This window comes from Amycolatopsis sp. NPDC041971 (assembly GCF_055588925.1).
Map to the genome: position 1 here is coordinate 180,998 of NZ_JBVJCE010000011.1, position 47,381 is coordinate 228,378.

At 64.9% G+C, this 47,381-nt stretch carries 44 protein-coding genes and 4 pseudogenes; 26 read left to right on the forward strand and 22 right to left on the reverse strand.

The window, feature by feature from the left end; translation table 11 throughout:
- Window positions 1–116: 116 nt before the first annotated feature.
- Together ACZ6DT_RS22415 and mihF are read right to left on the reverse strand one after the other, a co-directional pair.
- Window positions 117–1,265: an isochorismate synthase gene (locus ACZ6DT_RS22415; protein ID WP_465598401.1), complete on the reverse strand. Its 1,149-nt coding sequence runs from the start codon at window positions 1,263–1,265 to the stop codon at window positions 117–119.
- A 109-nt stretch (window positions 1,266–1,374) separates the two neighbouring features.
- Complete coding sequence (gene mihF, locus ACZ6DT_RS22420; protein WP_005155963.1) at window positions 1,375–1,686, reverse strand: integration host factor, actinobacterial type; 312 nt, start codon at window positions 1,684–1,686, stop codon at window positions 1,375–1,377.
- Between the two features lie 451 nt (window positions 1,687–2,137).
- Here mihF and ACZ6DT_RS22425 point away from each other — a divergent pair, with 451 nt between their 5' ends.
- On the forward strand, window positions 2,138–3,775 hold the full coding sequence (locus tag ACZ6DT_RS22425) for a long-chain fatty acid--CoA ligase (protein ID WP_465598404.1): 1,638 nt from the start codon (window positions 2,138–2,140) through the stop codon (window positions 3,773–3,775).
- A 99-nt stretch (window positions 3,776–3,874) separates the two neighbouring features.
- A complete protein-coding gene (locus ACZ6DT_RS22430; RefSeq protein WP_465598407.1) occupies window positions 3,875–5,155 on the forward strand; it encodes an ABC transporter substrate-binding protein in 1,281 nt (426 codons plus the stop codon).
- Here ACZ6DT_RS22430 and ACZ6DT_RS22435 read toward each other — a convergent pair.
- On the reverse strand, window positions 5,124–5,579 hold the full coding sequence (locus ACZ6DT_RS22435; protein ID WP_465598410.1) for a hypothetical protein: 456 nt from the start codon (window positions 5,577–5,579) through the stop codon (window positions 5,124–5,126). The genes ACZ6DT_RS22430 and ACZ6DT_RS22435 overlap by 32 nt on opposite strands.
- Window positions 5,580–5,637: 58 nt before the next feature.
- Here ACZ6DT_RS22435 and ACZ6DT_RS22440 point away from each other — a divergent pair, with 58 nt between their 5' ends.
- Complete coding sequence (locus tag ACZ6DT_RS22440) at window positions 5,638–6,237, forward strand: TetR/AcrR family transcriptional regulator C-terminal domain-containing protein (protein ID WP_465598413.1); 600 nt, start codon at window positions 5,638–5,640, stop codon at window positions 6,235–6,237.
- 228 nt (window positions 6,238–6,465) lie between these two features.
- On the opposite strand, the gene ACZ6DT_RS22445 is transcribed toward ACZ6DT_RS22440, so the two are convergent.
- The gene (locus tag ACZ6DT_RS22445) at window positions 6,466–6,900 is read right to left on the reverse strand and encodes a hypothetical protein (protein ID WP_465598416.1); all 435 of its coding nucleotides are present in this window, start codon (window positions 6,898–6,900) and stop codon (window positions 6,466–6,468) included.
- Between the two features lie 176 nt (window positions 6,901–7,076).
- Between ACZ6DT_RS22445 and ACZ6DT_RS22450 the strand changes: the two genes are divergently transcribed.
- The 3 genes from ACZ6DT_RS22450 to ACZ6DT_RS22460 all read left to right on the forward strand — a co-directional run bounded on the left by ACZ6DT_RS22450 (window position 7,077) and on the right by ACZ6DT_RS22460 (window position 11,069).
- The gene (locus ACZ6DT_RS22450) at window positions 7,077–8,798 is read left to right on the forward strand and encodes a TIGR03767 family metallophosphoesterase (RefSeq protein WP_465598419.1); all 1,722 of its coding nucleotides are present in this window, start codon (window positions 7,077–7,079) and stop codon (window positions 8,796–8,798) included.
- Window positions 8,799–9,044: 246 nt separating this feature from the next.
- Window positions 9,045–10,310, forward strand: coding sequence for a C39 family peptidase (locus ACZ6DT_RS22455; RefSeq protein ID WP_465598422.1), 1,266 nt, complete (start codon window positions 9,045–9,047; stop codon window positions 10,308–10,310).
- Window positions 10,311–10,421: 111 nt separating this feature from the next.
- A complete protein-coding gene (locus ACZ6DT_RS22460; protein WP_465598425.1) occupies window positions 10,422–11,069 on the forward strand; it encodes a gamma-glutamylcyclotransferase family protein in 648 nt (215 codons plus the stop codon).
- On the opposite strand, the gene ACZ6DT_RS22465 is transcribed toward ACZ6DT_RS22460, so the two are convergent.
- The gene (locus ACZ6DT_RS22465; protein WP_465598427.1) at window positions 11,047–12,666 is read right to left on the reverse strand and encodes an FAD-binding oxidoreductase; all 1,620 of its coding nucleotides are present in this window, start codon (window positions 12,664–12,666) and stop codon (window positions 11,047–11,049) included. The two genes, ACZ6DT_RS22460 and ACZ6DT_RS22465, sit on opposite strands and share 23 nt — an antisense overlap.
- Window positions 12,667–12,763: 97 nt before the next feature.
- On the opposite strand from ACZ6DT_RS22465, the gene ACZ6DT_RS22470 reads away from it, so the two are divergent.
- From ACZ6DT_RS22470 to ACZ6DT_RS22500, 7 genes are all read left to right on the forward strand, one after another.
- On the forward strand, window positions 12,764–13,327 hold the full coding sequence (locus ACZ6DT_RS22470; protein WP_465598656.1) for a TetR/AcrR family transcriptional regulator: 564 nt from the start codon (window positions 12,764–12,766) through the stop codon (window positions 13,325–13,327).
- On the forward strand, window positions 13,324–14,862 hold the full coding sequence (locus ACZ6DT_RS22475) for a glycerol-3-phosphate dehydrogenase/oxidase (protein WP_465598430.1): 1,539 nt from the start codon (window positions 13,324–13,326) through the stop codon (window positions 14,860–14,862). Before ACZ6DT_RS22470 ends, ACZ6DT_RS22475 begins: the two co-directional genes overlap by 4 nt.
- Window positions 14,863–14,943: 81 nt before the next feature.
- Entirely contained in the window at window positions 14,944–15,213 is a 270-nt protein-coding gene (locus tag ACZ6DT_RS22480) for a helix-turn-helix transcriptional regulator (protein WP_465598433.1), read from the forward strand.
- Entirely contained in the window at window positions 15,210–15,764 is a 555-nt protein-coding gene (locus tag ACZ6DT_RS22485; protein ID WP_465598436.1) for a hypothetical protein, read from the forward strand. Before ACZ6DT_RS22480 ends, ACZ6DT_RS22485 begins: the two co-directional genes overlap by 4 nt.
- Complete coding sequence (locus ACZ6DT_RS22490) at window positions 15,761–15,991, forward strand: hypothetical protein (protein ID WP_465598439.1); 231 nt, start codon at window positions 15,761–15,763, stop codon at window positions 15,989–15,991. The genes ACZ6DT_RS22485 and ACZ6DT_RS22490 overlap by 4 nt, the downstream gene beginning before the upstream one ends.
- Window positions 15,988–16,914, forward strand: a complete 927-nt coding sequence (locus tag ACZ6DT_RS22495) for an ABC transporter ATP-binding protein (RefSeq protein WP_465598442.1) — start codon at window positions 15,988–15,990, stop codon at window positions 16,912–16,914. The genes ACZ6DT_RS22490 and ACZ6DT_RS22495 overlap by 4 nt, the downstream gene beginning before the upstream one ends.
- Window positions 16,911–18,101, forward strand: a complete 1,191-nt coding sequence (locus ACZ6DT_RS22500; protein WP_465598445.1) for an ABC transporter permease — start codon at window positions 16,911–16,913, stop codon at window positions 18,099–18,101. The genes ACZ6DT_RS22495 and ACZ6DT_RS22500 overlap by 4 nt, the downstream gene beginning before the upstream one ends.
- Window positions 18,102–18,154: 53 nt before the next feature.
- On the opposite strand, the gene ACZ6DT_RS22505 is transcribed toward ACZ6DT_RS22500, so the two are convergent.
- The 4 genes from ACZ6DT_RS22505 to ACZ6DT_RS22520 form a co-directional block, all read right to left on the reverse strand.
- Complete coding sequence (locus tag ACZ6DT_RS22505) at window positions 18,155–19,504, reverse strand: cryptochrome/photolyase family protein (protein WP_465598448.1); 1,350 nt, start codon at window positions 19,502–19,504, stop codon at window positions 18,155–18,157.
- A 114-nt stretch (window positions 19,505–19,618) separates the two neighbouring features.
- On the reverse strand, window positions 19,619–20,959 hold the full coding sequence (locus ACZ6DT_RS22510; RefSeq protein WP_465598451.1) for a citrate synthase: 1,341 nt from the start codon (window positions 20,957–20,959) through the stop codon (window positions 19,619–19,621).
- Between the two features lie 192 nt (window positions 20,960–21,151).
- Window positions 21,152–22,093 carry a carbohydrate kinase family protein gene (locus tag ACZ6DT_RS22515; RefSeq protein ID WP_465598454.1) on the reverse strand — a complete coding sequence of 314 codons (942 nt, stop codon included), beginning with the start codon at window positions 22,091–22,093 and terminating at the stop codon, window positions 21,152–21,154.
- 94 nt (window positions 22,094–22,187) lie between these two features.
- Window positions 22,188–22,778, reverse strand: a complete 591-nt coding sequence (locus ACZ6DT_RS22520; RefSeq protein ID WP_465598456.1) for a TetR/AcrR family transcriptional regulator — start codon at window positions 22,776–22,778, stop codon at window positions 22,188–22,190.
- A 104-nt stretch (window positions 22,779–22,882) separates the two neighbouring features.
- Between ACZ6DT_RS22520 and ACZ6DT_RS22525 the strand changes: the two genes are divergently transcribed.
- Both ACZ6DT_RS22525 and ACZ6DT_RS22530 read left to right on the forward strand, forming a co-directional pair.
- Window positions 22,883–24,028: an acyl-CoA dehydrogenase family protein gene (locus ACZ6DT_RS22525; RefSeq protein WP_465598459.1), complete on the forward strand. Its 1,146-nt coding sequence runs from the start codon at window positions 22,883–22,885 to the stop codon at window positions 24,026–24,028.
- A 73-nt stretch (window positions 24,029–24,101) separates the two neighbouring features.
- A pseudogene (locus ACZ6DT_RS22530) lies at window positions 24,102–24,720 on the forward strand (Uma2 family endonuclease).
- A gap of 4 nt (window positions 24,721–24,724) precedes the next feature.
- Here ACZ6DT_RS22530 and ACZ6DT_RS22535 read toward each other — a convergent pair.
- Entirely contained in the window at window positions 24,725–25,312 is a 588-nt protein-coding gene (locus ACZ6DT_RS22535) for a hypothetical protein (RefSeq protein WP_465598461.1), read from the reverse strand.
- 68 nt (window positions 25,313–25,380) lie between these two features.
- Window positions 25,381–26,106 (reverse strand): annotated as a pseudogene (locus tag ACZ6DT_RS22540) (amidohydrolase family protein); the annotation flags it as partial.
- A gap of 41 nt (window positions 26,107–26,147) precedes the next feature.
- On the opposite strand from ACZ6DT_RS22540, the gene ACZ6DT_RS22545 reads away from it, so the two are divergent.
- Complete coding sequence (locus tag ACZ6DT_RS22545; RefSeq protein WP_465598464.1) at window positions 26,148–26,288, forward strand: hypothetical protein; 141 nt, start codon at window positions 26,148–26,150, stop codon at window positions 26,286–26,288.
- Between the two features lie 62 nt (window positions 26,289–26,350).
- Here ACZ6DT_RS22545 and ACZ6DT_RS22550 read toward each other — a convergent pair whose 3' ends face one another.
- Complete coding sequence (locus ACZ6DT_RS22550; protein ID WP_465598467.1) at window positions 26,351–26,662, reverse strand: hypothetical protein; 312 nt, start codon at window positions 26,660–26,662, stop codon at window positions 26,351–26,353.
- A gap of 289 nt (window positions 26,663–26,951) precedes the next feature.
- On the opposite strand from ACZ6DT_RS22550, the gene ACZ6DT_RS22555 reads away from it, so the two are divergent.
- On the forward strand, window positions 26,952–27,530 hold the full coding sequence (locus ACZ6DT_RS22555) for a hypothetical protein (protein WP_465598469.1): 579 nt from the start codon (window positions 26,952–26,954) through the stop codon (window positions 27,528–27,530).
- 781 nt (window positions 27,531–28,311) lie between these two features.
- Entirely contained in the window at window positions 28,312–30,654 is a 2,343-nt protein-coding gene (locus tag ACZ6DT_RS22560) for a phage/plasmid primase, P4 family (protein ID WP_465598472.1), read from the forward strand.
- Between the two features lie 449 nt (window positions 30,655–31,103).
- Here ACZ6DT_RS22560 and ACZ6DT_RS22565 read toward each other — a convergent pair whose 3' ends face one another.
- Genes ACZ6DT_RS22565 through ACZ6DT_RS22575 form a run of 3 tightly spaced genes read right to left on the reverse strand, consistent with a single transcriptional unit; the run spans window position 31,104 to window position 32,843 of the window.
- The gene (locus ACZ6DT_RS22565) at window positions 31,104–31,682 is read right to left on the reverse strand and encodes a hypothetical protein (RefSeq protein WP_465598475.1); all 579 of its coding nucleotides are present in this window, start codon (window positions 31,680–31,682) and stop codon (window positions 31,104–31,106) included.
- A complete protein-coding gene (locus tag ACZ6DT_RS22570) occupies window positions 31,679–32,254 on the reverse strand; it encodes a hypothetical protein (protein WP_465598478.1) in 576 nt (191 codons plus the stop codon). Before ACZ6DT_RS22570 ends, ACZ6DT_RS22565 begins: the two co-directional genes overlap by 4 nt.
- Window positions 32,255–32,294: 40 nt before the next feature.
- Window positions 32,295–32,843 carry a hypothetical protein gene (locus tag ACZ6DT_RS22575; RefSeq protein ID WP_465598481.1) on the reverse strand — a complete coding sequence of 183 codons (549 nt, stop codon included), beginning with the start codon at window positions 32,841–32,843 and terminating at the stop codon, window positions 32,295–32,297.
- A gap of 198 nt (window positions 32,844–33,041) precedes the next feature.
- Between ACZ6DT_RS22575 and ACZ6DT_RS22580 the strand changes: the two genes are divergently transcribed.
- The 3 genes from ACZ6DT_RS22580 (at window position 33,042) to ACZ6DT_RS22590 (ending at window position 36,986) form a co-directional block, all read left to right on the forward strand.
- Window positions 33,042–33,386, forward strand: a complete 345-nt coding sequence (locus tag ACZ6DT_RS22580) for an HNH endonuclease (RefSeq protein WP_465598484.1) — start codon at window positions 33,042–33,044, stop codon at window positions 33,384–33,386.
- 1,026 nt (window positions 33,387–34,412) lie between these two features.
- Window positions 34,413–35,261, forward strand: a complete 849-nt coding sequence (locus ACZ6DT_RS22585; RefSeq protein WP_465598487.1) for a hypothetical protein — start codon at window positions 34,413–34,415, stop codon at window positions 35,259–35,261.
- Window positions 35,262–35,852: 591 nt separating this feature from the next.
- Window positions 35,853–36,986 carry a hypothetical protein gene (locus ACZ6DT_RS22590; RefSeq protein WP_465598490.1) on the forward strand — a complete coding sequence of 378 codons (1,134 nt, stop codon included), beginning with the start codon at window positions 35,853–35,855 and terminating at the stop codon, window positions 36,984–36,986.
- Here ACZ6DT_RS22590 and ACZ6DT_RS22595 read toward each other — a convergent pair.
- From ACZ6DT_RS22595 to ACZ6DT_RS22610, 4 genes and pseudogenes are all read right to left on the reverse strand, one after another.
- On the reverse strand, window positions 36,943–38,709 hold the full coding sequence (locus ACZ6DT_RS22595) for a recombinase family protein (protein ID WP_465598493.1): 1,767 nt from the start codon (window positions 38,707–38,709) through the stop codon (window positions 36,943–36,945). The two genes, ACZ6DT_RS22590 and ACZ6DT_RS22595, sit on opposite strands and share 44 nt — an antisense overlap.
- 31 nt (window positions 38,710–38,740) lie before the next feature.
- A pseudogene (locus tag ACZ6DT_RS22600) lies at window positions 38,741–39,259 on the reverse strand (amidohydrolase); the annotation flags it as partial.
- 11 nt (window positions 39,260–39,270) lie between these two features.
- Window positions 39,271–39,762, reverse strand: coding sequence for a GNAT family N-acetyltransferase (locus tag ACZ6DT_RS22605; protein ID WP_465598658.1), 492 nt, complete (start codon window positions 39,760–39,762; stop codon window positions 39,271–39,273).
- Window positions 39,763–39,764: 2 nt separating this feature from the next.
- Window positions 39,765–40,670, reverse strand: a complete 906-nt coding sequence (locus ACZ6DT_RS22610; protein WP_465598496.1) for an aldose 1-epimerase family protein — start codon at window positions 40,668–40,670, stop codon at window positions 39,765–39,767.
- A 73-nt stretch (window positions 40,671–40,743) separates the two neighbouring features.
- Between ACZ6DT_RS22610 and ACZ6DT_RS22615 the strand changes: the two are divergent.
- From ACZ6DT_RS22615 to ACZ6DT_RS22635, 5 genes and pseudogenes are all read left to right on the forward strand, one after another.
- Window positions 40,744–41,179: pseudogene (locus ACZ6DT_RS22615) on the forward strand (AMP-binding protein); the annotation flags it as partial.
- 5 nt (window positions 41,180–41,184) lie between these two features.
- Entirely contained in the window at window positions 41,185–41,406 is a 222-nt protein-coding gene (locus ACZ6DT_RS22620; protein ID WP_465598672.1) for a hypothetical protein, read from the forward strand.
- A gap of 174 nt (window positions 41,407–41,580) precedes the next feature.
- On the forward strand, window positions 41,581–42,144 hold the full coding sequence (locus ACZ6DT_RS22625; RefSeq protein WP_465598499.1) for a TetR/AcrR family transcriptional regulator: 564 nt from the start codon (window positions 41,581–41,583) through the stop codon (window positions 42,142–42,144).
- Complete coding sequence (locus ACZ6DT_RS22630; protein WP_465598502.1) at window positions 42,144–42,974, forward strand: MBL fold metallo-hydrolase; 831 nt, start codon at window positions 42,144–42,146, stop codon at window positions 42,972–42,974. Before ACZ6DT_RS22625 ends, ACZ6DT_RS22630 begins: the two co-directional genes overlap by 1 nt.
- Window positions 42,971–43,795, forward strand: a complete 825-nt coding sequence (locus tag ACZ6DT_RS22635) for an MBL fold metallo-hydrolase (protein WP_465598505.1) — start codon at window positions 42,971–42,973, stop codon at window positions 43,793–43,795. The genes ACZ6DT_RS22630 and ACZ6DT_RS22635 overlap by 4 nt, the downstream gene beginning before the upstream one ends.
- Before the next feature lie 9 nt (window positions 43,796–43,804).
- On the opposite strand, the gene ACZ6DT_RS22640 is transcribed toward ACZ6DT_RS22635, so the two are convergent.
- From ACZ6DT_RS22640 to ACZ6DT_RS22650, 3 genes are all read right to left on the reverse strand, one after another.
- A complete protein-coding gene (locus tag ACZ6DT_RS22640) occupies window positions 43,805–45,190 on the reverse strand; it encodes an APC family permease (protein ID WP_465598508.1) in 1,386 nt (461 codons plus the stop codon).
- Between the two features lie 96 nt (window positions 45,191–45,286).
- The gene (locus ACZ6DT_RS22645) at window positions 45,287–45,871 is read right to left on the reverse strand and encodes a DUF3558 domain-containing protein (protein WP_465598511.1); all 585 of its coding nucleotides are present in this window, start codon (window positions 45,869–45,871) and stop codon (window positions 45,287–45,289) included.
- A 23-nt stretch (window positions 45,872–45,894) separates the two neighbouring features.
- Complete coding sequence (locus ACZ6DT_RS22650; RefSeq protein WP_465598514.1) at window positions 45,895–47,178, reverse strand: MFS transporter; 1,284 nt, start codon at window positions 47,176–47,178, stop codon at window positions 45,895–45,897.
- Between the last annotated feature and the right edge of the window lie 203 nt (window positions 47,179–47,381).

A 47,381-nucleotide genomic window follows, 5' to 3' on the forward strand; every position in this document is an offset into this window, starting at 1 on the left:
GAACTTCGGACTCAATTTTGTCAACCGAAGCCTCCAAGACCCTCTAACCCCTGTGTTTCTTCCTCGAACCGCGGTAGTTGCACGCGCAAGGACCGCGTTCAGAGGACGAAACGCGTCTAGATCTCCAGGCCCATGGCGGCCAGCAGGGTGCGGAACTTCGCCGAGGTCTCGTCCAGCTCCGTCCGCGGGTCGGACGCGGGCACGATGCCGCCGCCGGCGTACAGCCGCATGGAGGTGTCGGCGATCTCCGCGCACCGGATCCCGACGGCCCATTCGCCGTCCCCGGCAGCGTCGACCCAGCCGACGGCGCCCGCGTAGTACTCGCGGTCGAACGGCTCCAGCTCCCGCACCAGCGAGCGCGCGGCGCCGGTCGGCGTACCGCAGACGGCGGGTGTCGGGTGCAGCGCGGCGGCGAGTTCCAGTGCGGTGATGTCCTCATCGAGCAGCTCACCGGTGACGGTGGTCGAGAGGTGCCAGATCGCCGGCGTCGTGACGAGTTCGGGGCCGCGGACGTCGAGGGTGCGGCAGAACGGCCGCAGGATCTCGACGACGGACTCCACCACCACGGCGTGTTCGACGTGGTCCTTTTCGGACGCCAGCAGCGCCTCACCATTCGCCTTGTCGATCACCGGGTCCGCCGACCGGGGCATCGACCCGGCGTGCGGCCGGGACCGGACGGCCCCGCCGGTGCGGGACAGCAGGAGTTCCGGGGTGGCGCCGACCAGCGTGCGCCCGCCGGGCAGCTGCGCGGCGTAGGTGGCGTGCCGGGGGTTCCCGTTCGCCAGGTTCCGGACGACGCCGGCGACCGGAACGGCCTCTGGAAAGTCGAGATCGAGCGCGCGGGCCAGGACGACCTTGCGCAGGTCCCGGTCGCTCAGCGCCGAGACGGCCGCGCGGACGGCGGCCAGATGCGCCTCCGGCTCGGGCACGGGGGTGACCTTGACCGGCTGCGGAAGCGTGGTGCGCGGCGGGACGGCCGCGTGCTCGGACGTCGCGCGATGGACCACGCGCGGGAGCACCAGATGGCCCGGAGTGCCCGTGGTGCCACTGGTGTCGAAGGGCAGCACACCGACCGCGATCGACGCGCCCGAGTCGGCGAACAGTCCGGGGAGCACCTCGGAAAGCCGCGCCGGATCGGTGTCGGTCGCGGTGGCCGCGGTCCCGCTCGCGAGGAGCGCGTGCCGGGCCGTGGCCAGGAGGAAGTCGCCCCGCTCGTAGCGGGCGGCCAGGTCTGCCGGGGTCGCCGGTGCGGTACTGGTCGTCACCCCACCAGCGTCCCAGGCTCCGGCTGAGACCAGGGAAAAGTGTTGTCCGGGCAACAGCCTCTGTAGACAACACCTTCCCCCGGGCAACCCTGTGACCTGGGCGGAATCGTTACTTCAGCGCCTCGAGGAGGGCCTCGCGCTGCCGCTCGCCCAGGCCGGCGGCGCGCCGGTCCGGGTCGATTCCGGCCTGCTCCAGCAGAGCGGCGACCTTGACCGCGCCCAGACCGGGCACGGCCTTCAGCAGCTGCGTGACCTTCGTCTTGCCGATGGTCTTGTTCTCCTTGGCCTGCTTGAGCACCTTGTCGATGCTCTCCTTGCCGGACTTGATCGACGCAAGCAGCTCGGAGCGCGCTTTGCGAGCCTCAGCCGCCTTGGCGAGGGCATCGGCGCGCTGCTCCGGAGTCAACGTGGGCAGAGCCAACGTAGTAGTCCTTTCATCTCAGGTCTCCGCTTTCGCGGCCGACGGCCTTTAACCATGCTTGCAAGAGCAAGCGCTGGCCAGCCGTCTCTGTACCACGGCTCCAGTAAACGCCACCCGTTCCTCGGCCGTGAAACCGACACGCACTTATTACCCCTCGACCACGTCACGGGCAACCCGCCTCAGCCTGCGGAAACACGCCGTTCGGGCGGCGATTCGCCCGCGTTCATCACCCTTATGAGCGATGTCGGGACTTCGCACTGTCAGCCATTTTTCGTTTCATGGCAGGAAAAATGCGAATTATTGATGACCTTGACCCGAACCGGGGAACACCCGTTAGCGCGACACTGTACCGAACGGTTGCCTGCGACGTTACTGACCAGTTCACCCCACCCGCATTAGAGTCGGCCCCAACCCCAGCTTCACCGGAGAACGAGCACCACGGGAGTACGCGATGTTGAGCACAATGCAGGACGGACAGCTGTCACTGGGCAAGCTGCTCCGCCACGGCGCGAGAGTGCACTCCGAGAGCGAAGTCATCACCTGGACCGGTTCAGAAGCCCGCCGGGAGACCTACGGCGAACTCGGCAGGCACGCGGCCCGCCTGGCGAACGCGCTCCGGAGCCTCGGCATCACCGGTGATCAGCGGGTCGGCACCTTCATGTGGAACAACGCCGAGCACATGGCCGCGTACCTGGCCATCCCCGCCATGGGCGCGGTGCTGCACACGCTCAACATCCGGCTGTTCCCCGAACAGCTGGTCTTCGTCGCCAACCACGCCGAGGACCGGGTCGTCATCGTCGACGGCACGCTGGTCCCGTTGCTGGCCAAGCAGCTGCCCGAGCTGAAGACCGTGCGTCACGTCATCGTGGCCAACGGCGACCCCGCCACCCTTCCGGCGCCCGACGGCGTCCAGGTGCACTCCTACGACGAACTGCTGGCGGGCCAGCCGGACACCTTCGACTGGCCGGAGGTGGACGAGCGGTCCGCCGCCGCGATGTGTTACACCTCGGGGACCACGGGTGACCCGAAGGGCGTCGCGTACTCCCACCGGTCGATCTGGCTGCATTCCATGCAGGTCACGATGTCCGACAGCATGCGGCTGGCGCAGCACGACAAGGCCCTCGCGATCGTCCCGATGTTCCACGCGATGGCCTGGGGCATGCCGTACGCGGCGTTGATGGTCGGCGCCTCGCTGCTGATGCCGGATCGCTTCCTCCAGCCCGCCCCGATCGCCCAGATGCTCGACATCGAGAAGCCGACCTTCGCCGGCGCGGTCCCGACGATCTGGCAGGGCCTGCTGTCCCACCTCGACGCGAACCCACAAGACATCTCGCATCTGCGTGAGGTCGTCGTCGGCGGCTCGGCCGCGCCGCCATCGCTGATGCACGCCTTCGAAGACCGCTACGGTGTGCCGATCCTGCACGCCTGGGGCATGACCGAGACGTCGCCACTGGGCAGCGTCGCGCGTCCGCCCGCCGCCGCGACCGGCGAGAAGGCGTGGGAGTACCGCTACACCCAGGGCCGGTTCCCGGCGTCCGTCAGCGCCAGGCTGATCGGCGACAACGGCGAGGAACTGCCGTGGGACAACGAAAGCGTCGGCGAGCTCGAGGTGCAGGGCCCGTGGATCGCGGCGTCGTACCACGGCGGCACGAGCGGTGACCAGCCCGACCCGGAGAAGTTCCACGACGGCTGGCTGCGCACCGGCGACGTCGGCAAGATCAGCCCGGACGGCTATCTCACGCTGACCGACCGCGCGAAGGACGTCATCAAATCCGGCGGCGAGTGGATCTCCTCGGTGGAGCTGGAAAACCAGGTGATGGCGCATCCCGCGGTGGCCGAAGCGGCCGTGGTCGGCATCCCCGACGAGAAGTGGGACGAGCGGCCGCTGGTCGCCGTCGTGGTCAAGGAGGGCCAAAGCGTCACGGCCGGGGAACTGCGCGAGTTCCTGTCCGACAAGGTCGCGAAGTGGCAGCTTCCGGAGAATTGGACCTTTGTGGACGAAGTCCCGAAGACCAGTGTCGGCAAGTTCGACAAGAAGCGGCTGCGAGCGTTCCACTCCGAAGGCAAACTCGACGTCAGTCAGCTCTAACGGGTTAATCTCCCGCGCGCCTGCCCTTCCGTGAAGGCCATCTTGAGGGACTCTGGTCCCCAGAGATGGCCTTCACGGCGTTCGGCGAAGGGTTTGTTGGTGCGCAAGACAAACAGGCGAGCGTTCCTGGCGCTGGCGGGGACCACCGCGTTCTCCGCGCTCTCTGCGCTCTCTGCCTGCGGGTCCAACACCGTCCAAACGGGAAGCCCGCCCCCTTCGACGGCTTACTCCGCCGGAGTGACCAGGCCGAAACCGAAATCGGTGGCTCTCACGCAGTGGTACCACCCGTACCCCGAAGCCGGTGTCCAGGAAGCCGTCACGCGCTACGCGGCCGCGTATCAGAAATCCAAGGTCTCGGTGCAGTGGAATCCCGACGACTACGAAACGAAACTGAACGCCGCGCTGCAGGCGGGCCCGGTCCCGGACGTCTTCGAAGGCCAGGTGACCGTCGACCGCGTCCGGCGGAACCTCCTCGTCCCGCTCGACGACGTCATCGGACCCGTGCGCGAGGATTTCAACCTCTCCGTACTGGCCGCACAGACGGTCGACGGCAGGATCTACGGCATCCCGCAGGCGCTGGACACCCAGGTCCTCTTCTACCGCAAGAGTTTCCTGCAAGAGGCCGGTGTGCGGCCGCCGCAGACGCTCGACGAACTCGTCGACGCGGCGAAGAAACTCACCAAGGACGGTGTCAAAGGACTGTTCGCCGGCAACGACGCGGGCGCGGCGGCGCTGGCCGGACCGTTGCTGTGGTCGGCGGGACTCGACTACGTCAAGGACGGCAAGTCCGTCGGCTTCGACGATCCGCGCGCCGCCACGACGTTCGCGAAACTCCACGAACTCAACGGTTCGCTGCTGCTCGGCGCTTCGACGGACTGGGCGGATCCACTCCCGTTCATCGACGGGCTCACGGCCATGCAGTGGACCTGGCTGTGGAACCTGCCGAAGATCCAGGACACGGTGAAGGACGACTTCGGCATCCTGGCCTTCCCCCGGCTCGACGCGGCGGGCGCGCCGTCCGTTCCGGTCAGCGGGTTGAGTGCGATGGTGCATTACAAGAGCCTGAACCCCAACGCCGCCAAGGATTTCGTCAAGTGGCTGTGGCTGGAGCGCACCGACTTCCAGCGGGAGTTCGCCACCGGGTTCGGTTTCCACCTGCCCGCACGGCTGAGCGTGCTCGACAAGGTCGCCGCGGCGGCCGACGCGGCGAAGCTGGTCAAGGAGGACGGCCGCGCCGCCGGTCCACTGTGGACACCGACGGCGAACACCGCGCTCGTCGACGCGCTGGGCCGGATCGCCCGCGACGGCGCGGACCCGGTCGCCGAGACGAAGGCCGCGATCGAGGCCGTCAAGGCCGAACTGGGCCGCCTGTCCGCGTGAGCCGCCGCGAGCGAACGTAGGCGACGACCAGGATTATCGACAGGATCACCGCACCGCCGTCGGTGACCAGCGTCGGCAGTACGCCCGGCCGGCCGTGTTCGGCGATCGCGGCCCGGTGGACTTCGAACGGCACGACGTACACGCCGAGCGCCTGGCCGATGTTGACCGTGAGCACCGGCCAGAACAGCCAAGGCCGGCGAAACCACACCAGGAGACCGAGCGCGTTGCCGACGATGAAGACGTTCCCCACCAGCCGCAACGCGCTGAGGCAGGCGGGCGCGTCGCCGGATTCCACGCCTTTGAGCCGCATGCTCGCTTCGATCAGGCTCAAATCGATGATCACGTAGTTCTGCAGCGTGGTCCCGAGCACGAAGACGATCGAGCACAGCACCGTGACCAGGCGGAGCTTCGAAGTCCAGTGCATCACTTCCCCCGTTCTCTATCAGTGATAGAGAACGATCTATCACTGATAGAGTCCGCGGGTGGCACGTAAAGGCTCACTCGACCTGGCCAAGATCACCGACGCCGCCGTCGAACTGCTCGACGAGGCCGGTCTCGCCGAACTGAGCACCCGGCGCCTGGCGGCGAAGCTCGGCGTCAGCTCGCCGACGCTGTACTGGCACGTCAAGGACAAAGCCGAACTGCTGGACCTCGTCGCCGAGGCGATCTGCGCCGACGCCTTCGAGATCGACCCGGACCTGCCGTGGCGCGAACAACTGGCGAGCGGGCTTCGCCAGTTCCGCGCACTGTTGCTGTGTCATCGGGACGCGGCCGCGCTGCTGCGCGTGCGGCCACCCACCGGGCCGCACCGGCTGGGCCATATCGAGACGACCGCGCGGATCCTGCTGGAGGCCGGCTTCTCCGAAGAGGACACCGCGGGTATCTCACGGCTGCTCACCGCGCACGTGCTCGCCTCGATGGAAACCCTCCCCGCGCGGAAGCCGGACGAAGGGTTCCTCGAACGGCTGGCGGCTTGTCCCCACGTGGCCAGACTCGGCCCCGCTTTCGCGACGCAAAGCGGCGAGGACCTGTTCGAGCTAGGCGTCGAGGTGATCCTGGACGGGCTCGAAGCCCGGCTCTAGGCCGCGTCCCGCCGATGAAGACGTGACGAGCCACGGCGGTCGTGAGTGACATCGAGTTCTTTCCACGAGACACCGACTGTGTGGAAATAGGGACACCGAACGTCCCTATTTCCACACACCTCTCACCCCCGGTGACACTTCAGGCGCTCGCAAGTACGTCAGGTGACCGGACGGGGGCGATGGGGTCTTCCCCTCACTCTGACGTAGCGAAGAACGCGCCTGTCGGCTCTAGTCCCCGGAAACGCCCCAGATCGCCAGTTCGACGGCGACGTCGTCCTCGTAGAGCAGCGCGCAGTTGCCGCTCCAGCGCGGCCGGCGTTCGAACGGCAGCCGTCCAGCCTTGTCGAGTTCGTCGAAGGCGGCGACGGATGGTTCCTCCGTGCCGAACGCGGCGAGGAGTTCGGCGTCGGTCAAGGGCCGGATGGTGCCGAAGTCGTCCTCACCCGTGGCGCTGATGAACTCGTGGACGTCGAGCACGGAATGGGTCCCGGACTCCTGGACGCTCTCCACCTCGTACAGCTCGTCGATCGAATCCGGGCGGCCGAGTTCGTCCCCTTCCCAGAGGTAGTCGCCCTCCTCGAAAACGCGCGCCTTCATCGCGTCCAGCGCCGCCCCCGGGTCGCCGTCGAACCGGCCGCGGACAGACCAAGCCGAAGCACCCACCGGGGCCACCTCCTCGTTTCGCCGAGTGGCCAGCGTAACCAGCCCGCTTGGCTCCTCGGCCATTCGGCCGAACGTGACAAAGTTTCGCATTACCCTTTTCTGGCGTTCACCCCACGGCTAACGTCGTCCGGCATCGTCCTTCGCGACGACCACCCGCGACGACTGGGGGCACCGCCATGTCCGACATCTCGAGGCGCACCTTCACCACGGCGGGCGCCGCCGGCGTCGGCCTGCTGCTGTGCACACCGACGGCCAACGCGCTCGACCGGGCGCTGGCGCGCACTTCGGCCCGCGCGGTGCGCACCGCGGGCACCACCCTCGAAGCCGCGGCGGCCCCGCGGAAAACCGGTCCGGCCTACACCCGGCTGACCGCGGGCCCCGGCTGGCCGCTCGTGGTCCGGGGTGACCTCGCCGCGCCGAAGGCCGGCCGCGACGACCGGCGCCGCGCGATGGCCTCCTTCGCGCAGTTCACCGACCTGCACTTCACCGACGCCGAAAGCCCAGCGCGGTTCGAATACCTGCACCCGTTCGTCGGTTCGGCGCACCGGCCGCAGGAGACGCTCGGCCCGGTCGCGACAACGGCTCTGGTGGAACGGGTCAACAGCCTGAAAGCCGGCCCGTTCACCGGTCGCGCGATCGACTTCATGGTCACCACCGGCGACAACACCGACAACCACGAGCTGATCGAACTCGAATGGTTCCTCAAGGTGCTCAACGGCGGCACGGTGAACCCGACCTCGGGCGACCCGAACGCGCACGAAGGCGTCCAGACGTCCGGGTCTTCGCACTACTGGAACCCCGGCAAGCCGCTGGACGACGCGTACACGAAGAAGGGCTTCCCGCAGCTGCCCGGCCTGCTCGGCGCGGCCTCGAACACCTTCACCTCGCCCGGTCTCGACGTCCCGTGGTTCTGCACCTTCGGCAACCACGACGACAGCATCGTCGGCACGGTGCCGGACCTGCCGGGGATGGACGCCTGGTACACCGGCCGCTTCAAAGTGATCGGCAAGGACGAGACGACGTCGCGGAAACTCGCCAAGGCGATCGGCTCCGGCTCCGGCGTCCCGATCACGGAGCTGTTCGGCGGTTCCGGCACGATCCGCGAGGTCACCCCGGACGAACGGCGGCGGCCGTTCAGCACCGCGGAGTTCGTGCGGCACCACCTCGATTCCGCCAACACCGGCCCCGGCCCGGTCGGCCACGGGTTCAGCGAGAACAACGCCGACGGGCGGAACGTGTACTACACCTTCCGCATCGCGCCGGGCGTCGTCGGCATCAGCCTCGACACCACGACGATGGCCGGGCTGGCCGACGGGTCCATCGGGCTCGGGCAGTTCACCTGGGTGGAGAACACGCTCAAGCGCAACAGCTCGACGTACTACGACTTCTTCGGGCGCAAGGTCACGCAGAACGTGACGGACGAGCTGTTCATCCTCTTCAGCCATCACACCAGCGACACCATGGGCAACGTGCTCCCGGACGCGCGGCATCCGCTGGAGCTCCGGCTCAACGGCGACACGTTCGTCTCGCTGCTGCACCGGTTCCCGAATGTGCTGGCGTGGGTCAACGGGCACACGCACCACAACAAGATCACCCCGCACGTCGGCAAGACCGCGAAGCGGGGCTTCTGGGAGATCAACACCGCTTCGCACATCGACTTCCCACAGCACGCGCGGATCATCGAGGTCGCCGACAACGCCGACGGCACGCTTTCGCTGTTCACGACCCTGATCGAGGCGGAAGCCCCGTACGAGGCGCCGTACTCGGACACCTCGACGCAAGCGCTTGCGTCGTTGTACCGGGAGTTCTCGTACAACGACATCCACGCCTCGCTGTCCGCCGTCGGTACCGCCCAAGACCAGAACACCGAACTGCTGCTGCCGAACCCGCTCGCCTGAGTTCCGCCTCCAATCACGCGAGATCGCCGCCCAATCACGCGAGTTCGCCGCCCAATCACGCGAGATCGCCGCCCAATCACGCGAGTTCGCTCTCCAATCACGCGAGTCGTCCGTCGCCGCCCGGCCGAACGACGTGATTCGCGTGATCGGGGGCGGAACTCACGTGATTGGAGGCGGAACTTTACATACCTCGCGTAACCGGCGAAAATTCCTTCCCGACCGGGTGGACTCGAGGATGGAGCCGGGATGCGCGGACGAGGGCTGGTCACGTTGCTGACGATCGCGACGATGACGGCGGTGACGGCACAGACGGCGGAGGCGGGTCCCGGTCGCCCGGACGACGAGTCGATCGACTACCACGAATGGTCCGGTCAGCACGGTTTCCGTGACGGCAGGCTGGAGGGGCTCGACCTCGACCACGGCGCGCTGCGCATCGGCCGCCCGATCGGCACCATCGAGCACACCGAACCCGAACTCGGCACCACGAAGACCTACGAATACGGCCAGTGGACGTCACGGAGTCACACGCAGGGCTTCGACGCCTCCCAGCTGGTCGCTTCGTGGAACGCGAAGACACCGGCCAAGACCTGGCTCAAGGTCGAGGCGAAGGGCCGCACCGCGACGGGTGCGGAGACCTCCTGGTACGCCATGGGCCGCTGGGCAGGCGGAGACGCCGACATCAAGCGCACCAGCGTCGACGGCCAGAGCGACGCCAACGCCGCGGTCGACGTCGACACGCTGGTCATGAAGGCGGGTGTCGCGCTCCGCTCGTACCGGCTGCGGGTCAGCCTGTACCGCGAGGCCGGTTCCCGCGCCACGCCGTCGGTGACGTCGGTCGGCGCGATGACGTCGCTGGTCCCGGACCGTTTCGAGGTCAAGGCGACCAAGCCGGGCCGCGCCACCGGCATCGAGCTCAAGGTGCCCGCCTACGCGCAGAACCTCCACAAAGGACAGTTTCCGGAATACGGCGGTGGCGGCGAGAACTGGTGCAGCCCCACGTCCACCGAAATGGTCGTCGAGTACTGGGGCAAACGGCCCAAGCGCGCGGACATGACGTGGATTCCGGAGGGTTACGTCGATCCGACCGTCGCGTACGCCGCCCGCTACACGTTCGACTACGCCTACGACGGAACGGGCAACTGGCCGTTCAACACCGCGTACGCCGCTTCACTGGGACTGCGTGGGCACATCACCCGTTTGCACTCCTTGAACGAACTCGAGAACTACATCGCGCGCGGCATCCCGGTGATCACGTCACAGTCGTTCAAGGCCGAGGAACTCGACGGCGCGGGCTACGGCACCGCCGGGCACATCATGGTCGTCGTCGGCTTCACGAAGGACGGTGACGTGATCGCGAACGACCCGGCGGCGAACAGCAACGACCGCGTCCGAAATGTCTACAAACGACACCAGTTCGAGACGATTTGGCAGCGCACCAAGCGGTACAACACGAATGGCGGCGTTTCCAGCGGTCCTGGCGGGGTCGCCTACATCATCACGCCGGGACACTGAATCGTTCCCCACCCGAGCGGATGTCGCGATCCGGGCCTGTCACATGGCAGGCTACAGAGTCGACGACTCGGAGGTGGGCATGTCGTACGAGGTCCAGGGCTTCGCGGTGACGTGGTGAAACTCTTCACCGACGCCGATTTTCCCGCCGAACCGTATCCGGGAGCACGGCCGGGGCATTCGTTCGTCCACTTCGACGGCGCCGGGCACAGTCTCGACACCGCGCCGGAGGGCTGGCGCGAACGCCAGGCCGTGCTCGCCTACGGGTCGAACGCGTGCCCGGCCAAGATCACCTGGTTGCGGGAGAACATGGGGCTGACGGGTCCGGTCGTCGTCTGCCACGCGCGCTGCACCGACCTCGCCGCGGTCTGGGCGTCCGGCCTGCGGTTCCGGGACGGGCAGCGCCCCGCGACGCTCGCCGCCGCGCCGGGTGTCGTCGAGGAGCACTCGGTCTGGTTCGCGACGCCGGACCAGCTCGCCGTCCTCGATCGTTGTGAGGGCAACGGACAGCGCTACAAGCTGGTGCGGCTGACCGCGCCGGCCATCACGCTCGACGACGGCACCGTGCTCGACGACGTGGTGGCCTATGTCGGCGCCGCGGACATCCGCCTGCCGATCCTCGTGGACGGCAGGCATATCCGCGTCGCCGACCTCGAACAGCGCCGGGCCGCGGCGCTGGAGGGCATCCCCGCCGAAACGCACGGCCTGGACTGCACGCTGATCGAGGCCGCGACCTTGGTCAGACGAGCTTCCCGGGATTGAGGATCCCGGTCGGATCGACGGCCTTCTTCGCCGCGCGCAGCACTTCGACACCGAGCGACCCGATTTCCGCCGCCAGATAAGGCGCGTGGTCGACGCCGACGGCGTGGTGGTGCGAAATGGTGCCGATACCGGTGATCGCCTCCGACGCCGCCGCCTTCGCCCGCTGCCACTGGCCGATCGGGTCGGCCTCGTCGCGTGCGGTGAGCACGGTGAAGTACAGCGACGCGCCCGTCTCGTAGGCGTGCGAGACGTGGCACATGACGATCGCGTTGCCGAGGGTCGCGGTGAGCGCGGCGCGGACGGCGTCACGCAGGTCGCTCAGTTCCGCCCAGTACGCGGCGGTTTCCAGGGTTTCGACGCAGACACCGTTGTCCATCAGGGCATCCCGCTGCCGCGGCCCGGAAAAGCGGCCGCGACGCCAGGATTCGCCGAGGGCGGTGCCGATGCGGACGGCACCGAACGGCGCCAGCACGCGGGTGGTCTCCTGACGGCGCCGGGTGACTTCGCGTTTCGAGGCGCCCTCCCAGCCGACGATCAGCAGGCAAGGCGCGTGGACTCCCCGCGCCTTGAGATACCGGCGGAGCGCCTTGGTCTTCAAGCTGTCGTTGAGCGCGAGCGAAACCTCGCTCTCGTCCACATCGGACAGTCTCGTGACGTCCGCGAGCACCTGTCGTTGGGCGAGTTCACGGACGGCGTCGGTGCCGTTCTCCCAGCCGTCCAGGACATACCCCTCATAACGGCGCACTTCCGGCACCGGGCGGACACGGAGGGCGACCTCGGTGATCACGCCGAGCGCGCCTTCGCTGCCGATGGCGAGGTGCCGCAGGTCGGGTCCGGCGGCCGAAGCCGGCGCGACGCCGAGCTTCCATTCGCCGCGCGGGGTCGCGAGCCGGACGCTCGAGACCATGTCTTCGAACCGGCCGTAACCCGCCGAGGCCTGCCCGGCGGACCGGGTCGCGGCGAAACCGCCGATGGTGGCGCGTTCGTAGGACTGGGGCACGTGCCCGAGGGTGAAGCCGTGCGCGGCGAGCAGCCGATCGGCCTCCGGACCGGTGACCCCGGCTTGGAGGACCGCGATCCGGGACACCGGGTCGACGGAGACCAGCTCGCCGAGCCCGGTGAGGTCGAGCGCGATCACCGCGCTCTTGTCCCCGCGCAGTGCCGAAACCCCGCCGACCACCGACGTCCCGCCACCGAACGGGACGACGCCGACGTCGTGCCGTGCACAGATTTCCAGTACCGACTGGACTTCGGCGGGATTCTCCGGCAGGACGACGGCGTCCGGCACCGGAAGATCACTGAAGCCCCGGCGCCGCATCAGATCCAGATAGGACAGACCGCCTGCTCGCGCGAGCCGTTCCCCCGGCGCCACCAGGACATGCCCGGCGCCGACGAGCTCCTCCAGGTCTCGTTTCGGCTGTTCGCCCAGCGCCGAATCGGAAACGAACAGGGCGGAAACCTCCGCGAACGGCGCCGCGGAGCCCAGCGGGCCGATACGCTGGACGAGCCACCGCAGGGCTTTCGCCGGAAGGTGGGCCGCGTCACCGGCTTCGGGCGTCCAGGATCGTCTTAACCGGTGGTCAATAAGCTCCGTCACGACTACAGTGTTACATATGGACGTAAAGCGTCACTCACCTGCGGAAACAGGCGTTTCGGCACTGGCGGACACCCGATCCCGGCAGGCCTCGACACGCGTGTCCGACGACGTTCTGCTCGACGCCGCGAAGAAGTGCGTGCTCGCCGTCGGTGTGCGGCGGACCACGCTCGCCGAGATCGCGCGGACCGCGAAGGTCAGCCGGATGACCGTCTACCGCCGGTTCCCGGATGTGCGCAGTGTGCTCGCGACGCTCATGACCCGCGAGTTCGGCGGACTGCTGCGGGGCGCCGCCGAACCGGATATCGAACCGGCCAACTTCCGCGAAAGGCTCGTACAGAGTTCGTCGGCCGCCGTCGCCGCGCTCTCGGGTGATCCGCTGTTCCGGACGCTGCTGGACCTCGACCCCGAACTGGTGCTGCCCTACATCGTCGAGCGGCTCGGGAAGACCCAGCGCTTCGCCGAGGGTGTGATCCTGCACCTGCTGCGCTCCGGCCACGAAGACGGCTCGATCCGCAAGGGCGACCTGCCTTCGCAGGCGCGCACCCTGTTGCTGCTCATCCAGTCTTTCGCGTTCTCCTACCGTCCCGCCACGTCGGACGTGGACGAGAAGAAGCTGCTGGCGGAGTTCGCCCACGTGCTGGAAGCGGCGTTGCGGCCGTGACGGCGGGCTCGCTCAACGCACTCCGGCGCGAACGGGAACTCACGGCGCTGGCCGGCGGCGAGCGGGTCGATCTGGTGGTGGTCGGCGGTGGGGTCACCGGCGCCGGGATCGCGCTGGACGCGGCCGCGCGCGGACTCTCGGTGGCCTTGATCGAAGCGTACGACCTGGCGTACGGGACGTCGCGCTGGTCCAGCAAACTGGTCCACGGCGGGCTCCGCTACCTGGCCAAGGGCGATCTGGCGCTGGCGCACGAAAGCGCCGTCGAACGCGGGATTCTGCTGACCCGCACCGCCCCGCATCTCACCAGGGCGATCCCGCAGCTGTTCCCCATGTACCGCAAGACCTCCCGTGGCCAGCAGGCGTTCATCATGACCGGGCTCGTCGCCGGTGACGGCCTTCGCCGCGCCGCCGGGACCCCGGCGTCAGTACTACCTCGGCCGAGGTCGATCCCGGCCGCGGAGGCGCTGGCACTCGCGCCCGGCCTGACCCCGCAAGGCCTGCGCGGCGCGCTGCTGGCCTACGACGGCGCACTGACCGATGACGCGCGTCTCGTGGTGAGCCTGGCGCGCACGGCGGCTTCGCGCGGCGCGAAGATCCTGACGAAGGTCGAGGCGCTCCGGCTCGACACGGAATCCGTATTGGCCCGGGACAGGCTCACCGGACAGGAGATCGAGATCCGCGCCCGTCAGGTGATCAACGCCACGGGTGTCTGGGCGGGCGAACTGGCGGAGTCGGTGCGGCTGCGGCCTTCTCGCGGCTCACACCTCATCCTGGCCTCGGGGGCGGCGCGAATCGGCGCGACGTCGGTCAACGTGCCCGTCCCCGGTGAGAACAACCGGTTCGTCTTCCTGCTGCCGCAACCCGATGGCCGTGTCTTCGCCGGGGTCACCGACGAACCGATCGACGGCGCCGTCCCGCGGGTGCCGTCCGTGCCGGAGTCCGATGTGGACTTCCTGCTCGAGGTGGCGTCGACGGCGTTCACCCGCCGGTTGACCCGTGCCGACGTCGCGGGCTCGTTCGCCGGGTTGCGCCCGCTGGTCGAAGGCGGTGGGCGCAGTGCGGATCTCTCGCGCAAACACGCGGTGGTGACGGGCGCGGACGGCGTGCTCACCGTCGTCGGCGGCAAGCTGACGACGTACCGGAAGATGGCCGAGGACGCCGTCGATGCCGCGTTGAAGCGCTCCGGGCTCCTCGCCGGGCCGTCGACCACTTCCCGGCTCCCGCTGCTCGGCGCGACACCGCGAGCCCGTCTGTCCACTGTGGACGCGCCTGCCCGGCTGGTCGCGAAGTACGGCACCGAAGCACCGCGGGTCGCGGCACTCGGCGAGGTCGATCCGGAACTGAGCCTGCCCCTGTTCGACGGCACCGAGATCAGCGCGGCGGAGGTCGTCTGGGCCGTGCGGCACGAAGGCGCGCTCGACGTCGAGGACGTCCTGGAGCGCCGCACCCGGCTCGGCCTGGTCGTCTCCGACGCCGAGGCCGCCCGCGCCCGCGTCCGGGAACTCGTCGACAAGTCGCTCGCCGGCCTCTCCTGACCTTCCGCGTTTAGTCCTCTGAATGCGATGAGTCATGCCCTCAGCTTGACGAGTCGTTGGGTTTTTGCAACAGTATGTTCCATGAGTCCGGTCAGACGCGGCAAAGAGCTGCCGATCTACAACCGGCTACCCGTGCTCCGGGCGGAGCGCGGGCTGAGCAGGGCCGCCCTCGCGGTGGCCGTCGAGGTCAATCCACAGACCATCGGCGCGCTCGAACGGGGCGACCACTACCCGAGCCTCGACCTGGCGTTTCGCATCTGCGCGGTGTTCGACCTCCCGGTCGAGGCCGTGTTCAGCCGCGAACCGTTCACGCCACTGTCCACTCAGGTCTACCGGGAGGGGGGAACATGAGTGAGGAGCGAGGCCGTCTCGCGACGTACTGGGAACGTCAGCTGGAACGGCTGGACGAGATCGAACGCAAGCGGGCGCTGAGGCTGCCGACCTGGCGCACGCGGAAACGGCGGCGGACGTTGAGCGTGCTGGTGATCCTCGGCGATCTGGTCCTGATCGCCGGTGCCGCCTTCTTCCGGACAGGGCACGAGCCGGTCTTCTTCCTGGGCTGGTTCGGCGGTTGCGTTCTCGCCGGCGGCGCGCACTACCTGCTGCGGATCCTCACCGGCAAGATGAGCGGCGGGTTCTCGCTCCGGCTCGACGAACGCGAGCGGGAATGGCGCCATCGCGCCACCTTCATCGGCTACCAGGTGCTGGTCGCGCTCATGCTGGTCGCGGTGCTCTACGCCCTGCTCGTCTCGGACACCGAGGACGGCGGCGCGCGCGGCGCGATGATGGCCTGCGCGCTGCTGGTCACCGGCACCACGCTGGCCGCCGTCATCCTGGGCTGGTCGCTGCCGGACGATGATCCCGAGGACTTCACCGACTTCGAGGGGGTGACTCCGGCATGACCGGGGACAAGAAGCGTTACAAGGTGTCCGTCGGCGTGGTCGCCGTCGTGCTGGTGGCGAGTGGGGTCCTCGTCGGCGCGGGCCGGGCGGTCCTGGTGTACCGGGCCACCTCGGTGATGGGCAACGTCAAGCTCGACGGGCTGCTCCAGCGCAACCGCACGATTTCCGGCGTCCATCGGGGAGTCACGGCGCTGGTGCGGTATTTCGAAGAGGGGAAAGGGAAATGAGCGAGGGGAAGCTGGAGATCGACCGGATCTCCAAGAAGTACGGCGCGAAGGTCGCGCTGGACGAGGTGAGCTTCGAGGTCCAGCCCGGTGAGCTGTTCGGGTTCGTCGGCAGCAACGGCGCCGGCAAGACCACCACGATGCGGATCGTCCTCGGGGTGCTGTCGGCCGACTCCGGCCAGGTGCGCCTCGGGGGCGCCCCGATCACCCACGAGTCCCGCACGCATATCGGGTACATGCCGGAGGAACGCGGGCTGTACCCGAAGATGAAGGTGCTGGAGCAGCTGGTCTACCTCGCCGAACTGCACGGGATGTCGGCCAACGAGGCCCACCGCAGCGCCGAGAACTGGATCGCCAGGCTCGGGCTGACCGAACGGCGCAAGGACGAGGTCCAGAAGCTGAGCCTCGGCAACCAGCAGCGCGTGCAGCTCGCGGCCGCGCTGGTGCACGATCCGAGGGTGCTGGTGCTGGACGAGCCGTTCTCCGGCCTCGACCCGCTGGCCGTGGACGTGATGAGCGGTGTGCTGCGCGAGAAGGCCGCGACCGGGGTGCCGGTGGTGTTCTCCAGCCACCAGCTGGATCTGGTCGAGCGGCTGTGCGACCGGGTCGGCATCATCCGAAGTGGACGGATGGTCGCCTCCGGCACCGTCGGCGAGCTGACCGCCGGCGCGGGCAACGGTCTCGTCGTCACCGCGCCCAACGCCGCGCCCGGCTGGGCCTCGGCCGTTCCCGGTGTCCGCTCGGTCGAGCAGAACGGTCCGACGGCGATCCTCGAACTCGAGGCGGGCGCCGACGACCAAGCCGTGCTCGCCGCGGCGCTGGCCACCGGCCCGGTCACCGAATTCACCAAACGCAGGCGTTCGCTGACCGAGCTCTTCCGCGACGCCGTCGCCGAGAAGCCGTCGGCACAAGGAGTTTCCGCATGAACACCGTATCTTCGTGGCGCGCGGTCCGGCTCATCGCCAAACGTGAGCTGAACACCCGGCTGCGCACCCGGTCCTTCGTGATCGGCACCGCCGTGCTGCTGGTCATGCTGATGGGTTACGTCCTGTTGCAGTCCACGCTGATCAGCGACGAGGACAAGAGCAAGGTCGGGCTGTCGGGTCAGACCGCCGGAATCGCGCAGCAACTCCAGACGGCGGGCGCGGCGATCGGCGAGAAGATCGAGACCGTCACCGTCACCGATCCGGCGCAGGGCCGGACGCAGGTCGAGAACGGTGATCTCGACGCGCTGCTGTCCGGCAACGCCACCGAGCTCAAGGTGCTCGTCAAGTCCGAATTGGACACCAAACTGCGTTCCCTGCTGAACGGCGTGTCCCAGCAGGAAGTGCTGAACGGCATCCTTTCCGAGGCCCAGCGGACGCCCGAGGAAGTGATGCAAACGGTCCGCCAGACCCAGGTCGAGGTCGACTCGATCAAACCGCCGGACCCCGAGAAGTCGCAGCGGATGGTGATCGGGCTGATCGTGGCGGTGCTGCTGTACATGAGCATCGTGACCTACGGGACGCTGGTCGCCCAGGGGGTGGTCGAGGAGAAGTCCAGCCGGGTCGTGGAGATCCTGCTGTCCACCGTCCGGCCGTGGCATCTGTTGCTGGGCAAGGTGATCGGGCTCGGCCTGGTCGGGCTGACCCAGCTGGTGATCATCGGCGGCGCCGGGTTGATCGTCGCTTCGGCGACCAACGTGCTGACGCTGTCCGGCGTCGCGACGGGCGCGCTGCTGTGGGGTGTGGTGTGGTACCTGCTCGGGTTCCTGCTGTACGCCACCGTCTACGGCGCGATGGGCTCGCTGGTCTCGCGGCAGGAGGACACGCAGTCGGTCATCGGCCCGGTCAACATCGTGCTGATCCTCGGCTTCATCGTCGGGTTCAACCTGCTGGCGCAGGCGCCGGACGGCACCGGCACGCAGGTCCTTTCCCTGGTGCCGCTGCTCTCCCCGGTGCTGATGCCCGCGCGGATCGCGGCCGGGACCGTCGAGGTGTGGGAGATCGCGTTGTCGCTCGGCCTGACGGTGGCCGCCATCGCCCTGTTCACCTGGCTGGGCGCGCGGATCTACCAGAACAGCGTCCTGCGGGTCGGCAGCCGGATCAAGCTTTCGGAAGCCCTGCGCGGCTGACCTCAAGTCCGTGAAGGCCTCCTTGAGGGACCCAGGGTCCCTCAAGGAGGCCTTCACGGACCTTTGATGGCGCCGTAGCGCTCCAGGGCGACTTGGCGTTCGTGGGCGTGGTCGACCATGGGCGCGGGGTAGTCGGGCACGTCGGCGGGTTTGTGCACCGCTTTCCCTTGCACGGAGCGGAGTTCGGGCACATAACGGCGCACGTAGTCGCCGGACGGGTCGAACTTCTCCCCTTGCGTGATCGGGTTGAAGATCCGGAAGTACGGCGCGGCGTCGGTGCCGCTGCCCGCCACCCACTGCCAGTTCAATTGGTTCGACGCGAGATCGCCGTCGACCAGATGCTTCATGAAATGCCGGGCGCCGAGCCACCACGGCAGATGCAGATCCTTGACCAGGAAACTCGCCACGATCATCCGGACGCGGTTGTGCACCCAGCCCTCGGCGAGCAGCTGGCGCATTCCGGCGTCGACGATCGGGAAGCCGGTGCGTCCTTCGCACCACCGCTGGAACGCCTCGTCGTCGCTCTCGTATTCCATGGCGTCGAAACGGGAATCGTAGTTCTTCCGCGCGGTTTCGGGGCGGTGCCACAGAACATCGGCGTGGAACTCGCGCCAGGCGAACTCGCCGCGCAACGCCTTGGCACCGGATCCCTCGTTCCCGGCGAGGTCGGCCAGCAAGGTGCGCGGGTGCACGCAACCCCAGCGCAGATACGGCGAAAGCCTTGTCGTACCGGGGCGATCCGGCCGGTCGCGATCCTCGTCGTAGGTCTCGAGGCCGTCGTCCAGGAACTCGTGCCAGCGCTCCAGCGCCGCCTTCTCGCCGGGTTCCGGCAGCTCCATCCCGTCGAGCGAGGGGGTTTTCGGGAGCTCGACCGAACGCGGCGGCTCCACCCAGTCCACTATGGACTTTCCCGTGTCCGCGGGCACCGGCCGGCCGTAACGCACCCACGCACGGTAGAACGGGGTGAACACGCGATAGGGCTCACCATCCGGTTTGGTGATCCGGCCTGGCGTGATGGCGTACGAGGACCCCGTCTCGACCCAGGCGATGTCGTGTTCCGCCAACGCCTTCTTGACCGCGTCGTCGCGGCGGCGACCGTACGGGCCGGTGTCCGCGCTGACGTGCACCGCCGCGGCGCCGATCTCGCGCGCGGCCTTGACGACCTCCTCGGCGGGGTCGCCCTTGACGAGCATCAGCCGTCCGCCGAGCTGCTCGTCCAGCGCTTTCAGGCAGCCGTGCAGGAACGCGACGCGCGGGGCGCCGGACGGTTGGAGGAGCGCGTCGTCGAGTACGTACAGCGCGAGGACGTGCTTGCTGTGCTTCGAGGCTTCCAGCAGGGCGGCGTGGTCGCCGAGGCGGAGGTCGCGGCGGAGCCACAGCACTACGGGGGCTTCTCTGGTCACTCGGGCAACCCTAAGCGCGCTCCCCCGACCCCGCACGCCCGAATGCTATGAACGGACCGTTCCTTGCCGAATTTGCAAGGAACGGTCCGTTCATAGCGCTTGCCGGGAGGGGGATCAGCGCTCCGCGATGGGCGCGTAGTCCCGCGACGCGTAGCCGGTGTAGATCTGCCGCGGGCGGCCGATCTTCGTGGCCGGGTCCTGGATCATCTCGCGCCAGTGCGCGATCCAGCCGGGCAGGCGGCCGAGCGCGAACAGCACGGTGAAGTACTTCGTCGGGAAGCCGAGCGCCCGGTAGATCAGGCCGGTGTAGAAGTCGACGTTCGGATACAGCTTCCGCTCGATGAAGTAGTCGTCCGAGAGCGCGGTCTCTTCCAGCTTCTTCGCGATGTCGAGCAGCTGGTCGCCGCCCTTGAGCTTGGCGAGGATCTCGTCCGCGGTGTTCTTGATGATCTTCGCGCGCGGGTCGTAGTTCTTGTAGACCCGGTGCCCGAAGCCCATCAGGCGGACACCCTTTTCCTTGTTCTTCACGCGGGTGACGAACTTCGCGACGTCGCCGCCTTCGGCCTGGATGCCCTCGAGCATGTCCAGCACCGCGCTGTTGGCGCCACCGTGCAGCGGGCCGAAGAGCGCGTTGATACCGGCCGAGATCGAGGCGAACAGGTTCGCCTCGGAGGAGCCGACGAGGCGCACGGTCGAGGTCGAACAGTTCTGCTCGTGGTCGGCGTGCAGGATGAACAGCAGGTCGAGCGCCTTGGCGACGTCCGGGTCGACCTCGTAGGGCTCGGCAGGGAAGCCGAAGGTCATCCGCAGGAAGTTCTCGACAAGGCCGAGCGAGTTGTCCGGGTACAGCAGCGGCTGGCCGACGGACTTCTTGTACGCGTACGCGGCGAGGGTCGGGACCTTGGCCAGCAGACGGATGGTGGACAGCTCCACGTTCGGTTCGTCGAACGGGTTGAGCGAGTCCTGGTAGAAGGTCGACAGCGCGGACACGGCGCTGGAGAGCACCGGCATCGGGTGCGCGTCACGCGGGAAGCCGCTGAAGAAGGCCTTGAGGTCTTCGTGCAGCAGCGTGTGGCGCTGGATCTTCCCGGTGAACTCGGACAGCTGCGTCTGGGTGGGCAGCTCGCCGTAGATGAGCAGGTACGAGACCTCGATGAAGGTGGACTTCTCGGCCAGCTGCTCGATCGGATACCCGCGGTAGCGCAGGATGCCGGCGTCACCGTCGATGTAGGTGATGGCCGACGAGGCGGCACCGGTGTTCACGAACCCCGGGTCGTGGGTGATGTACCCGGTCGTCGCCAGCAGCTTCCCCAGCTCGATCCCAGGCGCGCCCTCGACCGGGTGGATCACCTTGAACTCGTGCTCGCCATCGGGCAGGCGCAGCGTCGCGGTTCGAGGTTCGCTTTCCCGCCGAGAACCAGTTGACACAGTCTCGCCCGTCGTCGCGTCGGACATGTAAGTCCCTCTCACGTTCAGCACGGGCCGGCGGCGCCTGTAGGTTCCACAGGCACGCCCTCTTTCACGCGCGTGACCCACGGCCTCGCTGCACACCGCCCCGCTGGGGTATGAATTCCTCTCCACGCTAGTCGAGAATGGGGTGAACGCGCAGCGGGTGAGTTGCTCACAACAGCCCCTTTGGGACCAGGTTCACACGGCGGATGCCATATCCTCCGCCGTCGGCGGTTCCGCCCCGCTCCGCGAGACGGTGATCGACGCCGCTTTCGCCGCGAATTCGAGCGCCGTACGCCAGCCGTCGGCGTCGAGTGTGGACACCTCACACACCCCGTTCGAGTACAGCCATGCCAGCAGGGCGCCCTGCACGGTGTCACCGGCGCCGATCGTGTCGACGACGTCGACCCGGCGTGACGGGACCTGCGCGATTTCGCCCGCTCGTGTGATGACGGACAGCCCCCGCGCGCCGCGGGTGAGCACGACGGCATCGACTCCGCACGAGGTCCAGACCTTTGCCGCGTCGACCGGATCGGCGCCTTCGGCGAGCCATTCCGTGTCGTCGTCGGAGATCTTGAGCAAGCGGATATGCGGTAACCAGGACTCGAACCTCGCCCGGTACGCCGCCGGATCGGTGATCAGCGCCGCCCGGATGTTCGGGTCGAGGACGGTCAGCACACCGCGGGCGGATTCGCGGCGCAACACGGTTTCGTAGGTGCTCGCCCCCGGCTCCAGGACCATGCCGAGGGTGCCGAGCGAGAGCGCCGTCACATTCTCCGGCAGCGGGCCGGGGTCGCCGACGAGCCTGTCCGCGGTGCCCTCGGTGTAGAAGGTGTATCGCGCGGAACCCTTCTCGTCGAGCGCGACGACGGCGAGCGTCGTCGGCTCGTTTCCCCGTTGCAGCAAGGCGGTATCGACACCGGAGGCGTGCAGCCGGTCCACCAGCGCGACGCCGAACCGGTCATTCGAGACCCGCGAAAAGAACCCCGCCGGGACGCCGAGCCGCCCGGCGGCGAGCGCGACGTTGTACGGACCACCACCCATCCGGGGCAGCAGCGCGCGCAACCCACCGTCCACAGTGGAATCCAACGGTGCACCGGGAACGAGGTCGACCAGCGCCTCTCCACCTACGACGATCACGGGCGCGATGCTAGCCGAGGCGGCGGTGAGACCACCAGAATTGTCAGTTCAGGACATTTTTTGTCGCGATCCGCCAGCCATGCCCCCGCGACCCTCAACGGAGACGCGGACGCGTCGCGATTCCACTCTGGAGAAGTTCCGACAACGCGGTGAACGCTTCGGCGTCGGTCACCCCGGCGCGCTGACCGATGACGCCGGTCTGGATTCCCTCGATGATCAGTCCCGCCATTTCCGCGATCAGCCGCGCGTGCACCTCACGGAAAACGCCGTCGGTGACGCCGCGATCGATGAACGACCGGATCCGCTGGGCCGCGGCGCGACTGTTGAGCTGATACGCGTCCCGCGCCGGCGCGAATTCGGCGATGTCGGTCATGAACGCGGCCGAAGCGCGATTCAGGTACTCGGAGATCCCGGCGAGGTACTCCCCGAGGATCTTGCGGGCGTCGTCGATCCCGTCGATCCGCTCTTCCAGCAGTTCGGCGGCGCCCTTGAAAAAGTGGGTGACGACCTTGACCGCGAGCTGCTCCTTACTGGGGGCGAGCGCGTAGAGGGTCGACTTCGAGCAGCGGAGCCTTGCCGCGAGATCGTCCAGCGTGAACTGGGAAAACCCCTCGGCGAGGAAGATCGCTTCGAGTTCGGAGAGCAGTGCTCTCTGGCGCGCGGTGGGCTGGCGGCGCGGGGTCATGGGATCACTATCCCTCACCCGGATCGTAGGTCTTCAGACAGTTCGTACTGTACTCTTCATAAGCCCACAGTACTGTTTTGAGTACAGTTCAGCTCGGAGGAGCCATGCCGGCGGACCGTCTTCTGCCCAGCACCGAGGCCCAGGATCTGATCGACCTGGCCAAGGAGATCTCGCACGAGGAGCTCGCCCCGATCGCGAGCAAGTACGAAGAGACCGCGCATTTCCCGCGCGAGCAGTTCCGGTTGCTCGGACAGGCCGGGCTGCTCGGCCTGCCGTACGCGGAGCGATGGGGCGGCGGAGACCTGTCATACGAGGTCTACCTGCAGGTTCTCGAGGAGATCGCGGCCGCGTGGATGTCAGTCGGCGTCGGGCTCTCCGTGCACACCATGTCCTGCTTCGCGCTCGCGCACCACGGCACCGACGAACAGCGTGACCGCTGGCTGCCCGCGATGCTGGAAGGCGGCCTGCTGGGCGCGTACGCACTGTCCGAAACCCACGCCGGCTCCGACGCCGCCGCACTTTCCACCCGCGCGCGACTCGATGGCACCCAGTACGTCGTGAACGGCACGAAGGCCTGGATCACCCACGCGGGCGAGGCCGACTTCTACACGACCATGGTGCGCACCAGCGACGACGGCGGACAGGGCATCACCTGTCTCCTCGTCGACGCGGCGACGCCGGGCCTCTCGGCCGCGCCACCCGAGCGGAAGATGGGCCTCACCGGTTCGACCACCGCGCAACTGATGTTCGAAGACGCCGCCGTTGACGCTGAACGCCGGATCGGCGAAGAGGGCCAGGGCCTGAAGATCGCGCTGTCGTCACTCAGCTCCGGACGACTGGGCATCGCCGCTTGCGCCGTCGGGCTCGCGCAGGCCGCGCTCGACGAGGCCCTCGAGTACGCGAAGGGCCGCACGCAGTTCGGGCGGCCGATCATCGAGTTCCAGGGCCTGGAGTTCCTGCTGGCCGACATGGCCGCGACCGTCGAGACCTCCCGCGCCATGTACCTCGACGCCGCCCGCCGCCGCGACCGCGGGCTGCCGTTCCAGCGACAGGCGTCCATCGCGAAGCTCGTCGCGACCGACGGCGCGATGAAGGTGACCACCGACGCCGTCCAGGTCCTCGGCGGGGCCGGATACACGAAGGACTTTCCGGTGGAGCGGTACATGCGGGAGGCGAAGGTGCCGCAGATCTTCGAGGGCACGAACCAGATCCAGCGCATGGTGATCGCGCGGGAACTGCGGAAAACCTGACTCTCCGCGCTGATATGATCACCAGTGGTCACTCAGGAGTCGTGAGACACCGTGGAGGACGTGAGGAGACGCTGTGGCAGTCCTTCCCTACTCCGCGGCCCGGTCGCACGGTGAATCAGGGTGGGCCGTCCCGGATCATCTGCTGTCCGTCGCGGAGTACGCGGCGCTCGGGGAGCCCGATTCCGGATTCACCGAGCTCGTGGAAGGTCGCCTTGTCATGTCGCCGAGCCCCAAGCGGAGACACAACAAGGCGCTCTACGCCTTGGCCAGGCAACTGGAACCCCAGCCGCCCGATCACCTCGAATTCGTCCAGGACATCGACGTGGACCTAGGGCTGGTGCCGCCCGGCGAGCCGGGTTTCGCCAGGCGACCGGAGCTGATCATCGCCCCCCCGTGAAGCGGGCGAGCGGATCGACGAAGAAGACACGATGTACCACGCGGACGACGTCGTCGTGGTAATCGAAATCGTGTCGCCGGGCTCGAAGCGCACCGACTACGTGACCAAACACGGCGAGTACGCCGACGCGGGGATCCCGCACTACTGGATCGTCGACCTCAGCGAGCCCGTCTCACTCGTCGCCTGCCACCAAGCGGGCGAACCCGGCTACCAGGACGCTCCGGCCATGACCGGCGAATTCGCCGCCGCCGAGCCGTTTCCGGTGAAACTGGATCTCGATCGGCTTCTGGGCTAGCCATTCAGTGCCCGGTCGGGCCGAACTGCTGCGGCGGTTGCTGCTGAGGCGGTTGCTGCGGCCGGCCGGCCGGCGGCGGGTACGGCCGCTGATACTGCTGGGCGGGCGGATCGGGCTGCCGCGGCGGGTACTGCTGAACCGCCTGGTTCGCGTACGGCTGCGGGTTTCCTTGCCGCGGCGGGAATCCAGGCTGAGGCTGAACTTGCCACTGCTGCCCTTGCCACTGGGGCTGACCTTGCCACTGGGGCTGCGGCTGCGCGTGCCCACCTTGCGGCGCCGTCACACCAGCCCGCGATGCGCTCCGCCGCTTCCGGATCAGCATCGTCGCGCCGAGCCCGGTCAGCGCGACCCCCACCCCGCCCACCCACAGACCATGGTTCTGAAAGGCCCTCTCGCGGGTTTCGGCACCCTTCTTCATCTCGGTGTAAGTCTCCGTACGGACGGTGCGACCGTTCTTGGTGGTCTCGCAGACGTCGCCGTACGACATGAGCCTGCCGTCGCATTTGACGGCACTCGAGTCTTCGGTCGCCCACATCAGGCAGACACCCAAAAAGCCGAAACCGATCACCAGAACGAGAACCCAGCGCTTCATGTGTTACACACCCTCCCCAGTGTGTCACACATGAGAGCACAGACGGAGCAGCCCTGGCAAGCCCGAAGTCAGCCTTCGCGGTATCGCCGCTCCGCGGTGACGCCGACCCCGGCCGCCTCGTCGAAGTGGTAGACCTCGCGCCCGCGCACGAACACCCGCATGGCCCGGTTCATCACGTCCAGCGGGTCACCCGACCAGAGGACCACGTCGGCGTCGAGGCCCGCCTTCAGTGAACCGACCTGGTCGTCGAGGTCCAGCATCGCGGCCGGGTTGACGGTCAGCGCCTTCAACGCGGTCTCCGGGTCGAGGCCGTCCTTCACCGACAGCGCCGCTTGGTACACCAGGAAATTGATCGGCACGACCGGGTGGTCCGTGGTGATCGCGATCCGCACGCCCGCCCTGGCGAGAATGCCGGGCGCGCGCAGGGTGCGGTTGCGCAGCTCCACTTTGGACTTGGTGGTGAACAGCGGGCCGAGGATCACCGGCACGTCCCGCTCGGCGAGCAGATCCGCGATGAGGTGGCCTTCGGTGCCGTGGTTGATCACGAGTTTGTAGCCGAACTCGTCCGCCAGCCGGATCGCGGTGACCATGTCGTCGGCGCGGTGGACGTGCTGGTCCCAGTACAGCTCGCCGTCGAGGACCTTGGCCAGCGTCTCCTTGGTCAGGTCGACGTCGAACGGCTTGCCCTCACCAGTGGCGTGGTCGCGCTGAGCGGCGTAGTTGCGCGCGGCGGTGAACGCGTCGCGGATGGTCGACGCGACGCCGAGCCTGGTCGAGGGCGTCTGCTTCTTGTCGCTATGAGATTCACACGGCGTCGCGAACGGAGGGAGCGAACATGATCAACACGAGGGTTGTCGAGGTAGAGCCCAACGCGGGTGAGCTGTGCACATGTGGGGATGAGGCCGTGAAGGTGTTCGTCGTATCGCACGAGGAGGACGAGGAGCGCCGCGTGCCGTACTGCGGCGTACCCAAGTAGCGCGCCTACCTCCTGACACTGAGCCCCTGTCGAGATACATCGGCAGGGGCTCTGTCGCACTCTCAGCCGTCGTACGGTCTCGCGTCGTTGTTCCTCCACGAGCGCCACGCCTTCACGCCCACGTGCTTCGCGCCCTTCACGACACGGATGATGAGACGCCCTACGGCACGCATCACGTAGCGCTTGGGGCGCTCAGCTTCCTTGTATCGCGTCACGTTGACAGCCGTGCGCCCGAACCTGGCACGGGCCGCGCGTTCGCTGTACGCCTCAACGATCTCTTGATACGGCCGTTCGTCCGGGCGCTGAACCGTGACACTCCACAGGTGCTTTCGGGGGTTCGAGGGCTTCAACCGTCCGCGTTCATCCCGTTCCACTCCGTAACTCCCCGCTCATCCGCTCCACACCGACGGCTCATCGTGCCAGCGCGACCACTCGACCCAATGTGACGCAGAACACTTTTAACGGTCTTAGTGCAGCTCAGAGCGCCTACCGCGAACGGTGCAGCCCGAACCCCTCATATTCCCTGCGCAGCATATGCCCATGTCCATGACGTTCTACATGATCTCTGAGTTACGGGGGGTTGTTGAAGATACACATCTCTTCACAAGGCCACCCGCAGGGGAAGGGAAGCGGGGACGGAGACAGGGAAGGGACAAGATCAGCATGACGCAGTGGAAGGGACCCATAGCCGCACGGGCACGGGCTGAGCGCATCCGTACGAACCTCAGCGGGGCCTACGAAGAGCTTGCGCAGGCGCACCGGGAACGGGACTGGGAAGCGCTTGCGTACGCGTCGTGGGACGAGTACCGCGAAACCGAGTTCGGCACGGTGTTGACCAAGATCGCCAACGTTGAGACACGCACGGACGTTCACCGCGCTCTCAGCGATGCGGGCATGTCTCAGCGGCAGATTGCCAAGAGCACAGGCAGCAGTCAGAGCACGGTCAGCCGTGATCTTGACGAGAGTGATTCATTTGGGTCACTGCCACCACTCCCCGCAGACATTGCGGACCAGGTTCGAGAGCACGAAGTAAAGACACGTGAGCGTGAAGCCGCGCGAGAGTTTCAGACGGTGCGGAGTTCGGCGCAGTCCATCGACGCATCTCTAACACGTGCGGTCATGGCCATGAACGAAGATCCCGCGCCCATCATTGGCGAGTACTTGGACGACGCGATTGCAGCACTTGAGCACGTCTCAACCATCCTCGACCGTTTGCGGTTGATCCGCGATGAGGTGTCGTAAACGCAGTGCATCGAAGCCGATAGAGGACGTAACTAAATGAAGCCGCGGAACGATTGATGCAATTTGCATCGCACCTGACCAAAGATATTTTTCGGCACGCCAAAGAATTACGACCCCTGCATGTAGTCTCCTTAGGCAGCGCCTTTCACGGGCGCTTAATTTAGCACTATCACCGTAAACCCCAAGGAGGACAGCTATGACCGAAGCATTTCGTTGCGGCCATGCCAAGACGCCAGAGAACAGCCGAATGAACGACGGCTATGCAAGGTGTCGAACTTGTCAAAACCGACAGGTGCAGGCATCTAAGAAGCGTCGTCTAGTACGCGCAAAGGCTGACCGCATTGAAGTTGAACGCCTAACGATCGAGAACGCGCGACTACGCGAACAACTAGAGCAGTGCCTAAAGGGGTGCGTCGCATGATCACCCTAATTGGCCTGTGCGTGGTGTTGTTGTTCCTCGCAGAGTTGAAGCGACACAGCACCGACACAATCTGTAATTATATGAATACGGAGCCGGCCAGGGCCGTGCAAATTCTCGGAGGAAATGACAATGAACGACTGTGACCACTCGATGTGTGAGCGTGAAATCGGGGAGCTTTGGGACATGGTTCAAGAGCTGCGCGACCAGATGGAAGAACTTAAGCGTGACGCGACATAGAAAAAGCGCCTTGCCACATCAACGTTTCCGATGACATAGCAAGGCGCTTCGACGCAACACAACGAAGAGAACGACACACAAGGGGCGCAGGTCCCACAAACAAACCTACTAAGGAGATTCTACATGTTCGAACGTCAGTCGTTCATTGACTACGCGGACGCTAACGGGTGGGCTTTGTTCCCCATCCATGGCCAGACGCGCCCCCGCGAGTGGCAGAACACTAAGCACGGAGAATATGAGTTTGAGCGACTATCTAGGGCAAGCGGAGTTGGTGTCGTTCTAGACAACTCCGGACTTGCCGTAATCGATATCGACCCGCAGAACGGCGGAAGCCTTGAGGCGATCGAAGAATGTTTCGGGAAGCTACCGCGCACGTTCACAGTCGCCACGCCAAGCGGAGGAACGCACCTGTACTTCAGGTTGCCCGCAGGTGTTGAATCGCTAGGAAAGATTATCAACAAGCTCGTTCCAGGCGTCGACTTCCTCTGTGCAGGCTGCTACGTGGCAGGTCCCACAACTGAACGTGAGGCGGTCAATAAGAAGCCCGCAGGAGTTTATGAGGTATTGCAGGCCGTTGACCCTGTAGAGCTACCTCCGGTCATTCTGGCGGCATGGGTAGCACATCAGGCATCAAAGGGCGTGACTCGTGTTTCAAGCACACTGAGCGAAACGCACCCATCGCGCTATGAAGATGTTCAGCCGGACCCTTCATCGTTGAGCGCCGATGAGTTGGCGCGATACCGACGCTGGATCAATGACGGGGTTCAGAAGATCTCTGAAGCGGTTGATGGAGAGCGTCACGACGCTCTCATTACAGAGGCTACGAACGCCTTCCGCAATGCCGCGTGGAGTGGTGACGATTGGGACGATATTCAGGCAGCGATTGAACAGGCATACAAGCTGAGCGGGGGCGAGGACTTCCGCGACTTGAGCATGGTCCTACGTGACGCACGCACTTACGCGGAGGCTTCTCCTAAGGCTCACTTCGCGAGTTCCCCTATTAAGGCACAGGCGACGGTTCCCAAGGAAAGTGCACTCGCACGTCTCAACTCCTATGTCCCGGAGGCGCGCCGTGTCACCATTGCCGCTAAGCGCACCGACAGTGCCAATGCTGAGCGCGTCGCCGAAATGCTGAATGGGTACATCCTGTACAACCCTGGCATTGGGTGGTTGGCGTGGAATGGGAAGGTGTGGGAGTGCAACGAATCAGCGGCACGTGAGCTAGTGCGTCGCTCAAACAAGTTGATTTGGGAAGACGTTGCGGCGCTCGGAGCTTCTGACGACAACGGGGGTATTTCCAACGCTACGAAGTTCGCCGTCTATGCGAACAGTGCGGCCGGGATCACAAACACTCTCACGTTGCTTAGCAGCCTCCCAAGCGTCTACGTTGCCGACGTCGAATCGTTCGACTCACACCCCGATTTGGTGAGCGTTCAGAATGGAACCGTGAACCTAGTAACAGGTGAGCTTTCCCCACACAGGAAGGAAGACCTGATCACCAAGGTACTAAACGTCAACTACGATCCGAGCGCGAAGCGCGACCGCTGGGAGCGTTTCGTTGAAGAGATTTTCCCTGGCAAGCCTGACGTAGCCGAGTATGTACAAAGGCTCTTCGGGTACTCGCTCTCAGGTCACAACACGGAACACATTTTCCCTGTGCTTGTCGGGAAGGGGCGTAACGGGAAGTCCGTAATGCTTGACGTTCTCTCCCACGTGTTCGGCCCATTGGCTACAGGACTGCTACAGGGAGCCTTTGACGACAAGGCAGGGAACACGAAGGACACGGAGGTTGCCTCATTGCGTGGCCGACGTATGGCCGTCTTGAGTGAAACGAGTGACACCCTTGTCATGGATGAGGCGCTAGTGAAGCGCCTTACCGGAGACAACAGGGTTGAAGCCCGTGAGTTGTACGGCAGGAAGTTCTCATTCCGTCGCGCTTTCCAATTGTTCCTTGTCACCAACCACAAGCCTGACTTCCGTTCACAGGGCGAGGCTCTATGGGACCGCGTGCGCCTTATCGAGTTCTCTAGGTACTTCAAGCCCGAAGAGCGCGAAAAGGGGCTAGACGCCTACCTCATGAACCAGGAAGCCGATGGCATCTTCGCGTGGTTGGTGGCAGGTGCAATGAAGTGGGCACGTAGTGGATTGCAGGAGCCTGAGAGCGTTCGTGTGGCGACGCAGGATTACAAGGTCTCCACGGACAAGCTGCGCGAGTGGGTCTCAGACCGTTGCATCGTTGGTGAGAATGAGCGCGAGTTGGCGTCAGCGTTGTGGAAGGACTATCAGGAGTGGGCCGTCAAGGAACTTGGAAAGCCTGAGTTTCGCGGTAACCGTTCCTTCTACACTGCGCTATCTGAGAAGGGCTTCTCAAAGGTCGTAGGCGCGGGCAACAAGACGTACGTTCACGGCCTGCGCCTCAAGCCTGGAGGGAGTTGGGAAGCCGCCACGCCGCGCGAAGAGTTCTGAAGAGTTAGTTTCAGTGCCGAAAAGTTAGGTTCAGAGCCTGTTTTATAAAAGTATCTCCTATACGCGTATAGAGAAAGTTTTCAAAATAGGGCTCTGAACCTAACTTTTCAGCACTGAAACTAACTCTTGTAGCGGCACGACCCCTCTCAGTGACACATACGACAAAGCCCCTGACACCCTCTCCTAGGGAATCAGGGGCTTTGTGTTGCCCTCAGGCTGTGAAGTACTTGAAGACCTCATCCCAGTCGGCACCTTCAATGCTGCGTGTCGAGAGTTCCGAATGATCCTTCAACCACCGTACGGCCTGCACTCGGTACGCCTCCACGCTCTCATGTGAGAATCCCTCTCCCGTACGTTGAAACATCCTGGTCTCAGTTTGCAGGGCTTCCATAACTTCGCTTGTCTCTCGCGTCTCCACGTGTGAATTATCAGAGTGACAACGTCTGTTGTCAACCAACGCGCGCGTCGTCTTGAATCGAACCCAGATCAATGCGCATCACGTTAGCCAGCTCAACGAACGCATCCCTAGCTGGCAGCCAGACTTCCATAAAATCGCCTTGTTCTGACGCATCCGTGTCTTGCGCCTTTATAAGCCACCTTAAATTTCGCTCAAGGTGCTCCCTGAACGCCCGCGCCTTATTTGTCACCTCATCGGAGGCAATAATTGAACAGGCTGTAACCTCGCCCCGCAAACGTCGCACACTCCGCATCAGGCCGTCAACGTGGTCGGTACTATCCGGCGCATGTGAAGTTCTAGCGATTGAAACAATATCCACCACCTCTGTGAATACCGCAGCTATCTTTATGTAGGTTTCGGACCGCAGGCCAAAGAGTAGCTTCCTACGCTCTAATTCACGCTGATGTTCAAGCTCACCCGAAAACCGTTCTTTTTGCGCCTTGCGTTCCTCTTCTGATCTCTTATTCGCACTCCTCACGTTCAACCACGTAGTGATTGAGGCCGTCAAGATTGCGACTAACGCCGTGGTGCCAGCTACAGCGATTGTCAGCCATGCGGGTGTGTTGTTCATTCGACCACTCCGAGATCACGTCGCATAGCTCGTGCCACCCGCTCAAAGTTATCAACTATTCCATGCCACTGGGTTCTAACCTCTTCATCTTGCGACTCCGCCAATACGGCGACTATGAATGCGTTAAGAATATCATCCATCTCCTTAGCTTCTTCCTGAAGTTCAGAAGACGCCACAAGACGGCATTCCTTGATTATGTGGCACATTTTGCGAGCCCCATCCATCACTGCTCCGTCGCCTCCACCCCATATCAAAAGCCCTGCTACAGCTTCCGACAGGTTTGCATAGGCCGCAAAGAACGTCACATAGAGTTTCGATCGCTCATCGAACAGAAGCTTATGCCTCTCTAACTCACGCTGATGCTTGAGCTGATCGGCGAACTGGTCACGTTGGTGCTCCAACTGCACAGCGAACTGGTCCCGTTGATTCGCGAACTGTTCTCGTTGATTCGCAAGCTCTCGCTCAGATCTACGATTCGCAAAGATATTCGTGAACAACACTGTCAACACGCTGCCCGTGACAGTTATAGCCGCGATCAGTACAGCCGACCACCAAACCTGATTCGTACTCATCGGGCAATCGTAGCGCACCCATTCGCGCTATCCGACACTCTCATTGCTGCGTGTCGAGAACTCCTAAATCTGCGCGCACAGCCTTGACCATCTCCGCATACAACGCGCGTGCAGGTTCATATGCAGCCCCCGCATCAAAAGTGTATTCACCTGTCATGCGCGCTTCTCCTGTCTCTTCAGAGAACTTCTCAACACGGATCATCAAAGCGTCTGCCATATCCACTACAGCAGCTCCTCCCAATGCACGACATGCGAGAATTGCGCTTTGGAATCGGTCGATACGTTCCCAACTCTTAGCGAGCATCCCAGTCGGCCCGCTCATTTCGATTGCACGAATGAACTTGTGCATGACGTATGAGCATTCCACAAGCTCTAGGTATGCCTTTTGTCGAGCGTCGTGCACAAGCTTCCGTTGCTCTATCTCGCGCTGATGCTCAAGTTCCTTAACGAACCTCTCCCGTTGATGCGTTAGTTCACCCTCGGATCTGCGATTTGCGTACTTGTTGGTCAACCAGACCGTCAACAAGCTACCTGTGACAGTTATCGCCGCGATCAGTGCCGCCGACCACCAAACCTGAGTCGTGCTCATGGAATGATCCTAGCGCACCTTTCTTAGCCCATTAATAGCCCTCACCGCGACTTCAATTATTGACCCCTGTTAGCCGGCCACCTGACGTCATTTCTTCAAATCAAAAGCCGAACACAGCGACCCCTATATGTAGTCTTATATCAAAGGCCACATGGTGGCCAAACTTCCTTCCTGCACCTTTGAAAGGGGGCGTGAAGCATGTCTGAGAATGAGCTATGGGCACCAATCGAAGGTTTCCCCAACTATGAGGTATCCACCTTGGGACGCGTTCGACGCAACGGCAGGGTGATTGCTCAGTACAGGTACGACACGCACCCTGATAGGCGTCCGTGGTCACGTGTCACGTTGCATGTCGACAGGGTGCCCACACAGCGAGCCGTTCACGTTCTCGTGGCTAACGCATTTCTAGGCGAACGTCCTAAGGCATCGTCCATCCACTTCAAGAACGGCATTAGCACTGATGCACGTTTGGACAATCTCTACTATGGGCCAGCGCGCAGCGAACAGACTTACGTCAAGTACCAAAAGGGTCGCATAAAGTAACACCCCAGGGGCATTAAGACGTCGCACTTAGCATATGGCACATATCAGCACCCAATGCCCCACAAAACGCACAGGGGTAACGCACTGTGTGAATGACCGTGAAGCAAGCGCAGTCACTCACGTTGCCCCTGAGTCCCTTCCTCGCTATGCACTACGCATGACACGTAGCGCACACAGAGTGGGACGAGAATGCGACACGCACACTGAGATAAAGACAGTGAGCACGAGAGAATGAGAAGGCGAGAGTATGCACAGTGCACAGGACACGGCGCACGCTTCGCTTTGCGTTTCGCATTTAAGTTGCACTTTTTATTTTGCTTTGCGCACGCCTGCGTGGCACAGGACACGTTCCCCCTACCAGCAGAAAGACCCAGGGGGGTGTGCCCCTCCACCCCTGGTCACTACCGCCCAGTATAGCAGGGTGAAGGTTTTGTACGGGTTCCAACAAAAAATTGACACAATTCCGAAAGGTATTCATCGCACATGGGTCGCGGAGGCTACCGTGCCGAATATCCGACGTGCATTAACGGGCACGAATTCACCGAAGATAACACGCGTACTGACGCCAACGGCTATCGCTACTGTCGCACCTGTCAACGCGACCGAATGAGGCGCAAGCGCGCCGAGCAAAAGAACGGGGAGAAGTGATGGCACGCTGCCAGATTGAAGGCGAGAATTGCGCGGGCACCTCTGCGCGTGTCGTACAGCTCCGAGGACGCGCCCATAACGCTTGCGCTCCCTGTTCTCGCATCGCATGGCTTAATGAGTATCGCTCTCAGTGGGACAAGGGAATTGCGTTCGACCGTGGTCCTGCAACACGGGGCTACGAATGGCTGTTGGACCCCGTTCCAGCGCCATGGGGACGCGATGAATTGGACCCGCGTACCGAGGAAGAGAAGCGAGCATCGCGCAAGCGTCGCGGACTTTGACCCCCTCGTTGAACGGGTTTTCGGTCTAATTCCAAATGATCGTTCGGCCCTAACATCGATGCCCCGAATACAACACAACACACATTGAGGAAATGACATGTCAGACCTAACCATCCACACTCAGAACACGAAGGTACGCGAGATCATTTCGCAGGCTCAGGCGTTGGGATTCAAGCTCCCCGCCGTTTTGCAAGCTAAGCTTTCTCGCGCCGAACATCTCACCAATTTGGTACGCGAGGTCACCCCGCAGGAAATCGCGAATGCCACCGATGAGGACATGCCCGAACTTGTCGAGCGTATCGCGCGTAACGCTTCCTTTCAGACGCCTACGGCTCAGGTTTCGCTTGGAAAGTTCCGTGACACTCTTGACCAGGATTTGTACAACACACTCCGCGCATCCGCCGAGGATCTGTACAACGCGGTAGCTAAGAAGCTAGACAAGGAATTCGATAAGATCACTAGCGATGCGTGCGCAGTTCCATACGAGTTCGCCGCTAACCCTGCTTTGTGGGAGCGTCAGACACGTGAAGCGATCGATGCTTACAAGCGACTACGCGTTTCGATTCCGAAAGTCGCCCCACTCGTGAACCTTCTGCACACAATCGCCGTGACATTCCTGCCACCTCTCCCCGTGTCACAGTGGGAACTAAAGGGACTTGGGAACTTGCACGTGTTCTACAACTTCAATGGACAGACGTCACCGACATTGGCTCAGCTACGCCTACCTGAAAAGCCGTTGGTGTCGCTGGAAATGGTCGTGTACCTAGCGAAGCGAAACATCTTCCTTAACGCACAGAGCGTTGAAGAGAGGCACACGACAGAGCGGGCGTTGATCGATCAAGCGTTGACATGGACGCAGGTTGATGACAAGTGGATGCCCGCCAACGAAGCGCCCGAAATCCCGCAGGGCTTGATGGTGCCTGTTGCCTATCCAGGCAGCCTATAAGACGGGGCGCTTGAGCGCTTAGGGTTCGATCCTTTGCCCTTTGATGGCGCTCGCGCCGTGTACCTGACTCGAATCCCCGACGATTCAGGTACAAACACAGGATGCGTCACCTCCTCCCTGTCACGTGTCCTGTGTTCCTCGCACCATGGGATGCGGTCCCTTCCTCTCGCCGAACCCCATGTGTGCAAACAAAAACCCTGCCACCTAGCGCCGTGAACACGCTCAGGTGGCAGGGTTTTTGTTGTGCGGCTTAGGAAACTTCGTCCAACACCAACGCGGGGACAGGCTCAGGAGACGGAGACTTGAGCAGGCAACGATCACACGGCATACCTTGCACGCCGTTTAGAATGTCGAAACTGTTGGGCTGCAAGTAAAGCGTGCACAAGGTTGGGTAGCCGAATCCAGGCAGGAAAGTGAGTTTCCTCGTCTCCGCAACGACTTCCACAAGATGCGTCGTGCGCTTCAACTCACCAACGATGCCGCGACGAATTCGGACGAATGCCAACGCCATAACGTGACCTCCTCTCTGCCATGCGATCACGGACGGCCGGAACGATCAGGACGGCGAGGGGCAGCACGATCAACACACCGATGCTGATCAGCGGTCCCCACGGGTTCGGTATTGGGAGCATGCGCAAAGCGTTCATCGGATGTAACGCTGTGAGCAGGGAAGATGAGGGGAAGGTTGGGGAAGCTTGGTATCTTGAGCCTGTGACCTCGAACGATCGGCTGACACGGGCACGTGCGGCCATGCCGTCGCGCCTTTACCCCGGTACGTCCATGGGCCGCGACGAGCTGGCTGCCCTGGTCAGGGACTGGATCACGAAGCACGACGCACGTGGGCGACTCTCAGCGTTCGACGGCAATCATCTTGGAAAGCTCGAACGTGGCAGCGTCCACAGGCCAGGCAAGCCCATGCGTGGTGCCCTGTGCGCCATCCTCGACCGTTCGGAAGCTGACCTAGGGTTCGCGCCTGGCAGTGAGGCTCAGCGCGTCTCACAGGCCGTCTCAGGTGTCACGCACACGGATGCTGCGAGCTTGAAGGCCGTTGCGGGTGTCTTGGCATCCGTTCGTCGGCTTGAGGACGTCACAGGCCCTGCGGAGGTACTTCCAACGGTCCTGTCTCAGACGGCCCTTGCTGAGCGCCTGGCCGACGAAGCTCAGGGCAAGGTGAGGAAGCGTGCCGTGTCCCTGTTGGCGAACCTCGAAAATTACCTAGGTTGGCTCACGCTTTCCCTCGATCACTTCTCAGACTCACGTCATCACCTCGAACGTGCGGCATTCCTCGCTGTTGAAGCCGATGACGCGATGCGCCTAAGTACAGCGTTGAGTTTCAGCGCGTATAGGAACGTTCGACGCGGGAACCTCACAGCCGCAGCGTCGCAGACAGAAGCCGCAGCAAGGGACGAGAGGACGAACGTGGGGATTCGTGTCTATCTCAATTATCAGCGTGCGGAGATCTTAGGTATGAATGGTGAGAGGAACGACGCGTTAGAAGCGCTACGTCTCGCCGACCATCTCACGTCTCATATCCCCGATGGTGCGGGCAATTGGTCACAAGGGTGGTACTACGTGGCGAACCGTGCGCTAGCCCTTTCAGCGCTGGGGGATAGACGAGAGGCATCACGCGCCGCTAATGATGCCATCTCGCTAATGCCCTCTGATCTCTCAAACCAACCGCTTAGGATTCGTCAGACTGCGCGACGTGTTCAGGCTCTCGCGTAAGCCCTGTCATTTCCCTGATCTCGTCCCATGAATCAACCTTGTGCGTGCGGGCAGGTTTCAATGCCGTGTCCCATTCGTTCACATCCCACGTGATACGTGTACTCAAGGGTCCATCCACGTGCTTCCCTGAGACATAGAATTTAACACCGCGATCCCTGAGCGGGCTCAAGTCCAAATCACTGCTAGGTACATCCTCGCCGTAAATCTCTTCGTAAAGCTCACCGTAGGTATATCCCATCGGGTGCAGGCTGCTTTCAGCTTCCACGGTGGGCAGCGCCTTGAACTTTTCAATTCGCTCACTGATCGCTGCTACACGCTGCCTGAACTTTGCCTTTAACGCAGGTGCGGTGTCGTACTCTCCTGATTCAAGCTCACCCATCAAACGCCCTAGGCGCACTTCCTCTTCCTCAATCTGCGATTGAAAGTTTTGGGCGACAGTCTCACGTAGCACCATCACGGGCTTGTCGCGCATCTCAAGCATCCACGTGGAGCGCACAAGCTCAATCGCTTCGTTCTCTTCCGCAGTACTTCCCACGCATCCCGTGTTCTTTAATCGCTTGGACATGCACTGATAGTGCGCCCTTACAGACTTGTCTTTGCGTGGTCGCGCTGTTCGGTACATCGTGTGACCGCACTCAGCACACTTCAGGATCCCCACAAGCGCGGAATTGTCCGTGCGTTCCTTGCTGCCTGACAGGCGTCGTACTTCAATCGCCACTTTCGCCAACGCCCATTCAGCGTCCGTGACGAGCGGGTGTTCTGCGTAACGAAGCGGGATTCCTTCGTCGTTGAGTTCTACAGCCCACTTCGTGGGTACCTTGCGACCTTTTGCCATGGGGTTGCGTTTGCCTTCAAGTGTCGCCCATTCCGTGACACGCGTGACGATTGACCTGATGGCGTACCCCTCGCCGTCCGCGCCTAGAACAATGTCGTGAATCGTGGAGGGGTACCAAATCGCCACGTCATCCTCATACACGGGCTTCTCTCCGCGACCACTCACCAATTTCTTGTGTTCAGGTTCGCCACGTTGCAACCGCAGGTAGCCCTTCGGTGATGGAATGCCGCGCGCGTTCAAGTCCGTTGCGATGGACGAGCGTGATTCACGCTTAAGGCGCTCCACGATTTCCCGCACGATCGATGCAGGCGACTCGCTACCACCAGGCGTGAAAGGTTCGTCATCAGCTTCTAGTGCGAACCCAATACCGCTCGAATGCGGGCACTTGCGGTAGCCGTACAGCGGACGCCCTGCGGGCCAACGCGCCACCGTGAGCATGTACGAGCGAGCCTCTTTGATTTGGTTCTGCGTGATCTCAGGCTGCAACTGCGCGACGGCACCAAGGATATACGCGGTGAACTTCCCGTACGGGGACGAAAGGTCAAGTTCCTGTTCGAGGAAGACGATTCGAACGTCGTTCTCCTCGCCCCACTCAATGATCTTGATCAGGTCTCCGAGGTTCCGGCACAACCTGTCGATGTTTCTCACGATGAGGATGTCTAGATCATCCGGCCGTCGAAGCCACGATCCAAGATCAGGCCGCAACCATGGGCTCACCTTGAACGCGGAGATGTCCAGGTCTTCCGCGAAGTGGATCTCTGTAGCGCCTAGGGCGCGTGCCTTGTCCTCACCGTTGATGGTTTGCGTCTCTGGGGAGGTAGCGTCATCACGCAGGCGAGAGACGCGCGAGGAGACTAGGGCTCTGACCTGGCGTGTTGTGGCCGTCATGGGGTCAAGCTTGAGCGTGTGAATGTGCTAGCGTCAAGTTCTTGTCCCCGTAGACGCGCTTCGGGTTCTCGCCGAGCGCGCTCTTCACGCTGACGCCCTCGGCGAAGATCATGTCCAGCACGGTCCGGCCCCAGGTCTTGACGCCGATCGTCTGCCCTCCGATGGGGTTCCCCGAGCCGGGCTTGATGACGACGCTGGTGACGCCGCCCGCGAGCGCGTCGTCGAAGCCGGGCTCGTACGGATCGATCCCGTCGATCGCCCGGAACCGCGCCCCGTTGGGGTCGGTCATCTCGTTGGTGTCGTTGCCCGACCAGCCCTCGCCGTCCTCGTGGACACCGAGGTGGGCGTGCGCGTCGATGAACCCGGGCAGCACCCAGCTACCCGCGGCGTCGATCAGTTCGGCGTCGTCGGGGACGTCGACGTCGGCGACCGCGGCGACCGCGGCGATCTTCCCGTTCTCGATGAGGACCGTGCCGCCGTCGATCGGATCACCGTCGACCGGGACGACGTAGCCACCGACGATGGCCTTGACCTGTGCTTTGTTCGACATACTTTGACACGCTAACGAACTGGGCCGTCCGGACGCACGCGGGGCTTTTCAAAGTGGACCAGCTCGTAGTGCTTCTCGGGCGTCCGGTGCGTTTCGACGTAGCCGAGCTTCCGGTACATCCGCAACGGACCGGCGCTCCGCTCGCCGGTGAACAGGCGGAACACGGTCACCGAAGGCGGCGCGGCCGCTTCGGCGGCGAGCAGCAACGAGCTGCCGAGCCCGCGCCCCTGCCGGTCCGGGGCCACGATGAGCCTGCCCACGAGACCGGCCTCACCGTCCACGACGATCCGGACACTCGCCACCAATCGCCCGGATTCCCTGCTGCCCCAGGCGAAACACGCGGGATCGCTCAATGCCTCCTTGGTCTGCTCGAACGTCTCCAGCAGTGGCGGCAGGGCGAGGTTCTCGTGCTCCCTCGCCTCCGGGACGTACGCCGCGCGCTGCAGCGTGAGCACTTCGCCCGCGTCGACGGGGCCCAGCCGGAGCAGAGACCGCGGTGACATCGTCAGCGCACCCGGATTCCCCAGCTGCCGGTCCACGAAGTGGCGGGCTCCAGGTCGATCAGGTCGGTGCCGGTGTTGAGCGCGTCGGCGGGGCAGGTCATCGGCTCGATCGCCACCGCCCGGCCGCGGCCGACCAGGTCGTCCGGCGTGAACACCTGTGCCCAGCGGAAGTCCGGCCCGGTCCAAATCAGCAGCTCCCGATCCCCGTGCGAGAGGACGTGGTGATGGTTGCCGTCCTCGGCCACGCTCAGCCCGCCGAACGCCGTGTCCAGGTCGACGCCTTCGAGCACCTTGCCGGACCGGAAGTCGTATTCGGTCCCCTCGACGTCTTGTTCGTCGGCGTACGGCATCTGCTCGTCGCCGAGGTACGGCCGGACCCGGCTCGCGGGCAGCGTCAGGGTCAGCTCGTCGGTGGGCACGTCGCCGATGCGGAAGTAGGGGTGCGTGCCGAGCCCGACGCCGATCGGGCTCTCGCCCTCGTTGCGGATCTCGTGCGTCACGACCAGCTCGCGCGGCGAGATCTCGTAGGTGATCGTCGCGCGCAGCGGCACCGGCCAGCCTTCCCGCGCCGGTACGTCGATGGCCAGGGTGATCGACGACTCCGCGTGCTCGAGGAGTTCCCACTCTTCGTGCCGGGTCAGGCCGTGGATCGCGTTGCCGCGCGCCTCCTCGGTGATCGCGAGTTGCTGCTTCTCCCCCTGGTGCGTCCACTGGCCGCCCTTGGTGCGGTTCGGCCAGGGCAGCAGCACCTGCCCGGCCCCCTTCGGCGGCTTCTCGTCCTTGGCGAACGCCTCGACGTACGGCACCCCGCCGACCTCGAACGCGCGCAACCCGGCACCGATCTCGGTGACGACGGCGCGCGCGTTGCCGCGGGTGATCTCGAACTGCTCTCCGGTGGGATTGGCCATGCGGACGAGGTTACCGGCGGCCGCCGGGAAAGCAGTCTGGCCTTGCCACGCCCGGACGAAGGAGACCGCCGCGATGACCGTTCCCGGCTACCCCAGCACCGTCGGCCGCGTCCTGGGCCGGGTCGCTCTCACGTTCGCCGATCGCGTGTGGACCTACGCGGAACTCGACCGCGCGGCGGGCCGGGGCGCCGCGAAGCTGCTCGACCGCGGGCTCGGCCACGGCGACCGTGTCGCGGCCTTCGGCAAGAACTCCGACGCGTACCTGGTGCTGTACCTCGGTTGTGCGCGGGCAGAGCTGGTGCACGTGCCGGTGAACTTCAACGCGCGCGGCGAGGAACGCGAGTACCTGCTCACGCAGTCCGAACCCGCCGTCGCCTTCGTCGACCCGCGCCGGCCGGACACGTCGGCGTCGAGCATATGTCCACACTGGACGTAATCGCTTGGACATTGGACGAAACCGTTGCCCCGCATGAGGAATCCGGGTCACCGACGATGACCTCGTCCAGCTGCCCGCGTGGCGGATCTCTCCTCAGCCGAGATCATGGGCCTCGCCCAACCGAATGAGAAGTCCTCGCGCCGCGAGGACAGAGCGCTCATCTCCGGCGTCGAGCAGGTCCGCCGCGACAGCCGCCGGGATCGCGAGGCCGCCTGGTCCCGGCGGACGCAGAACACCGGACAGGGCAGGAACACGAATCACCGCGTTGGGTTCCGCGCTGTCCAGCCGCAGTCGACGTGATCGCGCGAGTTCGTCGAACCGGGCGGCGTCCACATAGAACTCCGGGCGGAGAGCGGCCGGCCGGCGGCTTCACCACGTTTTTCCGATGCTCGACCGACCGGACGTCGACCGGCAGTTCACGGCCGATCCCTACTTACTAGACCGGTCGTCATAGTTTGAGCTACAGTCGGCCGCATGGTCCGCCGCACCGACACCAGGCAGCGCATGCTCGACTCCGCCGCCGAGCTCTTCCACCAGCAGGGTTACCACGCCACCGGGCTCAACCAGCTCGTCACCGCCGTCGGCGCGCCCAAGGGATCGCTGTACTTCCACTTCCCCGGCGGCAAGGAGCAGCTGGCCGCGGAGGCCATCCGCCAGTCCGCGGATCGCCTGTGCGATCGGTTGCGCACGATCGCCGCGAACGCGCCCGACATCGTGACCGGGATCGAAAACATCATCGACGCGCTGGCGACCTCACTGGAGGAGTCGGATTTCCAGCGCGGTTGCCCACTCGCGACGGTCGCGCTCGACGCGTCGGGTGACAGCGAGGTGATCCGCCAGGCCTGCGCCGACGGCTACACCTCCTGGCACACCGTCATCGCCGACGCGCTGGACACCGACAAGGCGGACCAGCTGGCGACCGTCGTCCTCGCCGCCATCGAGGGCGGTTTGCTGCTGGCCAAGACCTTGCACGACACCGCGCCGCTGCGCGCGATCGCCCCTCATCTGGCCACCACACTCGAACGGGAGTTGTCCTGATGCGCGTCCACCACCTCAACTGCGGGACCATGCGGCCGATCGGCGGCAAACTCGTCGACGGCAGGCCGGGGCTGTTCCGCCGGGCGGAACTGATCTGCCATTGCCTTCTGCTGGAGACCGGCACCGGGCTCGTGCTCGTCGAAACCGGCGTCGGCACACCGGCCGTCAGCAGGCCCGCCGAATGGCTCGGCGCCGGTTTCGTGCGGCTCGTCCACCCGGACAGCGACGACGACCTGAGCGCCACCACCCAGATCCGCAAACTCGGCTTCGACCCGGCCGACGTGCGCGACATCGTGCTCACCCACCTCGACCTCGACCACGCGGGCGGGCTCGTCGACTTCCCTCAGGCACGGGTCCACGTCCACGCGCGTGAACTCCAGGCGCTGGAGAAGCCGATCGACCGCAAGGAGGCGAGCCGCTACCGGAAGGTCCAGTTCAGCCACGGCCCGGACTGGAAGTCGTACCGCGCCGACGGCGAGCCGTGGTTCGGGTTCGACGCCGTCCGCGAACTCGAAGGGGTCCCGGACGTCCTGCTCATCCCCCTGGCCGGGCACACCCGCGGGCACGCCGGCGTCGCGGTCGACACCGGCGACGGCTGGCTCCTCAACGCCGGTGACGCCGTCTTCCACGGCGGCGAACTGGAGCGAAACCCGCACATCCCCTTCGCGCTCGGCTTCTTCGAGTCGTACATGCAGACGGAGAAGACGGCCCGACTGGACAACCAGCGCCGACTGCGCGAACTTGTCGGTAACAACGGTGCCGAAGTGACGGTCTTCGCCGCGCACGACGCCACCGCATTCGAACGGCTCAGCCAGAGGAGCAGGTTATGAAGGTGCACCACCTGAACTGCGGCACGATGCGCGCACCGGGAGGCAGGCTGCTCGACGGCCAGCCCGGTCTGCTGCGCCGCTCGAAGCTGGTGGCGCACTGTCTGCTCATCGAGACCGGCGACGGTCTCGTGCTGGTGGACACCGGTTTCGGCCGCGAGGGGGTCGCGAATCCCGGCGCGTGGCTCGGCACGCCGTTCACGATGATGGTCGGCGCGAAGCCGGTCGAGACGGAGACGGCGGCCCACCACGTCGAGGCGCTCGGGCACCGGCCGGAGGACGTGCGGCACATCATCTGCACCCACCTCGACGTCGACCACGCGGGCGGGCTCGCGGATTTCCCGAACGCCGTCGTGCACGTCCGCACCGCGGAGCACGACGCGGCGACGTCACCGTCCAGTCAGAGCGAGAAGTTCCGTTTCCGCGCCAACCAGTTCGCCCACCGTCCCTTGTGGAGCCATTACGACGAGGCCGGGGACGAATGGTTCGGCTTCCAGGCCGTCCGTGAGCTCAAGGGCCTGCCCCCGGAGATCCTGCTGGTGCCGCTCGCGGGACACACCAAGGGCCACACCGGGGTGGCGGTCGACACCGGCGACGGCTGGCTGCTGCACGCGGGCGACGCGTACTTCTTCCACGGTCAGATGGATCCGGTGAAACCGCACTGCCCGCCGGGGATGACCGCGTTCCAGAACCTGGTGCAGACCCTGCGCAAACCGCGGCTGGAGAACGTCGAGCGGCTGCGGGAGCTGGGCCGAGAACACGCCGACGAGGTCACCGTGTTCTCGGCCCACAGCCCGGTGGAATACCAGGCGCTCAGTCGTTGACAGGAGTGGTCAGCCGACCGGCGGCTCGACGGGCCGCCGGTCCTCTTCCTTGTGCGTGGCCCGCATGACGAGCCAGTTGATCCCCCACAGCACGATGCCGACGCCGAGCAGGATCGCGGCGACCTTGTAGTCGCGCGCGGGCCGCCCGGACAACGGCGTCACCAGGTAGAGACAGAAGATCGCGGCCAGCACCGGGATGATCGTCGGCGCGCGGAAATGCTTGTGCGCCGACTTCTCCTTGCGCAGTACCAGGACCGCGACGTTGACGATGGCGAACACCGCCAGCAGGAGCAACGCCGTCGTACCGCCGAGCACACTGATGTCCACAAAGGACACAAGACCGATGGCGATGACACTGGTGAACACGATCGCCACCCACGGGCTGCGGCGGAACGGGTGCACCGTACCCAGCTGCTTCGGGATGATCCGCTGGTTCGCCATGCCGTAGAGGAGACGGCTCGCCATCAGCATGTTGATCAACGCCGAGTTGATCACCGCGAAGAGACCGATCGCGGAGAAGATCTCACGGGGGAAACCGGGAGCGCCGACGTCGAGCACCTTCAGCAGCGCGCTGCTCTTGGCCGCCTCCAGTTCGTCCGCGGGCACCAGCAGCGACGAGGTCACGGAGACCATGATGTAGATGGTCGCGGCGATGACCATGCCCCACAGCATCGCCTTCGGGAAGATCCGGATCGGGTCCTTGCACTCCTCGGCCATGTTCACCGAGTCCTCGAAGCCGACCATCGCGAAGAACGCCAGCGACGTCGCCGAGGTGATCGCCACCAGCATCGTCTGGTTCTCGGTGTCGAATTCGACCAGCCGCGACGCGTCCCCGTTGCCGTTCAGCACCGCCCACACGCCGACCCCGATGATGATCAGCAGGCCGCCGATCTCGATACAGGTCAGCACCACGTTGGTCTTCACCGATTCGGAGACCCCGCGGAAGTTGATCAGCGCGAGCCCGATCACGAACAGGATCGCCACCAGCGGCATCGGCGCGGTGATGAATTCCTTGAGGTAGGTGTCACCGAAGGCCTTCGCCGCCGACGAAGCCGACGTGATCCCCGAGCACATCACCGCGAACGCCACCATGAAGGTGAGGAAGCGGATCTTGAACGCCTTGTGCGTGTAGAGCGCCGCACCCGCCGCCTGCGGGTACTTGCCGACCAGTTCCAGGTAGCTGAACGCGGTCATGATCGCGACCACGAACGCGATCAGGAACGGCAGCCACAGCGCGCCGCCCACCCGGCCGGCGACCTGTCCGGTGAGCGCGTAGACGCCCGTCCCGATGATGTCCCCCACCACGAAGAACAGCAGGAGCTTGGAACCCATGACCCGTTTGAGGCTCGGCTGACCGGCCGGACCGGTCTGTTCTGTTGTCGTCGTGTCCGCCATGCGGCAAGAGTGTGCCGTATCACGTCGGGGGCCCGACAGTCCGGTTTGGTCAGTTCTTCGTCACGGGTTGACGAAGCACGCGTTCGGGTAGATCGGTCAGTTGGCGTCGACCGCGGTTTTCACGAGCGGGGTCATCATTTCCTGCGTCATCTTCGCCGGGCCGGTGTAGTTGACCAGCACGGGCACGTCGCCCACGAGCTCGGCGGCCGCCAGCGTCGCGGTCTTGTTCTCGTCGACGTAGTAGAGAGCGCCCTCGCCGACACCGGCGACGTCCTTCGCACCCGCCTTCGCCTTCTTGAGCGCGGCGACCATCTCGGCGGGCTTGAGCTTCTTACCTTCGAAGCGGGTCACCGCGAGCGCGCCGATCTGCTTGCCTTCGGCCGAGTAGACGCAGCTCTTGGCCTTGCCGCCGTTGGCGGCGTTGTCCTGCACCGGCCCCGGCGCCGACGTCACGCCCTGGACGGAGATCGCCTTGCCGACCGCCTCGGCGGGCAGCAGCGCGCACGGCTCCTTCGATCCGTCGCCGCCGGTGGGAGCGGCCGAAGAACTCGGCGCGGCGGAGGGAGCGGGGGCCTGGCTCGACGGCTTGGCCGCGTCGTCCGCCTTCTGGTCCCCGGACGAACAGGCGGAAAGGGTCGCGATGACAGCGGCGAATCCGGCGATCGCCCGTGAAATACGCATGGCCCGACGATAGACCGAGTGACTCAGTCCGCCGGGGCCCGGTATCGCCAGAACGACGGGATCAGGAACGCCGCGCCGATGACCAGCACGATGACCAGCACCCCGCCGCCGGACGCCGCGGCGGCGGTGCCGACGCCGGCGGCGGCCCAGCCGTGGGTGAGGTCGGCGATCCGCGGGCCGCCCGCGACGACGACGGTGAACACGCCCTGGAGCCGTCCGCGCATCTCGTCGGTGGTGGCGAGCTGCAGGATCGACATCCGGTAGATCGCGCTGACCATGTCGGCGGCCCCGGCGAGCGCCATGAAGAAGACCGCGAGCCACAGCGACTGCGCGAGGCCGAAGCCGACGATGGCGGCGCCCCAGACGCAGATGGAGACGATCACGCCGACGCCTTGCTTGCGGATCCTCGTCAGCCAGCCGGAGAAGAGACCGATCAGCATCGCGCCCGCCGGAAGCGCGGCGTAGAGCCAGCCCAGCGCCGGACCACCGCCGGGCGGATCGCCGAAGGTGCGCTCGGCCATCTCCGGGATCAGCGCGCGCGGCATGCCCGCGACCATCGCGATGATGTCGACGAGGAAGGAGGCCAGCAGGATCTTCTGCTTCGCGAGGTACTTGAAACCGTCGATGATGTCGCGGATCCCGGCGCGGCGCGCGATCTCGCCGAGCGGCGGTATCGGGGGCAGCTTCCAGACCGCGATGAGGGTCAGGGTCAGTGCGATGACGTCGATCAGGTAGAGCGTCGAAAGGCCGAGGACCGGGATCAGCGAACCGGCCAGCAGCGGGCCGAAGACCGCGCCGAAGGTGGCCATCGTGCTGCTCAGCGCGGTCGCGGGCGCGATCAGCTTGTCCGGCACCAGCCGGGCGACGACGGCGCCGCGGGTCGGCATGTTGATCGCGAAGAACGCCTGGTTGGCCGCGAGCAACCCCATGACGAGCCAGACGGAGCCGAGGTTCAGGAACGCCTGGAGCCACAGGACCGCCGAAGTGACGGTGACGCCGACGTTGGTGACGAGCAGGAGTTTGCGGCGGTCGACGGCGTCCGCGATGGCGCCGCCCCAGAGACCGAAGACGAGCAGCGGGACCAGGGCGACCAGGCCGGTCAGCCCGACGTACGCCGACGAGCCGGTGAGGTCGAAGACCTGTTTGGGGACCGCGACGGCGGTGAGCTGGCTGCCGACGGCGGTGACCGCGGTGGACAGCCAGAGGCGGCGGAACGCGGGGATCTTGAGCGGCCGGGTGTCGACGACGATCGAGCCGAACAGCTTGCGGACACCTTTGCGGTGGTCAACCCCCACGTCGTCACTCACAACCCGACAGCTTAGCCGCGCTAACTAACCCTTCGCGCGCGATTTACTTCACCCGCGGGCACTGAAGGCCGGGCCGCCGCCGTGGGAATGTCGGGGAAGCCACTTTCGCGACGCCCGCGGGCCCCCAAAGGGGTTTCGTCACACCCCCCCACCCAACCCGCAACCCAAACCCCCCCCCCCACCCCCACTCGTACCCCCCCCCT

What these genes read in the sequence shown, in the direction of transcription:
- ACZ6DT_RS22605 (WP_465598658.1), bottom strand. Translation starts at nt 39,762, where the DNA reads ATGTCACCGCGGTCTCTGCTCCGGCTGGGCCCCGTCGACGCGGGCGAA.
- ACZ6DT_RS22425 (WP_465598404.1), top strand. Translation starts at nt 2,138, where the DNA reads ATGTTGAGCACAATGCAGGACGGACAGCTGTCACTGGGCAAGCTGCTC.
- ACZ6DT_RS22500 (WP_465598445.1), top strand. Translation starts at nt 16,911, where the DNA reads ATGAACACCGTATCTTCGTGGCGCGCGGTCCGGCTCATCGCCAAACGT.
- ACZ6DT_RS22535 (WP_465598461.1), bottom strand. Translation starts at nt 25,312, where the DNA reads ATGAAGCGCTGGGTTCTCGTTCTGGTGATCGGTTTCGGCTTTTTGGGT.
- ACZ6DT_RS22490 (WP_465598439.1), top strand. Translation starts at nt 15,761, where the DNA reads ATGACCGGGGACAAGAAGCGTTACAAGGTGTCCGTCGGCGTGGTCGCC.
- ACZ6DT_RS22635 (WP_465598505.1), top strand. Translation starts at nt 42,971, where the DNA reads ATGAAGGTGCACCACCTGAACTGCGGCACGATGCGCGCACCGGGAGGC.
- ACZ6DT_RS22520 (WP_465598456.1), bottom strand. Translation starts at nt 22,778, where the DNA reads ATGACCCCGCGCCGCCAGCCCACCGCGCGCCAGAGAGCACTGCTCTCC.
- ACZ6DT_RS22585 (WP_465598487.1), top strand. Translation starts at nt 34,413, where the DNA reads ATGTCAGACCTAACCATCCACACTCAGAACACGAAGGTACGCGAGATC.
- ACZ6DT_RS22565 (WP_465598475.1), bottom strand. Translation starts at nt 31,682, where the DNA reads ATGAACAACACACCCGCATGGCTGACAATCGCTGTAGCTGGCACCACG.
- ACZ6DT_RS22435 (WP_465598410.1), bottom strand. Translation starts at nt 5,579, where the DNA reads ATGCACTGGACTTCGAAGCTCCGCCTGGTCACGGTGCTGTGCTCGATC.
- ACZ6DT_RS22590 (WP_465598490.1), top strand. Translation starts at nt 35,853, where the DNA reads ATGCTGATCAGCGGTCCCCACGGGTTCGGTATTGGGAGCATGCGCAAA.
- ACZ6DT_RS22560 (WP_465598472.1), top strand. Translation starts at nt 28,312, where the DNA reads ATGTTCGAACGTCAGTCGTTCATTGACTACGCGGACGCTAACGGGTGG.
- ACZ6DT_RS22645 (WP_465598511.1), bottom strand. Translation starts at nt 45,871, where the DNA reads ATGCGTATTTCACGGGCGATCGCCGGATTCGCCGCTGTCATCGCGACC.
- ACZ6DT_RS22575 (WP_465598481.1), bottom strand. Translation starts at nt 32,843, where the DNA reads ATGAGCACGACTCAGGTTTGGTGGTCGGCGGCACTGATCGCGGCGATA.
- ACZ6DT_RS22510 (WP_465598451.1), bottom strand. Translation starts at nt 20,959, where the DNA reads ATGTCCGACGCGACGACGGGCGAGACTGTGTCAACTGGTTCTCGGCGG.
- ACZ6DT_RS22525 (WP_465598459.1), top strand. Translation starts at nt 22,883, where the DNA reads ATGCCGGCGGACCGTCTTCTGCCCAGCACCGAGGCCCAGGATCTGATC.
- ACZ6DT_RS22640 (WP_465598508.1), bottom strand. Translation starts at nt 45,190, where the DNA reads ATGGCGGACACGACGACAACAGAACAGACCGGTCCGGCCGGTCAGCCG.
- ACZ6DT_RS22480 (WP_465598433.1), top strand. Translation starts at nt 14,944, where the DNA reads ATGAGTCCGGTCAGACGCGGCAAAGAGCTGCCGATCTACAACCGGCTA.
- ACZ6DT_RS22455 (WP_465598422.1), top strand. Translation starts at nt 9,045, where the DNA reads ATGCGCGGACGAGGGCTGGTCACGTTGCTGACGATCGCGACGATGACG.
- ACZ6DT_RS22625 (WP_465598499.1), top strand. Translation starts at nt 41,581, where the DNA reads ATGGTCCGCCGCACCGACACCAGGCAGCGCATGCTCGACTCCGCCGCC.
- ACZ6DT_RS22610 (WP_465598496.1), bottom strand. Translation starts at nt 40,670, where the DNA reads ATGGCCAATCCCACCGGAGAGCAGTTCGAGATCACCCGCGGCAACGCG.
- ACZ6DT_RS22485 (WP_465598436.1), top strand. Translation starts at nt 15,210, where the DNA reads ATGAGTGAGGAGCGAGGCCGTCTCGCGACGTACTGGGAACGTCAGCTG.
- ACZ6DT_RS22630 (WP_465598502.1), top strand. Translation starts at nt 42,144, where the DNA reads ATGCGCGTCCACCACCTCAACTGCGGGACCATGCGGCCGATCGGCGGC.
- ACZ6DT_RS22545 (WP_465598464.1), top strand. Translation starts at nt 26,148, where the DNA reads ATGATCAACACGAGGGTTGTCGAGGTAGAGCCCAACGCGGGTGAGCTG.
- ACZ6DT_RS22595 (WP_465598493.1), bottom strand. Translation starts at nt 38,709, where the DNA reads ATGACGGCCACAACACGCCAGGTCAGAGCCCTAGTCTCCTCGCGCGTC.
- ACZ6DT_RS22495 (WP_465598442.1), top strand. Translation starts at nt 15,988, where the DNA reads ATGAGCGAGGGGAAGCTGGAGATCGACCGGATCTCCAAGAAGTACGGC.
- ACZ6DT_RS22570 (WP_465598478.1), bottom strand. Translation starts at nt 32,254, where the DNA reads ATGAGTACGAATCAGGTTTGGTGGTCGGCTGTACTGATCGCGGCTATA.
- ACZ6DT_RS22555 (WP_465598469.1), top strand. Translation starts at nt 26,952, where the DNA reads ATGACGCAGTGGAAGGGACCCATAGCCGCACGGGCACGGGCTGAGCGC.
- ACZ6DT_RS22450 (WP_465598419.1), top strand. Translation starts at nt 7,077, where the DNA reads ATGTCCGACATCTCGAGGCGCACCTTCACCACGGCGGGCGCCGCCGGC.
- ACZ6DT_RS22580 (WP_465598484.1), top strand. Translation starts at nt 33,042, where the DNA reads ATGTCTGAGAATGAGCTATGGGCACCAATCGAAGGTTTCCCCAACTAT.